Consider the following 54781-nt stretch of genomic DNA (forward strand, 5'->3'; position numbering starts at 1 on the left):
CGAAGAACGCCCACTCCGCATCCGACATCAAACCACGAACCATGGCTGCTCTCCGCAAAGAACAGCCTTGAATCAGCGATCAGCTGATTTGGGAATCCACTTTGTCCACATCACCTAGGTCGGCGACATCGGCCCGCGCATGGCCCGCCCGCCGTCGTGCGACCGTTCCGCCAGCACATAGCCATGCTCGGCCATCATGGCCGGCTGGTCCGCCACCTTCGTCGTCATGAAGGCCATGGCCACATCGTTCAGCCGGGCCAGCGGCGTGTCCCGCTCGACCCGTCCCAGCCAGCCCGCCAGCTTCGGCCAGCGCCCGGCATCGACCTCGAGCCCGACCACCCGCGCGTTCAGGAAGGCCGGCGCCAGGCTGAAGTCCGCCAGTCCGGCCGTCGCGCCGAACAGAAAGCCGGTCCCGGGCGTCACGCTCTCCAGATAATCGAACGTCTCCGGGATCTCGACCGTCTTTGCCTTCTCGACCGCATCCCGATCGATCTCTTCCTTCAGGATGCGCGGCTTGATCGCCAGCTGGAAGAACAGCTTCCAGCCCAGCACGTCGAACAGCCGGGTGTCGGCGTATTCCTCGATCCAGCGCGCCCTCGCCCGGTCCTTCGGATCGGTCGGCAGCACCGACGGCGTGGGCCGGGTGTCCTCGATATACTGGGCGATGATACTGCTGTCGCACAGCGTCAGATCGCCCTCGATCCACACCGGGATGCGCCGCAAGGGGCTGATCTTCGAGAAGCGCTCGTCGCCCCGGAACGGGGTGATCGGATCGATGGCGACCTCGATCCCCTTCACCGCGCAGATCGCCAGGATCTTGCGCACATAGGGCGAGACCGGATTGCCGATCAGGGTGACCGCCGGCTGGCTCACGCCGCCTCTTCCGCCGCCGTATCCCTGGGCATGACCTCCCCGACCGTCGGACAATTCTCGACGCGGGTCAGCTTGATGTCGCGCCGGTTCACCAGCTCGCCGCAGCAGCTGCAGGCCAGGCGAGGCTGCAGGGAGTGGCCACAGGTCGCGTGGATCATGTCGAACCCCGCAGTCTCCTCGCCATAGACATGCTTTGCCCCCCAGCCGTGCAGGGTGACCAGCACGTCGGACAGATCCTTGCCCTTGGCGGTCAGGACGTACTCGTTCCTCGGCGGCCGCTCCGAATACAGCCGCGGCTCGAGCACCCCGTGCTGCACCAGCGTCTTCAGCCGCGCTGCCAGGACGTTGCGGGCCACGCCCAGCCGCTCCTGCCACTGTTCGAACCGTTTCACGCCCTGAAACGCGTCGCGGATGACCAGCAGCGTCCACGGATCGCCGATGACTTCGAGCGTCGCGGCGATCGAGCAGCTCTGGCGAGAATAGTCGGCTGTGCGTCCCATGACACGAAGGTGACGTGGCGTCAGCGGTTTGGCAAGAGGGTTGCCAAAAGGAACGCAGTAAGTCAGTCTTGTTTGGCTACGGACGCGGCGAGCAGGCCTCGCGGCATTCCTGCATTCCTGAACTGTGCGGGCGGCGACCTGTTTGCCGCCCGCCTTCTTTTCACCGTGGACCCCGGCCTTCGCCGGGGTGCACGGAGGGAGATGGAAAGACCGACGATGCCTGAACAGACGATCACGGAAGCCCTGACCCTCGCGCCCGGCGACGACGGCGAGCTCAGCGCCGACCTCCACGGCGACTTTTCCAACGGCCGGCTCAATGCCCCGCCGGAGACCGGCTTCCCGTTCGGCGGCCTGATCGCGGCCTTGTGCGCCTCCGCAATGCAGCAGGGCCTCGGCATCACCGCCCCCCTGCGCAGCCTGTCGGTCCAGTACATGACCCCGGCCCGGTTCGGTCAGCCGATCCACTTCACGCCCCGGCTGCTGCGCGGCGGCCGCAGCGCCGCCTTCGCCCAGGTCGACGTCACCCAGAGGGACAGGGAGGGCCAGGACCGCCTGACCAACCACGCCAGCGCCACCTTCGGCGACGACGTCCCCGGTGCGGCCCTGACACCGCTGGCCGCCCTGCCTCCGCTGGGCGCGCTCCAGACTGGCCGCGACCTCGAAGGCCCGATGGCCCCGCGCTTCTCCCAGCACGTCGACTATCGCTTCGAGACCGGCCCCCACATCCTCCAGCCGGTCCCCGGCCGCCCCGTCATCGAGCGCTGCTGGATGAAGATCCGCGACGGCGGCCCGCTCGACGTCATCGGCCTCTGCTACCTGCTGGACGCGCTGTATCCGCCGGTCTGGACCGCCATCGACAAGCCGCTGGGCATGGCCACGGTCGACCTCCGCTACGATATCCTCACCGACCCGACGCCCGGGCACTGCCCCGACGGCTGGGCCTTCTTCGAGTTCCGCATGCTCGACTTCGGCTCCGGCTGGACCGTCGACGAAGCCACCGTCTGGGCCGCCGACGGCACGCCCCTGGCGCTGGCGCGACAACGCAGGAAGCTGGCGCCGGTCCGGCCTCCACGCCCCTGACCCTCTCCCTCCGGGAGAGGGAGAACACTCATACCCATCAACGGATCCCCGGAATCCGCCCTTCAAATCAAGGCCCGGCTCTGTTTAAAGCGTTTATCGCAGGCGCCCCTCAAAACCGTGCGACACTGTCACCGATCTTTGACATCGCCACTCGCACACCGCCCCCGATGTAGACTCTGTCGACTCTATCGACTCCATTTTTGGAGTCGCACGACCCGACCGCTTCGGACGCTTCGGACGCTTCGGACGCTTCGGACGGTGTTTTGCAGTCCGCCCCGCCGTCTTCCCAAGGCCACGCCCCCGCTCTAAGACGCGCCTCCCCTTACCGAGACCCGCCCTTGCCCTTCCCGTTCGAGATTTCCGCCACCGAAGGCCGCGCCCGCACCGGCGTCCTGAAGACCCCGCGCGGCGACATCCGCACCCCCGCCTTCATGCCGGTCGGCACCGCCGCCACGGTCAAGGCGATGACCGTCGAACAGGTCAAGGCGACCGGCGCCGACATCATCCTGGGCAACACCTACCACCTGATGCTGCGCCCCGGCCCCGAGCGGATGGAGCGGCTCGGGGGCCTCCACAAATTCATGGGCTGGGACAAGCCGATCCTGACCGACTCTGGCGGCTTCCAGGTCATGTCCCTGGCCGGCATCTCGAAGGTCAAGGAAGAGGCCGTCACCTTCGCCAGCCACATCGACGGCTCCAAACACATCCTGTCGCCCGAACGCTCGATCGAGATTCAGGCCGACCGCATCGGCGCCGATATCTCGATGCAGCTCGACCAGTGCGTCGCCTGGCCGGCCGAGAAGCCCGCCGCAAAAGCCGCCATGGAACTCAGCATCCGCTGGGGCGCCCGCTCGAAGGCCGCCTTCGGCACGCGCGAGACCCAGGCCCTGTTCGGCATCCAGCAGGGTTCCACCTTCGAGGACCTGCGCCGCCAGTCGTCGGACCAGCTCCGGGAGATCGGCTTCGACGGCTACGCCATCGGCGGCCTCGCGGTCGGCGAAGGCCACACGGCCATGTGCGAGGTCCTCGACTACGCGCCCGACATGCTGCCCGCCGACCGACCCCGCTATCTGATGGGCGTCGGCAAGCCGATCGACCTGGTCGAGGCTGTGTATCGCGGCGTCGATATGTTCGACTGCGTCCTGCCCACACGCGCCGGCCGCCACGGCCAGGCCTGGACCTGGGACGGCCCCATGAACCTCAAGAACGCCCGCTTCGCCGAGGACCAGGATCCGCTCGACCCGACCATCGACGGCCCGTCCTCGCAGTATTCGAAGGCTTATTTGCACCACCTGATCCGGGCCGACGAAATCCTCGGCAAGATCCTGCTCTCCTGGCACAACATCGCCTTCTTCCAGGCCCTGACCGCCGCCATGCGCGACGCCATCCAGCACGGCCGCTTCGAACAGTTCCGCCGCGACTTCCACACCCGCCACACGTCGAACTGACATGCGGATCGAGAAGTCAGGCTTCCACGCCTACAGCACCTACCTTGAGGAACCGCCCCGCCCGGACGGCAACGAGACCGCGCTGCATCGGCACGTCATCATCATTGGCGGCGACAAATATTCGTTCTTCGCCCACTGGTCCGGCAAGTTCGCTCACAAGGGCGAGCGCATCTCCTTCGGCTGGGACTGGGACCGCACCGGCGAGTTCCGCAACATCGACAAGCCGTCGTTCGAAGCCTTCTCGAAGGATGGCGCGGTCCAGATCAGAGGAGATCGTACCGACAAGCGCCGGCCCGGCCGCTAGCTACCGTTGCGACCGCCCCGTCGGCCGGAACCAGGCGGGCGAAGCCGGCGGCGAACAGTCAGCCCGCATGCCCAGCCCTTTCAGGAAGGCCCGCCTCAGCCGCCCGGCCTCGACCGCGTCCTGAACCATCTTCGACCGCGCCTGGGCCCCCGTCAGCTGCCGCACCCAGCTGCGGTACGGAATGAAGTCCGTCGTCGCGTCCCGGATCGCGTCCAACATTGCCTCGGCGAGCGCGTCCTGGGTCCGTTCATTCAGGGTCGGACTGTCGGGCGCCGCCGGCTCGTCCCGATCGGGGCCCAAAGCCTCGTCCAGCCTCGCCACCTCGGCGCCGATGGTTGTGCACTGGTTCAGATTGCGCCGGTCATACGGATTGGCCTGGGCCTGCAGCAGCACGGTCGGGATCTGGTCCCGACGAACGTTCAGGTCGACCAGCGGCGACGTCACCGCATCGCCGAAACCGGCCCCCACCTGCCGCGCGGTCGAACAGCCGCCCAGCAGGGCCAGAACCGAAATAGAGAGGAGGACGCGACGCAACGGCACCAAAACCTAGCCCGCGTTCAACGGCCGGATCGACTCGGCCGTGAACGGCTGGATCTCGCTGCCGAAATTGACCCACAGTACGGTCGTCGGATCGCCGTCCTCCACATAGAAGACGCGATCGCCCGACATCTGCTCGCCCAGATCCCCGCAGGGCGGATCCATCGGCTCGCTGTTGCCGTCGCCGGAGGAGAAGGCCTCCCACCGGGCCATGATCGGCTCGGGCGAAACGAGGTGGTAGACACCCTCGGCCACGCCGTCATAGGTCGGGCGCGCCAGCACGCACTGGGCCGTGTGCGGCCCCGGCGACTTGGTCCGGATCTCGGCCAGGACGGCGTCGATCGGCGCGTCGGCGGCCTTCTTGAACACGATAATCGTCGGGCTGCGCGCAGTCTGGCCGTCATAGGTCCCCTCCAACGCGAAGCCCGGCAGGCTGGCGTCATGAACCATGTGCGTATTGCCGGCCTGCGGACAGGCATAGCTCCAGACCGACAGCCCGGAGCCCTGGGTCTCGCCCCAGGTGCAGTTGACGAAGGTCTCCTGCATCATCTGACTGGGCTGCGGCGCAGCGGTCTGGGCAGGAGCCCGAACGGCGTCGGCCTTGCCTTCGGTCTGGTTGCAGGCCGTCAGCCCGATAAGCGCGACCGAAGCCGCCATGATCCCGATGTTCCGCATGTCCGTCCTCCCCGAATGGTGCCGCACCATACCGGCGACCCGCACGAAGTCCACGCGGCCGGCCGGTCGATCATGAAAGCAAGGAGAACACTTGTGGCTCAAGCAGCAAGCGACCGCATCGCCAGCGGGAGCCACCAACAAAAGATAAGATGGTACGCCCTCTCGGGCTCGAACCGAGGACCCTCTGATTAAAAGTCAGATGCTCTAACCAACTGAGCTAAGGGCGCGCACCGAAATCCGAAACGGCTTGGTCGTTTCGCGGTTGCGCCTTCTGGTTCATCGAACCCGCCGGGTCAAGGCCTCACCTCGACCAAACTGACGACCGCAGCTAGCAAGGCCTCCATGAAACCTCTTTCCGGCGTACGCATCATCGAGTTCGACGGCTTGGGTCCCGTGACCTTCGCCGGCATGGTCCTGGCCGATATGGGGGCCGATGTGCTGCGCCTCAGCCGCGCTGACGGGGCCGGCGTCTTCGGCGATGTCGGAAACGCCGTCATGCACCGGGCAAGGACCGCCGTGCCCGTCGACCTCAAGTCGCCCACCGACCGCGACCGCGTCCTCGACCTGATCGCGAGCGCCGACGCCGTGATCGAGGGCTTCCGCCCCGGCGTGCTGGAACGACTCGGTCTTGGGCCGGAGGACTGCGCCGCCCGCAATCCAAAGCTCGTCTTCGGCAGGGTCACGGGCTGGGGCCAGACGGGTCCGCTAGCCCAGACCGTCGGCCACGACATCAACTACATCGGTCTGACCGGCGCGCTGCACGCCATGGGCGAGGCGGGTCGCCCGCCCGTCCCGCCGCTGAACCTCGTCGGCGACTACGGCGGCGGCGCCATGCTGCTTGTGACAGGCGTGCTCGCCGCCATCATCGAGGCGCGGACCACCGGCAAGGGCCGCGTCGTCGACGCCGCCATGACCGACGGCACGGCTCTGCTGTCCGCCCTGTTCTTCGCCATGACAGCGAGCGGCCACTGGTCCGGCGAGCGCGGCGCCAATCTGCTGGACGGCGCCGCGCCCTTCTATCGCTGCTACGCCTGCGCCGACGGCAGGTTCGTCGCGGTTGGAGCGCTGGAGCCTCGCTTCTACGCCGCCTTGCTCGCCGGACTGGATCTCGAGGCCGCCGATGCGCCTCAGTTCCCGGTCAGCGGCTGGCCGTCGCTGGAAGCCAGGTTCACGGAACTCTTCGCGGACCGGACCCGCGACGAGTGGGCCGCCCATTTCGAGGGAACCGAAGCCTGCGTCACGCCAGTGCTGACCTTCGCAGAGGCCGCCGACCATCCGCACAATCACGCTCGAGAAACCCTCGCCGGCTCTCCGCTCCAGCCCTCGCCGGCCCCCCGTTTCGATGGCCGGGTGGCGCCGATTGAGCCGTCGGCATCGCTTTCCTTGACTGAAGCCCTCTCTCGCTGGGCCTAGGCGACCTGTGCGTTCGTTTCTTCAACCGACCCGGCGCAGGCCTCCGCCAGGGTCGCGGCCAGCAGTACCGGATCGATCGGCTTGGTCAGGAAGGCATAGACCCCCGTCGCGTCCCAGGCGGTGCGATGATCGTCCATGGCGTTGGCGGTCAGGGCGATCAGCGGCGTGCTGCGGTTCAGGCCCCCGGCCCGAATCTGGGCCGTGGCCTCCAGGCCGTCCATGACCGGCATCTGCATGTCCATCAGGATGGCATCAAACCGCTGGGTCTTCGCGGCCTCCACCGCCTCGGCCCCGTTCTCGACCAGCAGGATGGTGCAACCGTGCGGCTCCAGCAGCAGGGACAGGATACGCCGGTTCACTGCGTGATCGTCGGCGGCAAGGATGACCTTGCCCTGCAACCCCGCCTGTTCGGCCACCCGACGGCGCGCCTCGGTCGCCGGCTTGGCCACAGCCTCCATCGGCAGGCTCAGTACGAAGGTCGAGCCCTCGCCTTCGACGCTCTCGGCGGCAAGGCTCCCGCCCATGATCTCGGCCAGCCGGCGGCTGATCGCCAGTCCGAGGCCGGTGCCGCCGTATTTGCGCGTCGTGCCCGCGTCGACCTGCTCGAAACTATCGAAGATGCGCGCCAGGCGGTCCGCCGGAATACCGACGCCGGTATCGGTCACCGCAATGATCAGATGATTGTCCTTCGCCCGCCAGTCGACCGCGACGGTGATCGCGCCGTCGTCCGTGAACTTCACCGCGTTGGACAGAAGGTTGAACAGCATCTGCTGCAGGCGCAGCGGATCGGTCCGGACACAGTCGGGCACATCAGGCTCGATCTCGATCTTCAGCCGCACTCCGTTGGCCTCGGCCTTGGGGCCCCAGAGCCGGCCCAGCGAGCCCAGCTTCTCGCGCAGGTCCATCACCGAGGATTCGAGCGTCATCTTGCCCGCCTCAATTTTGGACAGGTCGAGCACGTCATTCAACAGGCCGACCAGCACGTCGCCGGCGTCCAGCAGCATCGACACATGCTCACGCTGTTCCCGGTCCAGCCGCGTCCGGCGCAGCAGATTGGCGGCCGAGATGACCGCGTTCATGGGGGTACGAATCTCATGGCTGATGACGGCCAGGAAGTCGGACTTGGCGGCGCTGGCGACCTCGGCCTTCTGGCGTTCCAGCCGCGCCTCCGCGTTCGCGGTCTGCAGGGCCGTCGTGGTCATCGAGCTCTGCCGCACGGCGACAACAAGATGCATCATGTACAGAACGCCGCCCAAGGCGATCAGCATCTCCTGCGGCTTGCCGTCGACGATGGCGCCGACGATGGGCATGCCGAGAAAATAGAGGCTGTGCGGGATGACCGCCGCGAACAGCAGCGGCCGCACGTGATGCATATGCAGGCTGACGTGCAGCAGGCCCCCGGCCACCTGAACAATGGCGAACAGTCGTCCCGCATCGCCGCCAGCAACCCACAGATACGCCGCGATGCCGGAATAGACGATCACATTGACGGAGGCGGTGGCGCAAAGCGCGATCTTGTAACCAGACGAGGGCACGATCTCCGGCCGTTTGCGCAGCGGCCGGAATACGGCCCAGTCGAGCCATTGCGTCGCCACCACCGCCCCGAACCACACGGCCGGCCAGAAGGTATGGGTCATGAACCACGTGGTTACGGCGATGAACGCCGCCAGACCGATCCGCGTCCTCAGTTCGCGGAACCGCACCTGGGCGATCATGGCATAGCCGTTCGCCGTCATTCTTGAACCCTCTCCCGTTCGGTAGAGTGTCGCGGCAATAGAAGAATGATTGGTTGCCAGAACACCGTTGATCCAGCGTGACCGGCAACGTGGGACGAGTTATGGAACAGGGCTGTTCACGGCGCGTTCCGACGCCGCACTCCGGGGGAGATTTGAAATGAAGCGTTTGATGTTGCTCGTGGCTCTCGGGGCCGCCGGTCTGGCCGTCGCTGGCTGCGAAGACCCCGCGTCCCAGCAGGCCGAGACCGCTCCGCCGCCCATTGAAGCGCCCCTCGCGCCGTCGGCGACCGACCAGGGCGTCCCTGCTGCGGACACCACCGCGCCCACAGACGCTCCACCCACAAACTCGACCCTGCCGCCCGAGCAGCGCTCTTCGGAAGAGACGGTTCAGCCCGAGAGCGAAACCCTGTTCTATTGATCGGCCGCAAGGTCATCCCGATTCGCTGATTGAGGGGGGCCTCAGGCGAGCCTGGTCCAGTTCGGACCATGTCGCCGATCAGGGTAGTATATTGACGTCGAGGTCCTCTCCCTTCCGCAGCATCACCTCCGCGTTCCTCGCGGCGGCCTTCGGCTTGGGCGCCATAGGCGTCGCGAATACCGCCTCGGCCGATCCACGCGCCCAGATCCGCGGCGACCTCGACGCCGAGTTGCGCACGGCCATGACCCGCGCGATCGGCGAGGCCGACGGTCCTCCCACCAACGGTTTCGACGCCCGAAGGCGTGCTCGCGCCGCGATGGCCTCAGTTGAGGCTCTGCTGCGATCCGAAGGCTACTACCAGCCCACGCTGGCGGACATCGTCGAGGGAGAGGACAATCCGATCGCGATCGTCGAGATCACGCCGGGCCCGCGTTTCGTCCTCGCCGCCCCGACCATTCAGTGGATCACGCCCGAGCCTGCGCCCGAGGTCATACGCACGGCCCAGGCCGAGATCGCGCTCGAGCCCGGAGATCCGGGTCGCGCTGCTGACATCATCGCCGGCGAAGGCCGGATCATCGCCAGGCTGGCGCGCGAAGGCTATCCCGATGCCGTGACACAACCGCGTCGCGTCGTCGTCGATCACGCCGCCCTCACCGTCGCACCGACCTTCAACATCAACTCCGGCCCCCTGGTTCGCCTCGACGGCGTGCGGGTGGAGACGCGCGGCCCGACAAATCCCGCCTGGGTCATGGGCCTCGCGCCGTGGAACGAGGGTCAGCGTTACGACCCCGAATTGGTGGCGGAACTGGAGCGGCGGCTGCTGGAGACCGGCGTCTACGACGGAGTCGCGGTGGCCCTGACACCGGCAGACCAAACCAACCCGGCGGGCAACCGGCCCATCGTCGTCACACTCACCGACCGGCCGCGCCGCATCCTGGAGGCCGGCGCGACCTTCTCGACCGCCGACGGTTCAGGTGTGAACGGACTCTGGACCTGGTACAATCGCTTCGGCCGCGCCGACACCCTGCGGTTCGAAGCGCGTCTCGCCACGATCGACAGCCGCATCGGCGCCGACCTCAGCCTGCCCCACTGGCGCACGCCGGGCGAAACCCTGGCCCTATCCGCCGCCATAGTGAACGAGGACACCGACGCCTATCGCCGGACCGCCGCCGTCGTGTCCGCCGACCTTCGCCAGCGCATCGGCAAGATCTCGTACTACAGCTACGGCGTCGGTCTGGACGCCGGTCGATACAACGAGAACCGCTTCGATCCGATCACCCGGGCGCCCGTCAGCTTCGACCGTGATCTGGCAATCCTGACCGCCAGGGGCAGCGCCTATATCGATCAATCGAACGACCCGCTGAACCCCACCACCGGCTGGCGCATGACGCTGAATGTCCAGCCGACGGCGGTGGCGGGTGAGGACACCGTCCTGTTCCTGCGCACCGAGGCCCAGACCACCGCCTACATGCCGGTCCAGGACAACGGCCGCACCGTCCTGGCCGGCCGCTTGCGACTGGGTTCGATCCTCGGCGGCGATGAACTCAGCGTCCCGTCGGACCGGCTGTTCTATTCCGGCGGCGGGGGATCGGTGCGCGGCTACGGATACCAGGGCGTCGGACCGCGCCTGCCCGACAACACGCCGCGCGGGGGTCTTTCGCTGTTCGAGGTTTCGGCCGAGGTCCGGCACGACGTGGGCAAGGGTTTCGGCGTCGTCGGCTTCGTGGATGTCGGGGCGATCGGCTTTGCCGAGACGCCAGACTTCTCCGACCTGCGCTACGCCGTGGGCATCGGCGCCCGCTACAACCTGTCCTTCGGCCCGATCCGCGCCGACATCGCCTTCCCGCTCGACAAACGCGAGGGAGACGCAGGCTTCCAGGTCTACGTCAGTATCGGCCAGGCATTTTGACCGAGCTCGTTCCCGACACGCCCGAAGCGCCGGAAACGCCGGCCAAGGCCGAAAAGCGCCGTCGTACCCGGATTCAGGCCATCGCCTTTTTCGGCGGCTTCGCGCTCATGGGCCTGCTGGCCCTGACCCTGATCCTGGCCTTCGGCGGCCGGATGTATCTGGTCTCCGGCCCGGGGCGCGATCTGGTCACCGGCTTCGTCGCCGGCAAGAAGATCAGCCGCTACGGCCGCATCAATGTCGAGGGTCTCCAGGGCGATCTGTTCGACGATTTCACCCTCGCCCGCGTCACCATCACTGATGAAAAGGGCGTCTGGCTGGAGGCGCGCGACGTCCGCGTGGACTGGAGCTATTGGCCCTTGGTCACCCGGCGGTTCCACGCCTCGGACATCACCGCCCGGTCGATCCGTCTGATCCGCCGGCCGGAGCTCGATCCGCCGGACGGCAAGCCGCCCCGGCCCATGCCGATCAGCATCGACATCGACCGGTTCACGGCCGACGTCGAACTCCTTGAAGGCTTCTCCCAGGAGTATGGTCGCTGGCGCCTGACCGGCGACGCCCGCGTCCCGCGCACGGGTGACAAGACGGCGACCGTCAGCGCCTACAGCCTGAACCGGCCGGGCGACTTCCTGCGTGTTGCAGCCACCGTCGGCGCCAGGCCCGAGAATCTGCGCCTGAACCTTCGCGCCAGCGAAGCGCAAGGTGGTCCGCTGGCCGGATCGCTGGGCTATTCGCCCGACCAGCCCTTTTTCGCCTCGGCCCTCGTCAACGGCGACATCGTCAACGCCACGGTACGCACCGGCGACTTCACACCGCTGACCATTCGGGGACGCTATGGCCCCGAGGGCTCGCGCATCTCGGGGTATTTCGATTTCAGCGGGTCCGATCTGCTAGCGCCCTTCGTCGAACGCATCGGTCGCACCGCCCGCTTCGGCTTCGCCGCCATCCCCGACGCGACCCGGGAGAACGTCCAGGGCATGGCCTGGCGCCTGACCTCCGAAAACCTGCAGTCCAGCGCCCAGGGCATGATCCATCTCGACGGCCGCAGCGCGCCGGATGGCGTGGCCCTGACGGTCTCGACCGGGTCGGTCACCCGGCTCGTCGGCACGACCAGCGGCGGGGCGGCGACCTGGTCCGGCGTCTTCACCGGGGACGCCGAGCGCTGGGTGCTGAACGGCGACGTCCGCCTGGCGAATGCCTCTCTGGCCAGCTATGCGGCGCAGGCCATTGCGGGCCCGCTCGACATCTCTGCGGATAACGGCCGCATCGGCCTGACGGGCGATCTCGCCGTGGCCGGGGGACGCAGCGAGGGTATCGTCGGCGCGCTTCTGGGGGCCGCGCCTCGCCTGTCCTTCGAGGCCTCGCGCCTCGCCGACGGGGCCATCCTGCTTCAGAAGGTCGACGTGCGCGGTCAGGCCCTGACCGTGACCGGCTCGGGCGGGCGCGGCCTGACGGGCGGCCTTGGCTTCCAAGGCCGGGCCGATGTCACCGATGTCAGCCGCATCCGAACCGGAGCGCGCGGAACCTTCGGCGGGCCGATCCAGGCAACCTCGGCCCGCAGCGGCGCGCCATGGGTCCTGACCTTTGACGGTCGCGGCGGCCGTCTCGCCACCGGCATGGCCGAATTGGATCGACTGCTCGGCGCGACGCCGCGTCTGCAACTCGCCGGGAGCCTCGACGACGGCCGTATCGCCGTCGAACGGGGCCTCCTGACCGGCGCTGCCGGCACGGCCTCGGCGCGCGGTCTGATCGAGCCCCAGGGCCGTCTGCGTCTGGCCCTGAACTGGAACGCCCGCGGCCCCTTCGGTGTCGGCCCCCTCGCTATCGACGGAGCCATGACCGGCGCCGGCGCCTTGACCGGCACCTTGGCGCAGCCGCGCGTGGACCTGACCGCCGCCTTCGGCAGTATCGCGGCCGGCCCGCTGACCCTGACCCACGCCGACCTGATCCTGAGTTTCCGCAAGGGCGCGGACGCTTCCGACGGCAATATCATCATGACGGCGGGATCGAACTACGGCCCCGCCCGAGCGGCCGGGAACTTCTTCCTCGGCGGAAATCGCATCCGCCTGACCGAGGTCGACCTGAATGCCGGAGGGATAACCGCCCAGGGGTCTGTCGCCCTCGCCAACAATACGCCGTCCAGCGCCGACCTGACTTTTACAGCTCGTCCCGGAGCCTTCCTGGCCTCCGGGAGGGCGGACGGTCGCATCCGTCTGAGCGAAGGCGCAGGCGGGGAAACCGCTATCCTCGACGTCGCCGGCTCCAATGTCCGTCTGGCCGGTTCGACCTATGTCATCCGCACGTTCGAGCTGGACGGCCGCGGCACGCTCGAACGCCTGCCCTTCACCCTGAAGGCCGATGTCGGCGGCGATACGCCCGTCTCCTTTGACGGCACGGGCGTCTATTCGCGGCGGGGCGAGGCCCAGAGCATCACCCTGAGCGGCGGTGGCAAGGTTCGCGAAATCGCCTTCTCCACCCGGAGCCCCGCCGTCATCGCCCTGGCCGGTGACGGTCGTGTCGCCCGTCTCGATCTGTCGGTGGGCGGCGGCGTCCTGATGGGCGAAATCCGCCAGGACTCGGACGCCGTCGTCATCCAGGCGGATCTGACCAGCGTCGAGCTGGGTTCCATCGCGCCCGATCTGCGAGGCCGCGTTACGGGCCGTGTTTCCCTGCGCGGCGCCGGCGACGACCTGTCGGGATCCGCCAACGTCAACCTGGCCCAGCTCCGCAGCGTCGATGCGCCCCGGGGCCTGTCGGTCGACGGCTCGATCAATGCGACCCTGGTCAACGACGCGCTCAGAATCCAGGCCAGTGCAGCCGGGACCGACGCTGTGCGCGCCACCGCAGACATCACCCTGCCGGTCGAGGCGTCGGCCGCGCCGTTGCGCCTGGCCATCGTCCGCACCCGTTCGATGTCGGGCGAGGTCGAGGTCCACGGTCAGATCCAGCCGATCTGGGACGTGTTCTTCGGCGGCGAACGCACCCTGGCCGGTCAGGTCGACGGCAACGCGACCCTGGGCGGCACCCTGGCGGCGCCCCTGATCAACGGGCGGCTGAACCTGCGGGACGGCCGCTTCCGCGACAACGGCGTGGGCCTGACGCTGGACGACGTCACCCTGGCCAGCCGGTTCGACGATGCGACAGCCCTGATCCAGACCTTCACCGCCACCGACGGCTCGGGCGGCACGGTGTCTGGCGGCGGCCGGATCGGTTTGCGCGAGGGTTCGGGTTCGAACTTCAAACTGGCGCTGACCCGTTTCCGCATCATCGACAACGATATCGCCGAGGCCCGCGCCTCGGGTCCTCTGACCGTGGTCCGCGCCGCCGACGGCAACATCCAGCTGGCGGGCGCGATCGGCATCGACGAGGCCCGGATCGAGGCCAATCCGCCGGGCTCCAACGGCATCGTCGGCATGGACGTCGTCGAGATCAACCGCCCCGGCGGCGATCCCGTAGAGACCGACGACGACGGTCCCAGCCGGGGTCCCCAGATCGGCCTCGACATCCGGTTGCGTTCGCGCGGCGACGTCCAGGTCGCGGGCAGGGGGTTGAACGTCCTGCTCAATGTCGACGCCCGTGTACGGGGCACGGTGGCCCAGCCTGTTCTGAGCGGCAACGCCACCATCGTGCGCGGCGACTACGAGTTCGCGGGCAAGCGATTCGTCTTCGACGATCGGGGCTCCATCGCCCTGTCCACCGACCCGGCCCGCATCCGGCTGAACCTGTCGGCGGTGCGTGAGGATCCCGCACTGACCGCGACCATCCGCGTCACCGGGACGGCGGCGCGACCGGAGATCCTGCTGACTTCCACACCGGCTCTGCCCCAGGACGAGATCCTGTCCCAGGTGCTGTTCGGACGTTCGGCGTCGCAGCTGTCGCCGTTCGAGGCGGCCCAGCTGGCGGCGGGGGTGGCCTCGCTGGCAGGTGGCGGCGGCTTCGATGTGATCGGAAACCTGCGCGAACTGGCCGGGCTGGACCGGCTGTCGTTCGGCGGCGAGGCCTCGGCCCTGACCGTCGCGGGCGGCCGCTACATCACCGACAACGTCTATCTGGAAATCATCGGCGGCGGCGAAGGCGGGGCGGCGGTCAATGTCGAATGGCAGGTGCGCAGAAACATCGCCATCAGCTCCCAGTTCGGCGGACAGGGCGACGCGACCCTGTCCATCCGCTGGCGACGCCAGTCCCGCGTCCCCGGAACCGGAGCGCAGGACCGACGGCCCAACAGTTCAGCGGACCCGGATTAGCGCGACTGCTCCATCTGGATCCGGTCCAGCTGCTTGATGCCCTTCAGGCCCGTGACGTGCAGGATGAACTGGACGACCATGACGACGACCGACAAGGCGATCTGCCACATCGGGGTAGCGGGCACGTTCGGCATGGAGGCGGACAACAGGGGCGCCGCGAGGCTCATGGCGATGCCCAGGGCGATCAGGACCATGAACAGGACGGCGATGAATTTGCCCGGATTGCGCCACTGAACGACGCCGAGGATCAGCTGGATCACAATCATTCCGCCAGCCATCCAGAGCCCGGCCTGAAGCGACGCATCGGCCATCGCCGCAGCAGCGGGATCGCCCTGTGACGCGGTCGCGAGCGCATCGCTCATCGCCGCCGGATTGGCCAGCGTCCAGGCCAGGCTGATCACGCCGACCACGACGCCGATGAAGATCGAGATCGCACTGGCCTTGGCCCCGCGTTCGGCATCGGCCTCGGTCGTCATCGGGCTCGAGGGATTCATCGCCTTTAGCCAGTTGCTCATGTGTCTTTCCTCCAAAATGACAAGCACGTTTTACATGATGGCCGCAGAGGGCGCAATATTGTTCGGCCTTCTCCCTCCCCCTCGGGGGAGGGAGAAGGCTGGACGTGAGTCATCGTTCTTCCGCTTTGAACGGGCGGGGAAGTCGACGGAGCCCGGGCGGTCGCCCGGAACCGATATGGCCCCCTGCTTTCGCGTTACGGGGACCGGATGAGAATTTTCCGCTCGCGCCGGGGCTCCGTCGCGACCGGTTCACGCGAGCGGCCGGTGACGGGCTTCGTGCAGCCTGCCGGGGTAGTGTCTGTTCGACCCCCGGACCTTTGCGCCGCTTAAACCCAGTCCGACCTAAGCCCACGACGGGCGGAGGGTGTCAGGTCCCTCCGGGCTCCACGGTTTGTCACCCCGCAGACAGTCCTGCATCCGCGCCGGTTCGTGCCTCCACGGATCCAGGTCGTCGCCGGATCAGGGTCCTCGGCCGCGCGCAGCGATGCAGTTTCCCGCTCGATCGCGCCCCCTCGCACGTCCGGCTCCTGGGCCCAGGACGCCTTCCCCTCGCGACGGGACGGGAGAAGTGTACGCCCGGTTCGGAGGGCGCCTGCGATAAAGGCTCTAAAAAGTTCCGGCCATTGAAATCGTTGGGCGATTCCGGGCGTCCGTTGATGGGTATGGGGCCCTTCCGCCGGAGAGAGGGAAGTGAGCGCCTTCACCTTTCTGTCCGCCCCGTCTAAAGACCCACCATGCGGATTCTCCCACAGGATCAGGCCGCCCTCGACCTGGTCGGGCGGGGCGAGGCCGATCTGATCGATCGCGCGGTTCGATGGGCGAACGTCAACTCCGGCAGCGATCACGCCGAGGGGCTGAACGTCACCCTGGCCCTGCTGGAAACCGAGACGGCCCGCCTGCCCGCCGAAATCGCGCGCATCGCGACCCAGGGCTTCTCCACCATCGGCGACGACGGGTCCGTGCGGCCTCAGTCCCGTGCCGATGCGTTGAAACTCACCGCGCGGCCCGAGGCGCCGATCCAGGTCGTCCTGACCGGCCACTACGACACCGTCTATCCGGCCGACAGCGCCTTCCAGAGCGTCATCACACGTCCTGACGGCGCCCTGAACGGTCCCGGGATCGCCGACATGAAGGGTGGCATCTCCGTCATGCTGGGCGCGCTGGCGGCGTTCGAGACCCATCCGGAGCGGGATCGCGTCGGCTGGACCGTCCTGCTGTCCCCCGACGAGGAGATCGGCTCCCCCGCATCGGCGCCGCTGCTGGCCGAGCTCGGCGCGCGCGGGCACGTCGGCATGACCTATGAGCCGGCGCTGGCCGACGGGACCCTGGCGGGGGCGCGCAAGGGCAGCGGCAACTTCCACCTGATCATCACCGGCAAGGCGGCCCATGCCGGACGCGCCTTCCATGAGGGCGCCAATGCGGTGGCCGGCGCCGCGGTGATCGCTGCGGCCCTGCATGGGCTGAACGGACGACGTGAAGGGGTGACGGTCAATGTGGCGCGCATCTCCGGCGGCGGGGCGCTGAACGTCGTGGCCGACAACGCCGTGGTGCGGTTCAACGTCCGGGTTCCTGATGCGCAGGCCGCCGCCTGGGTCACGGATGCGATCGGGGAGATCGTTGAGACGCCGCCGTTCGAGGGGCTGATGCTGGATCTGCACGGCGGGATGACGCGGGCGCCCAAGCCGATGGATACAGCCCAGACCGCCCTGTTCGAGGCGGTGCGCGAGACTGGCGCCCTGCTGGGTCAGGCCATCGCCTGGTCGCCGTCGGGCGGGGTATGCGAGGGCAACAACCTGCATGCGGCCGGCCTGCCCAATATCGACACGCTCGGGGTGCGCGGCGGGCTGATCCATTCGTCCGAAGAGTTCGCCTGGCCCGATAGTTTCGTCGAGCGGGCCCGGCTGTCGACCCTGATGCTGTGCAAGATCGCCTCGGGCGAGATCGACGCGGTGAAGCTCAAGGCGCTGCGTCTGGAGACGATGTGATGAGGCCATTCGCACTCAATCCTCCCCCGTCGGGGGAGGGGAACCGCGTCTTCGCGGTGGAGGGGGCAAACCCCGGACACCGAGCTCGCTGTGAGCCCCCTCCCCCCCAGCGCAAGCGCGCTGCGGTCCCCCTCCCCCTTCGTGGGAGGATTTAAGATGCTCGTTGTCCGCCCCGCCGGTCCCGGCGACCTTGATCATCTGCTGGAGCTCGCCATCCTGTCCGGGCCCGGCTTCACCAGCCTGCCCGAGGACCCGGACCAGTTGTCGGACCGGCTGGACGTCAGCCGCGACAGTTTCACCGGCGCCATTCCCGTGCCGGACCGCTGGTTCACCCTGATGATGGAGGAGACCGACACCGGCGACGTCGACGGCATCGCCAGCGTCAAGGCGACCGTGGGCATGAAGCGGCCCTTCTTCTCGTTCCGCATCGCCAACAACCCGGTCCAGTCGCCGTCGCTGGGCATCCGGATGGATCACCAGACCCTGACCCTGGTCAACGAGTGCTCGGGCTGGACCGAGGTCGGGTCGCTGTTCCTGAAGGCGGATCGGCGCAAGGGCGGCGCGGGGCGATTGCTGAGCCAGTCGCGCTACATGCTGATCGGGGCGCAGCCGGAGCTGTTCGCCGAGACGGTGCTGGCCGAACTGCGCGGGGTGTTCACGCCGGACGGCGCCTGTCCGTTCTGGGACCATGTGGCGCACAAATTCTTCCCCATGCCGTTCGACCAGGCAGACATGATGACCGGGTCAACGGACAAACAGTTCATCCTCGACCTCGCGCCGCGCCATCCGATCTATATCGACCTGCTGCCCGAGCCGGCGCGGGCCGTCATCGGCAAGGTGCATCCGCAAGGGGTGGCGGCCATGGCCCTGCTGGAGAGCGAAGGGTTCCGGCCGAACGGGCTGGTGGACATCTTCGACGCCGGGCCGACGGTGACCTGTCCGCGCGACCATATTCGAACAGTGAGGGATGCGCGGCGGCTGTCGGTCGTGGTGTCGGAGGAGTTCGACGCCGAGCTGCCGGCCCTGGTCTCGACGGACAGCGTGGAGGCCTTCCGGGCCGTGCGGGCCCGCGCGGCGATCGAGGGCGAGACGGTACGGGTGACGGCCGAGACCGCAGGCGCGCTGAGGGTGCGGGCGGGTGACATCGTGCGAGTGAAATCATGACCCCTCTCCTCCCGTGCATCCCCGCGAAGGCGGGGACCCAGGAATTTGGGCGCTCTGACCTCGCCGGGACCCGCGGACCGAAATCCGAGGCGCCGTGCCTCACAAAAGAACTGGGTCCCCGCCTTCGCGGGGATGATCGGATTTAAAAGATGAGCGACGGCAAACTCTATCTGAACGGCGCCTGGACCGAGGGCGCGGGCGACGGCTTCGCCTCCTTCGATCCGGCGAAGGAGGCGCGGGTCTGGCGCGGGAACGAGGCATCGGGGGCGCAGGTCGGGGCCGCCGTCGAGGCGGCGCGCGCGGCCTTCCCGGACTGGGCCGATCGGCCGCGCGACGAGCGGATCGCCGCGATGAAACGCTATCAGGCGGCGTTAAAGGCGCGGGCGCCGGGCTTAGCCGAGGCCATCAGCCGCGAGACGGGCAAGGCGCTGTGGGAGACGACGGCCGAGCTGGGGTCGATGGCGGGCAAGGTGGATCTCTCGATCCGCGCCTATGACGAGCGGACCGGCGAGCGGACATCCGAGACGGCGTTCGGGGCGGCGACGCTGAGGCATCGGCCACACGGGGTGGCGGCGGTTTTAGGGCCGTTCAACTTCCCCGGCCACCTGCCGAACGGCCATATCGTGCCGGCGCTGCTGGCCGGCGACACAGTGGTGTTCAAGCCGTCGGAGGAGACGCCGCACACGGGCCAGCTGATGGCCGAATGCCTGGAAGAGGCAGACCTGCCGAAGGGGGTGTTCAACCTGGTGCAGGGCGGGCGCGAGGTCGGGTCGGCCTTGCTGGACCAGCCGATCGACGCGCTGATGTTCACCGGCTCGGGCGCGGCGGGCGCGCATTTCCGGCGCAAGTTCGCCGACGATCCGCATGTGATCCTGGCGCTGGAACTGGGCGGCAACAACCCGCTGGTGGTCTGGGATGCGGCGGACGCGGAGGCCGTGGCCGGCGTCGTGGTGCAGTCGGCCTTCGTGACGACGGGACAGCGGTGTTCCTGCGCGCGGCGGCTGATCGTGCCGGAGGGGCCGGCAGGAGACGCCATCATCGAGGCGGTAAACGCCCTGGTCGAACGGCTGATCTTCGCGCCATGGGACTCGACGCCGGAACCCTATGCCGGACCGCTGATCTCGCAGCGCGCGGCCGAACAGGCCCTGGCGGCGCTGCAGCAACGCATCGACTCCGGCGCCCGCGTGATCCGCGCGTCCGGCCCGGTCGACAACCTGCCCGACGCCTTCGTCCGGCCCGCGATCATCGATGTCACCGGCGTCGACGTCCCGGACGAGGAGATGTTCGCCCCCTTCTTGTCCATCACCCGCGTGGCCTCGTTCGAGGACGCCATCGCCGCCGCCAATGCGACCCGTTACGGACTGTCGGCGGGTCTGGTGTCGGACGATCCGGCCCACTGGGACCGGTTCATCCGGCGCATCCGGGCGGGGGTCGTCAACTTCAACCGGCCAACGACGGGCGCGGCGGGCGACATGCCCTTCGGTGGTCTGGGCGCGAGCGGCAACCACCGGCCGAGTGCGTATTATGCGGCCGACTACTGCGCCTATCCGGTCGCCAGCTTCGAGGCCGGAGCGGTGAAGAACATCGAGGGCGAGATCCGGGGACTGCGATGACCACCGCCGTCGAAGCCAATGCCGACGGTCTGATCGGGCCGACACACTCCTATGCCGGTCTCAGCCCCGGCAACCTCGCTTCGAGTCTGAACGGGGGCCAGGGGTCGAACCCGCGCGCCGCCGTCCTGCAGGGGCTTGAGAAGATGAAACGGCTCGCCGACCTCGGCCTGCCGCAGTTCGTGCTGCCGCCGCATGAGCGGCCGGACATTCCGTTCCTGCGGTCTCTCGGTTTCAGCGGGTCGGACGCGAGGGTGCTGGAGCAGGCCTGGAAGGAGGCGCCGACGTTCGCCGCCGCCGCCTGTTCGGCCTCGCCGATGTGGGCCGCCAACGCCGCGACGGTGACGCCCAGCGCGGACTCTGCCGACGGGCGGGTGCATTTCACGCCGGCCAATCTGCACACCAACCTGCACCGCTCGCTGGAGCATGCCCAGACGAAACGGGCGCTGGAGGCCCTGTTCCCCGACCCTGCCCGTTTCGCCGTCCACGACGCCCTGCACCCCGTCGCCCATCTCGCGGACGAGGGCGCGGCCAACCATGTCCGCCTGTGCGCCGGGCACGGGGAGCCGGGGGTCAACCTGCTGGTCTGGGGGCGGGACGCCTTCGCGCACTGGGACGGGCCCTGGCCTGCTCGCCAGACGCGGCAGGCGTCCGAAGCCATCACCCGTCGGCATGGCGCGCACGGCGTGGTCCTGGCCCAGCAGTCGCGGGCGGCCATCGCGGGCGGGACCTTCCACAATGACGTCGTCTGCGTCGGGGCGCTGGAGACGCTGTTCCATCACGAGCTGGCGTTCGAGGACACGGCAGGAACCCACGCCGCCGTCCGCGCGGCGGCGACCGGGTTCGATCCGATCTTCGTGGAGGTATCCTCGGCCGACCTGCCGCTGGCTGACGCTATCTCGAGCTATCTGTTCAACTCGATGCTGGTCTCGCTGCCGGGCGAGAGCCGGCTGACGCTGATCTGTCCGACGGAGACGCGGGACAACCCGCGCGCCCATGCGGTGGCGCAGGGGCTGGTGGCGTCGAACGGTCCGATCGGGCGGGTCGAGTATGTCGATGTGCGCCAATCGATGCGGAACGGCGGCGGCCCCGCGTGCCTGCGCCTCCGCGTCGTGTTGACCGAGGCCGAGATTGACGCCGTCCATGGTCCGATGCGGATGAACGACGACCTGTTCGGCGTTCTGACAGGCTGGGCGACGCGTCACTATCGCGACCGGCTGGCGCCCGCCGATCTGGCCGATCCGGCGCTGCTCACCGAGACGCGTGAAGCGCTCGACAGTCTAACGGCGATCCTCGACCTTGGAGACGCCTTCTACGCGTTCCAGCGGACCTGACCGATGTCGGAGTCGAGCCACCGGATCGCCACCGAGGCCGATATCCCGGCCCTGGTCGGCCTGATGGACCTCGCCATCTCGGGACCGCTGGCCGCCTTCCTGACGGCCGATCAGATCGCGGCCAGCCGGGTGCTGATGGGGCTGGACAGCCAGATCATCGCGGACCGGACCTATTTCATCGTCGAGGTCGACGGCGTGCCGGCCGGCTGCGGCGGCTGGAGCCGAAGGATCACCACCTATGGCGGAGACCATACGCCGGGGCGGGTTCCCGCGCCGCTGACGACCGGCGTCGACGCGGCCCGGGTCCGGGCCATGTACACCCACCCCGACTTCCTGCGCCGGGGCATCGGACGGATGATCCTGGACCTGTGCGAGGCGGCGGCGCGGGCCGAGGGCTACGACCGGGTCGAGCTGGTGGCGACGATGGGCGGGGAGCCGCTGTATCTGTCCGCAGGCTATCGCGAGATCGAGCGGTTCGAGGATGATCGCGGCGGGGCGCCCGTGCCGCTGGTCAGGATGGGCAAATCCCTGAAGGATGGCGCCGCCGACTTCGAGGGAAAATGATCTTGCGCCAATTCGCCTTCGCCTGCGCAATCCTGAGCCTGGTCATCCTCGCGGTGGCCGCGATCTCGGCCGGGTTCGCCTATCCGGGCTACGACCATCTGCGCCAGTACATCAGCGAACTGGGCGCGACCGGCGCGAGTACGGGGCCAGGCGTCAGCTATGCCTTCATCGCCTCAGGCGCCCTTCTGGCCGCCTTCTGGCTGATGTGCATTCCGCTTTTTCCACGTAGCCCGCTGGCTATGATCGGCTTCGGCCTGAGCGCGCTGAACGGTCTCGGCCTGATGTTCGGCGGAGTTTTTCCCTGCGATTTCCAATGCTCGCTGGCGAGCCCGAGCCCGGCCGCCGTCCTGCATGAGGTGCTGGGAGGCATCGGCTATCTGTGCGGTCTGGCTGGACTGGGCCTGGTCGGGCTGGCGGCGAAGTCCTGGCCCCGAGGGCGCGACCTGTTCCATCTCGCCATCGTCTGCGGGGCGCCCGCCGCCGGCGCCATCTGGCTGATCCACCCCGGATTCGAATTCTTCGGCGGAGCCCAGCGGGTTCTCGAGATCGCGCTTGCCGCCTGGACGGTCGGCGTCGCCCTGGCCGTCCGTCGGCCCATGGAAACAGTCGCATGATGCAGGTTCATATGACGTCCGCCCGCCGCCTGAGAAACATCGTGGGCGGCTCGGCCGGCAATCTGGTCGAATGGTTCGACTGGTTCGCCTACGCGGCCTTCACCGTCTATTTCGCCCCGGTCTTCTTCCCGAAGGGCGAGCCGACCGCCCAGTTGCTAAGCACCGCCGCCATCTTCGCCGTCGGCTTCCTGATGCGCCCCGTGGGGGCCTGGGTCATGGGCGTCTATGCCGATCGCAAGGGACGCAAGGCCGGCCTGACCCTGTCGGTCAGCCTGATGTGCGCGGGCTCGCTGCTGATCGCCTGCACCCCCGGCTATGCCACCATCGGTCTGGCCGCCCCTGCCCTGCTGCTGTTCGCCCGCATGATGCAGGGCCTCAGCGTCGGCGGCGAATACGGCTCCAGCGCCACCTATCTGTCCGAGATGGCCACGGCGAAGCATCGCGGCTTCTGGTCCAGCTTCCAGTATGTGACCCTGATCTCCGGCCAGCTGCTGGCCCTGATGCTGCTGATCCTGCTGCAGCGGACCCTGGGCGAAGCGGCCCTGTCGGACTGGGCCTGGCGCATCCCCTTCTTCGTCGGGGCGGGGCTGGCGGTCGTGGTCTTCTGGCTGCGTCGGGGCCTGGACGAGACCCGCGCCTTCGAGGATCCGGTGACCCGCGCCGCGCCCAAATCCAGCGCGCTGGAGCTGGTGCTGCGCCATCCGAAGGAGGCGCTGATCGTCATCGGCCTGACCGCCGGGGGGACCCTCGCCTTCTATACCTACACCACCTATCTGCAGAAATTCCTGACCAACACCTCAGGCTTCTCCAAGGCCCAGGCGACCGAGATCAGCGCTGCGGCACTGTTCCTGTTCATGCTGCTGCAGCCCGCCGTCGGGGCCCTGTCAGACCGGATTGGCAGGAAGCCCGTCATGATCACCTTCGGCATACTGGGGGTGTTCTGCACCGTGCCGATCATGAGCGCCCTGGCGGTCACGACCAACGCCCTCACCGCCTTCGCCCTGTCCCTGTCGGCGCTAGTGATCGTGTCTGGCTATACCGCCATCAATGCCGTGGTGAAGGCCGAGCTGTTCCCCGCCCACATCCGCGCGCTGGGCGTCGCCCTGCCCTACGCCCTCGCCAATACCGTGTTCGGCGGCACGGCCGAGTACGTCGCCCTGTGGTTCAAGCTGGACGGCCGCGAGAGCCTGTATTTCTGGTACGTCACCGGGATGATCGGCGTGTCTCTGATCACCTATGTCCTGATGCGCGACACGAAGGCGAAGAGTTTGATCGTGGAGGTCTGAGCCCTCCCCGCTGGGGCCACGGGCGACGGAGCGCGGGCCTCCAGGTCCGCTCTTTGCCGGCGTTGAAGAGCGGACCTGGAGGCCCGCGCACCAAGACGGCGTGTCAGGCGGCTGGAGGCGCCACGACAGCGGACGCAGCAGCGGCAGGCGGAGGGGTCGCCTCCTCGCCCTCGGCCAGATAGACCACGCGGCACTCGCCATCGATGGTGGTGTAGCGCCCGTTGGCGGCGTCGACGAAGGCGATGCGGCCGCCGTCGTTATACTCGACCTTGCCGGTCGATCGGCCGGAGAGGGTCTCTGTCCCATAGGTCCAGCAGGTGATGTCGGCGGCCTGGTCGCTCCAGGTCGCGGCGTTGCGGGCGCGTCTGGATTCGGTGCAGGCAGTGGCCGCGACGGCGAGACCGGCGATGAGAAGGATGGTCGTCGTGCGCATCATGCCGCGAATCTCCCGCCCTTGTGGGCATAGGCTTGGGTGCCACGGGTGATCACCCGATCATAGGGCTGGATCGCCTCGATGCCGATCTCGGACGCGCCCTTCAGACGATCATAGATGGGGCCGAAATCCTCCAGCGTCGCGTCGTTCAGGGCCTCGATCGAGGGGATGACGAAATAGACCTGCTGGAAATCGTCGATGCGGTAGTCGGTCCGCATAATCCGCTCCAGATCGAAGGCGATGCGGTTCGGCGACGGATCCTCGAGCGCGAAGACGCTTTCGGAGGCCGACGAGACGATGCCGGCGCCGTAGATGCGCAGGCCCTGCCCCTCGTCCATCAGGCCGAACTCGACCGTGTACCAGTAGAGGCGGGCGAAGTTCTTGAGCATACCCAGCGACTGGGCCCGCTGGCCGCCCTTGCCGTAGGCCTGCATGTAGTCGGCGAAATCCGGGTCGGTCAGCATCGGGACGTGGCCAAATACGTCGTGGAAGATGTCCGGCTCCTGGAGATAGTCCAACTGGTCGGGTTTGCGGATGAACTGGCCCGACGGGAAGCGGCGGTTGGCCAGGTGGTCGAAGAAGACCTCGTCGGGCACCAGGCCGGGCACGCAGACGACCGTCCAGCCGGTCAGAGCCTTCAACTTTGGATTCATGAGGGCGAAGTCGGGAATGCCGCCGGTGTTCAGGTCCAGCGCTGTCAGCCCCTTCAGGAAGACCTCCGAGGCGCGGCCCGGCAGGATCTTCATCTGGCGGGCATACAGGGTGTCCCAGGTGTCATGCTCGACCTGGGTATAGGCGCGCCAGTTCTGGGAGATCGTCCAGTCCGCCGCCGCGCCTTCGGGCGGAGTTTGAAAGACATGTTCGAAATCAGCCATCACGCGCTCCTTGAACCGGCAGTCTAGAACTCCGGCGACCAAGAGCCAACGGCCGGATCCGCCCGATCAATGAATCGGCTGAGCCCGCGGGGCGATGCGACCGCTGTCGTCCATCGTGAACCAGTGGGCCTGATCCGCGGCAGACAGGGGCGTCACGTCGGGATCATGCTCAAGCACGTTCTCGGCGGCATAGACCAGGAAGCCGGAATCCATACCCATGGCCAGAATGCGATAGAAGGGCTGATCGCGCTGGTCCGGGCCGGGTTCGCCGGCCGGTCCCGCATAGACAGCGTCAACGTCGACGACCACGCCGCGAAACGATTCCTCGCGGTGACGCACGATCTGGCCGAGGCCGAATTTGGCGGTGAGGGACTGGGTCATCCTGCACGGATACGACCCCGAGCCTGAGCGGGATGCCGGTCGTCCTGTTCATCTTGCTGTCAGATAGGCTTGGCGCGGACCGTTCGGCGCGGCTAGGTTCACCGGGACGGGCGCCCGGTTCGGCTGCGCCTACATGAAAGTTCGGCCCATGCCGGAACCCAACGGCGCGCCGCGAAGGCGCGACGAGCGGTCCCGGGTCCAAGGGGCGTCCATGCGAGATTCGTCGGGTCGCGACGGTCCCGTGTTCGGCGCCCTCGATCTGGGGACCAACAATTGTCGCCTGCTGATCGCGCGTCCGGCGCGGGCGGGCTTCCGCGTGGTCGACAGTTTCAGCCGTATCGTGAGGCTGGGCGAAGGTCTGTCGCGCACCGGCCGGCTCGACGAGGCGGCGATGGACCGTGCCTATGACGCCCTGGCCCTGTGCGCCGAGCGGGTTGTTCGACGCGGCGTGGACTCCGCCCGGCTCAACGCTGTCGCCACCCAGGCCTGTCGGCAGGCCGAGAACGGCCAGGAGTTCATTGATCGCGTCCGTCGCGGCACCGGGCTGAAACTCCGCATCATCGATCCCGTCGAAGAGGCCCGCCTGTCGGTCGAGGGGTGCATCAATCTGTTCGATCCCAAGGCCGAGGCGGTGCTGGTGATCGATGTCGGCGGGGGCTCGACGGAACTCTCCTGGCTGAGGAAGTCAGGCGCGGAGATGAAGACCGTGGCCTGGATGTCGGCGCCGCTGGGGGTCGTGACCCTCGCCGAGCGGCACCCGGAACCGGCCGGAGCGGGTGCGGCCTGGTACGAGGCCATGGTCGGAGACATGAGCGCGGCGCTGTCCGCCGGATCGTTCGACGACGCCGAGTTCCGCAGGCTGTTCGCCACCGGTCAGGGGCATTTGGTCGGGACATCGGGGGCGATCACCAGCCTGGCGGGGGTTCATCTGAACCTGCGGCGTTATCAGCGGGACCGGGTCGACGGGCTGTGGATGACGCGGGCCGAGTGCGATGCCGCGGCAGAGAAACTGAAGGCCCTGGGGCCGAAGGGTCGGGCGGCCGAGGCCTGCATCGGGCCGGACCGCGCCGATCTGGTGCTGGCAGGGGCCGCGATCCTGGATGCGGTGCAGCGCGCCTGGCCCAGCGAGCGGGTCAGGGTCGCGGACCGGGGGCTGCGCGAGGGCATGCTGCTGCAGCAGATGCGCGAGGCCCGCAAACCCCAGCGCCGACGTCGCGGCCGGGGGCGAGGCGGTCAGACCGCTGGAGCGGCCGCGCCCGAGACCTGAACCGGCAGGACAATGTCGCAGATCGAGAAGTCCGCGCCTCGCGCCGTCCGCACCCCGTCGGCCAAAGTCCGGAAGGCGGCCGAGGCCGTGTCCAGCACCTGAACCACCGGCCGGTCCGCCTCGGGCAGGTCCGAGGCGATGCGCACGCGGATCATCCGGTCGGGATCGGCGGTGACCGCGCCGTTGTCGCCGTCGCCGACCTTGATGGCCCGAACCACGTCGAGGCCCGACACCACCGTCCCCCAGACCGTGTAACGCTTGTCCAGCGCCGGATAGGGCTGGCGCATCAGGAAGAACTGGCTGTTGGCGCTGTCGATGGCATCATCGCGCGCCATGCCCGCGACACCCGGGCAATAGGCGCCCCAGGCATGGACCTTGCCGTCGGCGGTCGTGGCCATCAGGGAGGTCGGCTGTGTCTGGATCGGCAGGCTGTGCAGGAAGCCCAGCATGGCGCCGGCCGGTGAGGCGACCGGGGTGAACGGCGCCTCCGGACCCCGGCGGAAGGTGAACTCGGCCTTGATGTCCGGGTAGGGACTCTGGCCCTCGCCATTGCCCAGCGGGTCGCCCGTCTGGGCCATGAAGCCGTCGATGACGCGATGGAAGGTGATGCCATCGAAGAAGGCGCGGCGGGTCAGGAGCCGCATCCGCTCGACATGCAGGGGCGCGGCCTCAGGCGCGAGTTCGACCAGGATCCGGCCCCGGTTGGTGTCGATGATCATCAGGTTGTCGGCCGGGACGGTGCGCCAGTCGGCGGCCCCGGGGGCGGCCGGAGCCGGAGGCGGGGGCGTCACAGCCTCCTGCGCCCGGGCGACGGGCGCGCCCGCCAGAACAAGACCGATCGCCAGAGCCGCCAACCGCATCGTCATTCCCCTGAAACCTCCGCCACAGGCTGCACGTCGCAGACCGTGAACTGTGAACCACGCGCGGCGCGAACCTCGGCCACATGCGCCTGGAAGGCCGCCGACCGGGCGTCGAGCACGCGCACGACCGGACGCTCGCCTTCGGGCAGGGCGGCGGCGGTCCGCACATGGGTCATCGTGTCCGGATTGTCGGTCACGGCGCCGTCGGCGCTCTCCGGACCGGCCTTCAGAGCGCTGACGACCTCAAGCCCCGACACGATGCGCCCGAATGCGGTGTAGTTTCCGTTCAGGACCGGGTTGGTCGCCATCATCAGATAGAACTGGCTGTTGGCGCTGTCGGGCGCGCCGGAGCGGGCCATGCCGGCGGCGCCGGTGCAGAACAGGCCGCCCGCGTCGACCTTGAAGTCCGCCGTCACCATCATCTGGGCGTCAGGCTGGGTCACCACCGGCAAGGAGCCGACCAGGCCGACGATGCCGGTCGGAGCGCCGCCCTCGATCGGGGCGAACCGGGCGTCGCGGCCACGGCGGAAGGTGAACTCTGCGGCGATGTCGGGCAATTCCGAGCCGCCGGCTCCGGTTCCCAGCGGGTCACCCGTCTGGGCCATGAAACCGGTGATGACGCGGTGGAACTTCAGGCCGTCGTAGAAGCCCTGGTCCGCCAGGGTGCGCATGCGCTCGGCGTGCCGCGGCGTGGCGCGCGGCTCCAGCTCGACCAGGATTCGACCCTTCGAGGTATCGATGACGAGCAGATTCTCAGGCGCGATGGTGCGCCAGTCGCTTGCCGCAGGGACCGGGGCGGCAGTCGCGGGTGCGGTCTGAGACGTGGCTGCGGCGGGTGCGAGGACCGACAGGGCGGCGGCGAGGACGAAAGGCGTGATCTTCAAGGCGTTATCCTGAGCGATTCTAGCGTTTGACGCGGTCGCGCACGGCGGCGGCGACGGCGGGGCTGACGAAGCTGTCGATGTTTCCGTCCAGCCGGGCGATTTCCTTAACCAGTCGGGAGGCGATGGCTTGGTGGCGAGGATCGGCCATCAGGAACACGGTCTCGATGTCGTCATTGAGGCGCTGATTCATGGCCGTCATCTGGAACTCGTACTCGAAGTCGGCGACGGCGCGCAGGCCGCGCACGATGACGTTGGCGTCCAGCTTCTCGGCGAAATGCATCAGCAGGGTCGAGAACGGCAGGACTTCGATCTCGGCCCCGAGGCGGGCGATCTCGGCGCGGACCATCTCGACGCGTTCGGCGGTCGTGAACAACGGCCCCTTGTCGTCGTTCTCGGCGACGCCGATGACCAGTTTGTCGACCAGCTTCACAGCCCGGCCGATGATGTCCATGTGGCCGTTGGTGACGGGGTCGAAGGTCCCCGGGTAAAGCCCGATCCGCATGCTGTTTTCTCCCCGCCGGCTGGTGTGATTAGCAGGCGGAGCGGGCCCGGCCTAGATCGGCTGAGGCGTGTTCGACGACCAGGCGCGTGCGAGCCTGTCGATCCGCTCCGGCGCGGCGCCGAAGACATGGTCGCCGATGGCCGTGATCGGACAGGCGGGGGTGGCGCTGTTGCACAGGAAGGCGGCGTCGAAGGCGGCGAGGTCGATGAGGTGGACGGGCGCGTGTCGCTCGGTCAGGCCGACAGCGGCGAGGCCGCGGGAAATCAGGGCCTGGGCGATGCCTTCGAGCATGGGCGCCTGGGGCCAGACCACCGTGTCGCCGGTCAGGAAGCCGATGTTCCACAGACTGCCTTCGGAGATCAGGCCGTCTGCGTCGGTGAACAGGGCGTCGTCGAAGCCCGCCTCGCGCGCCACCCGCCGGGCATGGATCAGGGGGAAGGTCGCCGTGTGCTTCAGATGGGCCGTGTCGCGGACATAGGTTTGGGGCTGGACGAGGACGCTATCGGCCAGCGGTGGCGGGGGCGGTGCGATGACGGTCATCACCTTGGGCAGGACCCGGTCGGACGGCAGGCGGGCCCGGATGTAAGGCGAGAACAGGCTGACCCGCAGCCAGGCGTCGCGGCGATCGCCAAGGGCCAGACCCATGAGGTCGCGGAGGCGGTCCTCGCCGACCGGTTCACCGAAGAGTTCGATCGCGGAGGCGTCGAGGCGGGCGAGGTGCAGCTCAAGGCCGCGCACGCCGGCGTCCTCGATGCGGAAGGATGTGTAGGCGCCGTAGTTCACGATGGCGAGGTAGCGGAGGTCGGCCTCGGTCGGGGGAAGGCCGTCGATGAGGAAGTCGGTCATCGAACCCTCTCCCGGTGGGAGAGGGCTTGAGGCTCGCAGAGCGGAGCGATGCGTAAGCCGCAAGGGTGAGGGTCGGGTTCGTACCAGGGAGGCGCGGCCCTCACCCTTTCGCGCAAGGACGACGGCTTCGCCGCCGTGCGCTCAAGCCCTCTCCCAACGGGAGAGGGATCAACCTTCGCCGCCCTCATCGGTGTCGACCTCGGGTTCGTCGCCGCCGCTGTCGGCCAGACGTTCGACGGACACGACCTTCTCGCCTTCCGCCGTGCGGAAGATGGTCACGCCCTGGCTGGAGCGGCCGACGATGCGGACCTGACCCACGCGGGTGCGGATCATCTGGCCGTTGGAGGTGACCAGCAGCAGGTCGTCGGTGTCCTCGACCGGGAAGGCGGCGGCGAGTCGGGCGCCGGCGCGACCGCCCAGACCGTGGGCCGTCAGACCCCGCCCGCCCCGACCGGTGCGGCGGTACTCATAGGCCGAGGAGCGCTTGCCGAAGCCCGTCTCGGTGACCGTGAGGATGAATTGTTCGGCCGCGCCCAGTTCGGCGATGCGTTCGACCGACAGGGCCGCGTCTCCCGAGCCCTCGGCCTCGTCATCCGCCTCGACCACGGCGGTGTCGTCCTCGCCGTCGGTAGCGCGACGCATGGCGTTGGCGTGCTTCACGTAGGCCGTCCGCTCGTCCGGCGTCGCATCGACACGCCCGAGGACGGCCATGGAGATGACGGCGTCGTCGCCCTGGAGGCGGACCCCGCGCACGCCGGTCGAATCGCGGCCCTTGAAGACACGAACGTCGTCGGCCTTGAAGCGGATGGCGCGGCCCAGTGCGGTGGTCAGCAGCACGTCGTCCTCGGCAGTACAGAGGGCAACGCCGACCATGTGGTCGCCGTCTTCCAGCTTCATCGCGATCTTGCCGGCGCGGTTGACCGTGGCGAAGTCCGACAGCTTGTTGCGGCGCACGTCGCCCGAGCGGGTGGCGAACATCATGTCGTAGTCGCCCCAGGTCGTCTCGTCCTCGGGCAACGGCAGGACGTTCATGATCGAATCGCCCGGCTCGATCGGCAGCAGGTTGACGAAGGCCTTGCCGCGCGAGGTCGGGGCGCCCAGCGGCAGGCGCCAGACCTTCAGCTTGTAGGCCTTGCCGTTGGTGGCGAAGAACAGGACCGGTGTGTGGGTGGAGGCCGAGAAGACGCCGGTGATGGCGTCCTCGTCCTTCATCGTCATGCCGGACTTGCCCTTGCCGCCGCGATGCTGGGTCCGATAGGCGTTCAGGGCGACGCGCTTGACGTAGCCGCCGTGGGTGACGGTGACGACCATGTCCTCGCGCGGGATCAGGTCCTCGTCTTCCAGTTCGAAGTCGCCTTCGCCGATGGTTGTGCGACGGGGCACGGCGAACTCATCGCGCACTTTCAGAAGATCCTCGCGGATGATGGCGATGATGTTCTTGCGGTCAGACAGGATCGTCAGGTGGCCCTGGATGGTGTCGGCCAGGCCGCGCGCCTCGGCGAAGATGTCGTCGCGGCCGAGGCCGGTCAGGCGGCTGAGCGTCAGGCCCAGGATGGCGCGGGCCTGTTCGTCAGTCAGCTTCAGGCTGCCGCCGTCGATCAGGACGGAGCGTGGATCGGCGATCAGCTCGACGAGGGCGATCATGTCACCGACAGGCCAGGCCTTGGCCTGCAGCCGCTCACGCGCTTCGGCGGGATCGGCCGAGGAACGGATGATGTGGATGACCTCGTCGATGTTGGCGACGGCGACGGCCAGACCGACCAGGACGTGGCCCCGGTCCCGGGCCTTGGCCAGCTCGAACTTGACGCGGCGGACCACGACCTCTTCGCGGAAGTCGAGGAAGACCTCGAGCATCTTGCGCAGGCCCATCTGCTCCGGGCGGCCGTGGTTCAGGGCCAGCATATTGACGCCGAACGACGACTGCATGGCCGTATAGCGCCACAGTTGGTTCAGGATCACGTCGCCCGAAGCGTCGCGCTTCAGCTCAATGACAATCCGCATGCCCTGGCGGTCCGATTCGTCGCGGACGTCGGAGATGCCTTCGAGGCGCTTCTCGCGGACCATTTCGGCGATGCGTTCGATCAGGGTCTGTTTGTTGACCTGGAACGGGAGTTCGGTGACCACGATGGCCTCGCGGTCCTTGCGGATGGTCTCCACCGAGGCGACGCCGCGCACGATGACCGAGCCGCGACCTTCACGCAGGGCGTTGCGGGGCGCGGTCCGGCCAAGGATCTCGCCACCGGTGGGGAAGTCGGGGCCCGGCACGATGGCCAGCAGGGCGTCGTCGGAGATGTCGGGGTCGTCCAGCAGGGCCACGGCCGCATCGACGATCTCGCCCAGATTATGCGGCGGGATGTTGGTCGCCATGCCGACGGCGATGCCGCCCGCACCGTTGACCAGCAGGTTCGGGATCCGCGCAGGCAGGACGACGGGCTCCAGCTCCTTCTCGTCGTAGTTCGGCTGGAAATCGACGGTGTCCTTGTCGATGTCGGCCAGAAGCGCACTGGCGGCCGGGGCCATACGGGCCTCGGTGTATCGCATCGATGCGGGCATATCGCCGTCGACCGAACCGAAATTGCCCTGGCCGTCGATCAGCATCAGCCCCATCGAGAAAGGCTGGGCCATGCGCACCAGGGCCATATAGACCGAGGCGTCGCCGTGCGGGTGGAACCGGCCGAGCACGTCGCCGACGACGCGGGCGCATTTCGAATAGCTGCGCTCGGGCGTCATGTTCAGGTCATGCATCGAGTAGAGGATACGACGGTGAACCGGCTTCAGGCCGTCACGGGCGTCCGGCAGCGCGCGGCTGACGATCACGCTCATGGCGTAGTCGAGGTAGGAGCGTTTCAGCTCGTCCTCGATCGAGATGATGGAAATGTCCGAGCCGCCCGAACCGGCTGGCGGTGCGGCGTTTTCGTAGCTGTCGTCGGTCAAGGATTTTAGGCTTTAGATGGCCGGAATCGGAACGTGATCCGCTATGATGATTTCTAGCACCCGTGGGCCCGCGAGGCAAAATTTCGCAGGCTTTTTCACAGGCGCCCTGCCTATCCGTGAAAGGACCAAATCCATGCGCTCCGCAGCCCTCGCCCTCGCCCTCCTCGCCGCCCCGCTGGGAGCCTGCGTCAGCGTCACCGCCAACGACTACGGCGATCACACGATGATGCGGGCGACGCCGGGCGACTTCGGCGAGGCGACCCTCGTCAACGCCTCCGGCGCGCGAATCGGCCGGGCCGTGCTGACCCAGGGCGCGACGGGCCTGCTGATCCGGATCGAGGCGACCGGCCTGACGCCGGGCTGGCACGGGGTGCATATCCATGCCGTCGGCGAATGCGCCGCGCCCTTCACCTCGGCCGGAGCCCATGTGAACCACGACGAGCCCAAGGCGCCGCACGGCCTGTTGAACGCAGAAGGACCCGATGACGGGGATCTGCCCAACATCTTCGCCGCACCCGATGGCTCGGTCTCGGCGGAGCTGTTCACCAGTCGCGCCCGGATCGCCGATGAAGGCCCGGGTCAGTGGCTGTGGGACGCGGACGGTTCGGCCATCATCATCCACGCCAATGTCGATGACCACGTCAGCCAGCCGATCGGCGGAGCCGGCGACCGAGTGGCCTGTGGCGTGATGGCGGCGGGCTAGAGCCTGATCGTTTGAGACGGAAGCGCTTCTTGCTTCTGTCGAAGCTTGAACCAAGCTCTCGCTTACATCTGGAGCAGGATTCACGGCATCAGCGGAATCGCGAAGCGATTCCTCCTGAGCCGATCCTGCTCTAGGCCTTCGCCGCGCCTGCTCGCAGGCCCCGCTCCGCGAGGGCGACGACAGCCACGCCGGCCATGGTCAGGGCGGCGCCGGTGAGAATCTGCGGCGTCAGCACATCGCCCAGCAGGCCCCAGCCGATGGCGATCGAGACCACGGGGGTGGCGAGGAAATAGGGCGTCACCCGTCCGGCTTCGCGTTTCTGAACCAGCCAGAACACCATACTGGTGGCAAAGACCGACGAGATGACCCCGGCCCACAGCATGCAGACCCAGATCAGCGGGGTCGCGGCCCGGACAGCCTCGACCTGACCGGTCTCGAACATGGCTGAGCCGAACGCGAGGGTCGGCAGGGCGACCAAGGCGAGCAGCCCCTGCATCTTCAGCGGCGGGATCGAGGTGGTCCGGCGCGCGATCACGGTCGTAATCCCCCAGAAGGCCGCTGCAGCGATGATCACCAGGATGGCAGGCCAGTCATGCAGGGCATGGGGATCGGCCGACATCCAGGCGACGCCGATGAGCGATACGACCATGCCGATCAGAGCGGCGATCGACAGCCGCTCGCCCAGCAGCAGGAAGGCGAACAGGGCCGTGAAGGGGATCCAGAGCTGGGACGCGACCGCGACGGGGCTGACGTCTTCGGCCAGGGAGAAGCCCAGATAGAGCAGCCCATAGTGCAGGGGTCCGCCGAGGATGACGATCAGGACCAGGCTCTTCCAGTTGGGAAAGGGCGGACGCACGAAGGGGATCAGACACAGGGCGGCGATGGAGAAGCGAATGGCTCCGGTCAGCAGCGGTGGCAGCACCTCGGTCGCCACCTTGGCGGCGGCATTGTTGGCCCCCCAGATCACCACGATGGCAGCGATTGCGCCGATCTCCATCAGGGACAGCGGACTGTGGGGCTTGTCGGGAGTTACGGGCACGGACGGCCTATCGCATGCCCGAACAAAAACGTCGGCTCACAATGCATGAGCCGACGTTTCGATTGCGATGGACCGGTCTGTTTAGAACGGGATGTCGTCGTTGAGGTCGTAGCTTTCCTTCGGGCCGGAGGGCTTGTTGGCGCCGCCGGTGGAGAAGCCCGAGGAATAGTCGTCATCGTTCGAGCGACCGCCCGAACCCTGACCGCCGCCTTGCGAAGCCCCGCCGCCGTCACGGCCGCCCAGCATGGTCAGCTGGCCGTTGAAGCGGCCGATGATGATTTCGGTGGTGTATTTCTCGACGCCGTCCTTGTCGGTCCACTTGCGCGTTTGGAGCGAGCCTTCGACATAGACGGTCGAGCCCTTTTTCACATAGTTTTCAACGACCTTGACGATGTTGTCGTTGAAGACCGAAACACGGTGCCATTCGGTCTTTTCCTTGCGCTCGCCCGATGACTTGTCACGCCAGGTCTCGGAGGTGGCCAGGGAGAAGTTGGCGATGCGGTCGCCGTTAGGCATGGAGCGGATTTCCGGATCGCGACCCAGATTGCCGATGAGGATGACCTTGTTGACGCTTCCCGCCATGATGAAATTCTTTCTCTGATCGCTCCGGCGCGACTGTGCGACCGGGCTGAAAATCCTGGTCCCGCGAGGCGCGCCCGCGAAACCGTTAACACGTGTTCCGAGTTTGTTCTACTGTCCCGGGAACGAGGGCGGTGCGCGTTCCTCGACCACGACGCCCAGTTCGGTGACGCCCCGCTCGATGGCGCCCGGCACCGCCAGGCGGCCGTCGCCGGTCCGCGCCAGGGCGAAGAACCGCGCCCCCTCCAGCGTCCGCGCGAACGAGACCCCCCGACGGTCGACGAAGATGAACTGGCCCTGATAGGCGCCGGTGACCTCCTCGCGCGTGCTGCCCAGGCCGCGGAAACGCAGACGCATTTCCTCCAGCCGGGCGGCGCACATCTCGATCTGGACCTGGTCACGCGCGACGACGTTGAAGACCGGCTCGCCCTCAGACTGCTCGACCGCATAGCAGACGCCGGTATCGGTCGGGGCCTTCACCGCCTGGGCGCAGCCCGCAAGGACCGGGATCGCCAGGAGCGATGCGATCAGGGTGGGGCGGATCATCAGTTCAGGCTCGGGAACTGGCAGCTGCGATCCTGGTCGGCCAGGATGCGGAAGCGCGTGTTGTCATTGGACTGCTCGACGCGCCGGGGCACCAGACGCAGGGTCAGATTGCCGTGGCGGCCGTACTGGGCGTCGCCAGGGCGGACGCAGGTTCCTGCGTACAGGGCCTGGACGCACTGGTTCAGGCTCATCTGGCCCAGCTCACGCCAGTCCGAGCCGGTGAAGCGCAGGCAGGGTGCTCCGGACGCGCGCTCCACGCGCGGCTGGGGCTGCAGCTGGGGCTGCGGCTTTTCGGGAAGGGTCGTGTCGTAGGGATCGACGACGCCGCTGCCGGCTGTCGCCGTCGCGTTGGGCAGGGCTGGCGGCGGGGCGAAGGACGCCGTCGGGGCGGCGGCGAGGGCGCCCGTCTCGTCGAGACCCACATCCAGGGCGTCCGTGGCCAAGCCGTTGCGTCGGGCGCAGTCGGAAAGGGTCGCCATTCCGATGAACTGGCCATCGACGAAGCAGCGCAACGCTCGTGTCGGCTCCAGGGAAGGCGCATCGCCGACATTGACCGTCAGCCCGCCGGGGCCTTCGGTTTCCGGCGCTTTCGGCGCGGCCGGTTCACGGCTTCCGCCGAACACCAGGGCCAGCACCACGGCCGCCAGGACGGCGAGGCCCACACCGATGGCGATGATGACGCGATTGTCGTTGGGCAGTTGCATGAAGCGGAGCTCGCTGGGCGTCGGGCCTTGAAGGCCTCAATAACCCCGCCCCGCCCCGGGGCGTCAACTGCGAAGCGAAAACGGCGCCCGCTTATCCGGTCAGCCGGGCGAGCGCAGCCCGATAGTTGGCGAGCTGATTGGTCAGATAGGCCGGGACGGGGCCGGACGCCGAAGCGGTCGCGTCCTGGGGCGCCAGTCCGCGATAGGCGTCGCGGATGACCTTGAGCGCGCCCTGAAGCTTTTCGCCGGCCGCAGTGATCGCAGCCGCGTTGTTCAGGGTCAGGTTGCCGGGCAGGTCCAGGCCGAACGTCTTCACACTGGTGTCGGCCGCGGCCAGCCCGACATAGCCCGCCGACAGGCCGAGCCCCATCAGGGCGTCCCTGCCCGTCTCGCCTGCGGTCAGGATCGCGCCGGTCTTGCCGTCCTTGGCCATGATTGACAGGCGCTGGACGCCGCCGGTGGTGGTCGTGGTCTCGCCGTCCTTGCCGGTGACCGCGCCGCCTTCGGAGGCGACAGTGACCTTCAGCTTGCCGCCGGACGCCACGCTGATCTTGCGGGCCAGAGTCGCCAGGGTATCCTTGGCGTCGATGGTCACAGCCTGGGCCCGGCCGCCGTTGGCGGGCGTGATATAGAAGCGGTCGCCGACCCGCAGGGAGGTGGCGTCGGTCAGTTTTTTGGAATCGCTCTGGTCGATCTCGCCCTGCGGCAGGCCCAGACGGTCCAGTACGCTGGCCCCGCCGGACGCGACAGCGAGGGTCATCGGCTTGGCCTGGTCGCCGTCTCCGGACCAGGTGCGGGTGTATTCGACCGCGCCGGTCAAGGGGTCGAGCCGGGTCAGATAGGCCTTGGTCGGGTCCGTGTCCTTTGCGGCGGGATCGCGGTCGGCGATGCCCGTGATCCAGACCTTCCCGTCATGGACCTTCACGTCGGCGGCCGTGTCGTCGCCCGCGTCGCCGTACCAGCTTAGCCGATCGGTCCCTGCGGCCGTCAGGTCGGTCGAGATGGCGGCGACGAAGACGTCCTTGCCGCCCGAATGGGCCGTGGTCGTGGTCCCGGCAGCGAGACCGCTGTCGCGGCTGGTCCCGGTCAGGATGACCTTCCCGTTGGCGACGGCGATGCCGGCGATCTCGCCCGAAATGGCGCCGAGGTCGCGCGTCGAGGCCAGGGTCGGCACGCCCGCAGCGTCCAGGGTGAAGCGGCGCACGACCGCGTGGCCGTCCTCGACGCCAGCGGTGTAGAGGTTGGAGCCGTCGATGGTCATCGCATCGACGCTGTCGTCGCCGCCGGTGCCGAACTGGCTCTGGCCGATCGCCTTGGAGACGATGCCCGCTGTCGGATAGGGCTCGCCCGCCTTGAAGGCCTGGACATAGCCATCCCAGCCGCCAACCGAGACGGATCCGGGAATGGCCGATTTCGACCGCCCGCCGATATAGACCAGGCCGTCGCCGCCGAAAGAGACGCTGGTCGCCTCATCGGCCGCGCGGGCGCCGCGACGCTGGGTCCACTGCTCCTCGCCGTCCTTGTTGAACACGGTGACGAAGCTGTCGGCGACGTCGGCGACATCTCCGGTCTTGCCCGCGTCCGTGCTGGAAGTGTTCAGCGAGCCCGTGACGGAGCCCGCGACAGCGACATCGCCGTTGTCGTCGATGGCGATGGCATAGCCGCTGGCGGTCGAGGCGGCCCCCAGGGTGCGGGTCGCGACCAGCCGTCCAGCCGAATCGTACTTCATCAGGGCGACGTCCTGAACGCCCTTGATCGGCTGGCTCGTCCCGCCGGAGGTGACGTCGCCGACGATCCAAAGCGAGCCGTCCGGCCCGACCGCGCTGGCGCGGACGGCGGTGACGCCCTCGGGCATCTTCTCCTGGGATATGCGGCCATCGACCCATTGGGTCTCGCCGACGTTGCCGCCGGCGGGCTGGGCCGCCGTGCCGCCGTCGCTCTGGAACTTCAGGATCTGGTTGATGGTGGTGGCTGGGACGGTCGTCTTGGTGGTAGTTACGCCGTTGACCGTTGTGGTCACGGTCGTGGCCGGGGCGCCGGCGGACTGGACGACATAGACGGCGTCCGATGTCTCGGAGGCGGTGAAGCCGACGGTCTCGGTCGAGGTCCCGCGGATCGCGAGCGCCCACCTGTCGGGGCCCGCCGGCAGGGTCACGGGCTTTCCGGCGACCTGGATGACCTTGGGCTCCGCCTTGATCTGGTCGCGGCCGATGCGGGTCTGGAAGCCGGCGGCCTCCAGCTTGCCATTGATGAAGCTCGTGACAGAGTCCATCGTCCGGGGCGTCGAACCCATATCGGACAGATCGATCGGCACGGCCGTGGTCTGGGTCGAAAGCCCGACCGGCACCTTGATGGTGATGTTGAACCTGGTGTCGCCCTCGAAAGCCTTCACCGGCGTGTCCAGCGCGCCTTCGTGGATCGGGCCGGTGATCGAGTTGGAGCTGTCACGAGGGACGCCGGCGGTCGTCTTGGAGGTCGAGGACGACGTACCCTGCACCATGCGGAGCGCGTCGAATTCGGCCTTGCCGAGGTAGGAGCCGATTTCGGCGAGGCCCGAGGCGAATCGTTTCTGGGTCAGGGCCAGGTCGGTGGTGCTCAGGCCCTTGACCGAGGCGCGATTGGCCAGGGCGTTGAGCGACTCCAGCCCCTGATAGAGGGCGAACAGCTTCCTGTAGTCGGCCGAGGCGCCCTTCACGTCGAGCTGGGCGGCGTCCTCGTTGACGAAGGCGCGGCCGCCGAGCGCGGCGCGAACCAGGGCGTCCGGCTTGGGCGCGGTCGCCTGGGCCGAGGTGCTCCACGGCGCGGTCGGCTGGGCTTTCTTCGTGACAAGATTGGTCAGCGCAGCCGAGGACGCGGGGTCATACGAACCGCCGAACAGAACCATCAGATAGCTGTTGTTGATCGCCACTCGATCCTCCGCGGAGGACAGTACGCGAGCGGGCTCAATGCGAGATTAACGTCCGACCAGGGAACGATGGAATGCGAATCGTGTTCTGATCTCGTCGGACAGGAGTGAGATCATGATCTTCCCGAAGTCGCTAATCCAGAATCTGCTGGCCCTGTACGGGTTCGGAGACCGCTCGCATCCGCCGCGCCGCCGCCCTGGTCCTGTGGTGATCGGGCACACCCCGGGCCCTGGCCGATTCTGATCCTTACTGGAACAGGGACAGAATGATCTGCGGCGCCTGGTTGGCGATCGACAGGGCCTGAGCTCCGAGTTGCTGCTGCACCTGCAACGCCTGCAAGCGCGCGCTTTCCTTGGCTAGGTCTGCGTCCACAAGATTACCGATGCCCGATTCGATCGTGTCGGCGAGCTTCGAGACGAAGGTGTTGTGCGCCGAGATCTGTTTGGCCTGGGCTCCCAGGTCGCCAAGCGCAGAGTTCAGCTTGCTTATCGAAGTGTCCAGCTTGCTGAGAGCCGTGGTCGCGCCGGTGATTGTCAACAGGCTGTCAGCCAGACCAAGCGTCAGAATGGATCCGCTGAGGGTCAGGTTCTTGCCCGACAGGGTCACGAACGAGGACGCGTCGGCGTTGGCGAGGAACTTCAGTCCGTTGGTCAGGGAGCCGTTCAGGACGTTGCCACCGTCGAACTCAGCGTTCTCCACGGCCGACTTGATGGCGCGGAGCAAAGCCTGGAAGTCGGCGTTCAGCAGTTCGCGGGACTGGGTCTTGAGCGAGGCGTCCTTGGCCGCGACGACCTTCTCTTTCAGCTGGTTCAGCAGGTCGGAGATCGATTCGCCCGCCGACATGGCGACGTCGGCGATGGAGGTGGCGCGGTCCAGGCTCTGCTTCACGGCGGACAGGGCGCCGAGGTCGGCGCGCTGGCCCTGGGCGATGGCCCAGATTGCAGCGTTGTCCTTGGCTCCCTGGATTTTCAGCCCGGTGGAGACGCGATTCTGGACCCCGGTCAGGTTGTCGTTGGTGCGGGACAGGTTCTGCAGCGCGACGGCGGCGGCGGCATTGGTGTGAACGCTGTTCGTCATAGGTCTTCTAGCCCCGGGTTGTTCGCCGGGAGGCTAGGTCAGTAACAGTCACCGTATGGTTAACGCCTGTAAACCACCACGATTAACCGCGGCGGGCGATCCCGCGCGGTCTGGAGGGTTGGGCCGGCGTCTGAAAAATCAGGCGCTGGTGTCGATCAGGCCCCCGGCGGTGTAGCCTCCGCTTTCGGCCATTCGCAAAACCTGCTCTCGCGGGAACTGGCGGATGACCTCACCGGTGGTGCTGTCCAGGGTCTTGTAGATGAAGGTTCCGTGGGTGGGCCCTTCCTCGATGATCAGACGATACCGGGCGGCCTCTTCGGCCTTCTGTTCGGCGCGGTCCTGGTCGAAGTCGTTGCTCGTGGTCGCGGCCCCGGTGGCTGCGATGACGGGCAAAGCGGCGGCGCCTATCCTCTTTGCATTGGTGTCCATGGCTCCTCACGCCGGGTCTTCCGGCGTCCCTTGGGGAACGGTCGGGCGGGACCGAAGTCCCGCCCTTCCATTGGCTTATCGGAACAGGCCGAGCAGGATCGAGGTCGAGGAGTTGGCGATCGACAGAGCCTGCACACCCAGCTGTTGCTTGGTTTGCAGCGACTGCAGTCGCGCGCTTTCCTTGGCCAGATCCGCATCGACCAGATTGCCAACCCCGGATTCCAGAGCGTCGGAGAGCTTGGCAACGAACGTGTTGTGCGTATCGAGCGCCTTAGCGCCGGTGCCCAGGCGAGCCAGGGAGGCCGACACGTTGTCGATCGAAGCGTTGACGGCCGTCAGAGCGGTGGTCGCCAGGGTGGAGGTGCCGATGGTCGTCGTAGCCGCGACGGTCACGTTGGCGCCGCCCAGCGACAGGTTTTCACCCGCCACCTTGATGGTGGAGCCGGCCGTGTTCGAGAGGGCCTTGAAGCCATTGGTGCCGGTCGAGTTGTCCAGCAGGTTCACGCCGTTGAACTTGGCGTTCGAGACCACCGTGGTGATCTGGTCGCGGATGGACTTGAAGTCTTCGTTCAAGGCCTTGCGCGAGGCCGTGGACAGCGACTTGTCAGTCGCGGACAGGGCCTTTTCTTTCAACTGGATCAGCAGGTCGGAAACCGATTCGCCAGCCGCCACAGCGACATCCACGGCGGATGAGCCGCGATCCAAGCTGGTCTTGACGGCGGTGAGGGCGTTGATTTCCGAGCGCTGGCCCTGGGCGATGGCCCAGACGGCGCCGTTGTCCTTGGCCGAGTTGACCTTCTTGCCGGTGTTGATCCGGCTCTGGACGGTATCCAGCTCCCTGTTCGTAGATTGCAGGTTCTGAAGGGCGGTGAGGGCGCCCGAGTTCGTGTTCACGCTGTTCAGCGCCATGACGAAAGTCCTTGTTTCAAGGTGTTCGACCGTCATTTTGACCGTCGAGAGCATTTTGCTCAGCAGTCCCAGAAGCAATCGGCGCGCCAACCGTCGCAATTTCGACAAACCGCCAGCGCGTTGAAATAACTACGGTACTTTGCCTTAACCACGCTTCTCGCCCGGCAGGTTTTGCCGGTTTGCCGGCCGGACGGCAGGAAATGCCGGGCGCCCGGCAGGTTTTGCCGGGCGTTTCGTCCGGACGACGCGAAAACACCCTGACGAAACGGACGAAACGGACGACGTCAGGGCTCCTTCGCCGCCTGTCCCGCCCGTCGCTCGGCCAGCAAGGTATCGACCGCGATTCGCCGCGCGGCGTCGCAGTCCGCGATCTGGCGGCCCCGGGTCATATAGCCTGCCTCCAGGTCACCCAGGGTCGGGGCGGCGGGAAGACGATGCAACGCGCAGGGCCGGCTCGCCATCGCCGGCAGGGAGAGGCGCGGCGGGGCAACCGACGAGGTCGGGCGCGATCCGGCACAGCTCGCGGTCATGGTGGCGCAGGCGATCAGCGCGATCGGCAGGCAACGGAAGAAAAGAGTCATCGGCGGTTCTCGCGGTCTGGATGGATCGGGCGGTGGCGCGTTCCAGCGTCACGGCGGACTGGACGGCGGCGTCGAGCCGGGCGACCTGACCGGCCTGGCCCTCGGCCTCGGCGGTTCGGGCGGCAGCCTGCTGCGTGGCGGCGGTGAGCGAGGCCTCGGCGCGGCTGAGCCGTCGTCGGTCGAGGTCGAACGGATCCCAGCGGAAGCCGAGGCCGCCGAAGACGACGGCAGCGACGGCGAGGACGAAGACGCCGAGGGCCAGCCAGCTTATCGGCGCCAGGCTCCGCAGGACCGGCGACAGGCCGATCATTGGAACACCCGCCGGTCGAGCTCGAAATGCGGGCCGTCGCGCAGGCGCGGCCAGTCGCCGCCCCAGACCAGGACCACACCCTTGATCTTCGCCGCCGTCTTGATGGCCTCGGCGATGCGCGGATAGAGGGGCCAGTCCCAGCGGATCGCACCCTCGACCATGGCGGCGACATCGACCGCGTGGCCGGTGATGTGCCGCGAATTCAGGGTGCGGCTGGCTCCGGCGCGGACCAGACACGCCTGCAGGGCCGGTGTCCTCAGACCTTCGGTGACCATAAAGTCGACCGGCGTGATCAGGATCGCCGCCTCGATGACGCCGACGAGGGCGGGATGGACGCCCCTCATCCGCGTGCGCGAGCGTTCAGACAGACGGAAGCTCATTTCGGGGCTCCGAGACGCAGGCGCAGGCGCAGATTGACCAGCAGGGCGACCAGTTGCTGGGCCGTCGGCGCGACCAGATAGAGGATCAGGGTCAGGGCCAGCAGCGACATGAGGCCCGAGGCCACCGCCGGGAGGGCGTGGGGTTCGGTCCGGTCGATGACGGCGGACAGCGACCGCCACAGGGCTAAGCTGGCCGCGAAGACATAGAGCCGGCGCCACAGCCATCTGGCCTCGGCCAGAGGCGGGGATGGAGGCCCGGATGGGGGCTGGGGTCGTGATCAATCATTGTCGGGCCCCTCATCGGAGGTAGGATGGATCCTGGACCAGTCAGGTCCACAGACGGCGCGGCTCTCGTCGCGGGACAGGCGGCGGGGCGCCTCCAGCGCATCAAAATCCAGCAGAGGGTCGATACCGTCGAAGAAGGGATCGGCGTCGGGAGGCGGCATCGGCCTCATCCCTGAATCAGGATCACGACGACACCGCCCGAACCGGCGCCGCCAGCACCACCGGAGCTGACGCCCGCGCCGCCGCCGCCGCCGCCGGCCACCGCGATGCTCGAGGCCGGCGCCGATCCGCTCGAACCGGCCGTCGAAACGCCGCCCGCGCCCCCGGAGGCGGGACAGGCGAGAACATCACCCGCGCCGCCAGGACCACCGGCTCGCGCCACGCCGCCCGCATCGAGTCCGCCGCCGCCTCCGCCGCCGCCTGGAGACCCCGGACTCTCGAGACTGCGACCCGTCTCGGCCGTGGCGATGGCCGAGGCCGCGCCGCCGGGGTTGCCGCCGTGGATGCCGGAGCCGGCCGCGCCCGCGGCGCCGCCCGCCGCGCCGCTCGCGCCGGGCTGGCCGCCGCGCGCGGTCAGGAGGGTGACGCCCGAGGCGGTGATGAGGGTGTCGCCGCCGGTTGCGCCGGACGCGCCGCCCGCGCCGAGGGTCACGGTCAGGTGGCCGGGCAGGTCCTCGACGCGCCAGACCGCCCGGGACAGGCCGCCCCCGCCGCCCCCTCCCCCGCCCTGACGCACGCCGCTCGCGCCCGAGGCTCCCGCACCGCCTCCGCCCCCGCCTCCGAGCGCGGTGACGATCAGCAGCCGGGCCCAGTCGGGCGCGACGAAGTCGCCGCCGGCTGTGAGGCGCACCGTCTCGGCCCGCGTGGCGCCGTAGGAGAACCAGACGCGGGCGTCGTCCTTGTCGATGCGCAGGGCCTTGCGCCAGGTCCCGCCGTCAGGGCTGACCTTCAGGCGCAGGTCGTCGTCGCCGATCAGGCCGAGTTCGGCGCGTCCGCCGTAGCCGCTCTGGAACAGCAGCGAGAGAACGTCGGCAGCGCCCGCCTTGTTCAAGGTGAAACGCAGGTCGCCGTCGCCACCGTCACCTGTCGACAGGGCCGTCCAAAGCGCCTTGTTCAGCCGGCCGCGAAGGGATTTTCGGCGTCGGCCGTGGCGTTGAGGCCGAACCGGGTCAGGCCCTGCAGACGGACCGGAAACGGGGTCCAGCCGTCGTCGCCGCGCACGACGAGGGCGCCCTCGTCCAGCACGACGGCCAGCGTCCCGACCGGCGCGGGCACTCGGGTCCAGCCGCCCAGTTCGGCGCGGGCGAGATCGCCTTCCGACCACCCCGACCAGACGGCGCCGGTCGGGGTCGCGGGCAGGATGTAGAGGGCGCCGTCGTCCGGGTCGGGGGGCTGGGCCACGACGGTGCGGCTGACCACAGCCGTCTGGGCCAGAACGTCCAGTCGGGTCAGGGCCTCGTTGAGCGTGACATGTTTCTGCAGCTGACCGGCCGCCAGATAGGGCAGGTCCAGTCGCGCGCTGTGGTTCGAAGCCATTTCGATCTCCGTTGGAATGCGGAGATCAGTGTGCGGGCGCCCCGGAGGCCCGCGCGTTGAAAGGCTCTAAAAATAGCCGGCCGTTGAATTTATTGGGGTCCTGGGTCGATCCGTTGATGGGTATCGCCGGAAAGCGGATTGCGGGGAGACCATGGAAGGGCTGGGAGGCCTCCCCGCTGACCGGATCGCGGCTGTCAGGACCCACGACGCCGCACGAGGCGGCGGCGCAACGGCCCGGTCCCGAACAACTACGGACGGCTCGCCGAGCCGGATGCGGTCTAAAGGGACTGAAGCTCACCGGTGGCGACCACCGGGCCATCCGGCTTGTCGGCGGCGGGGGTGTGACCCGGCGCCTCCATCGAGATGGCGACGGCGACCGCCTGACCCGCAGTGGAGGCCAGGACGTCGGTCAGATGGTGATGCGAGGCGGCCGAGCCGTCGATAGCGCCGATCAGCTGGACCCCGGCCTCGCCCGGCCTGACCAGCCAAAGGTGCGGCACGGCGCTGGCTCCAGCCATCGCGTCCGTGGGAGCGATGAACAGATTTCCAGTCGCGCTATCGTAGGCCAGGGCCACGACAGGAGTCCCGCCATCGGTCATGGCGATGGTGGCGACGCGGGTCACGCCGCCGGTCGGCACCGTGTGCACGATGGGCGCGGGGGTCGGACGCGTAGCCAGCAGGGCGACAGCGACGAGGCTGGCGGCCAGCAGGCCGGTCGAGCCCACGGCCCATGTCCTCCAGAAGCCGGCGCGGTTGTCGTTCGCAGCGACCGGGGCGATGCCCGCCTCGACGCGGGGCCAGACTCGGGCTGATGGCTGGACGGGTGGAATCTCGGCGATAAACCCGGCCAGATGCTCGTTCCAGACCTCGACCTCGGCAGCGAAGGCGGGATCGGAGGCCTCGCGGGCACGGGCGGCGCGCTCTTCGTCGGGCGACAAAACGCGCAGGGCCAGCTCACCGGCCAGGGCGTCGACGGCGCCGGGCTCGTCAGAAGGGAGGTCGGTCATGATTCGAGGCAGCTCCTCAGCCTGAACAGTCCCCGCCGGATCCAGCTCTTCATCGTACCCAGCGGCACGTTCTCGCGGATCGCCAGGGCGTCATAGGTAACCCCCTCCATGAAGGCAGTGCGGATGACGCCGCGAACCCTGTCCTCCAGAGTGTTGAGACAGACGTTCAGCCGGTTCACCTCATCCGTCGTCTCGATCACGTCCGAGGCCAGAGGGGCGGCGTCGGCCAGGTCGTGGGCGTCCTCGACCGGGGCGGTGCGGCGCATCGGCGCGGCCGACCTCAGACGGTCGATCGACCGGTTGCGCGCGATGGTCACCAGCCAGGTGATCGGGCTCGCGCGCGCGGGGTCGAAGGTCGAGGCCTTCCTCCAGACGGTGAGATAGGTGTCTTGCAAAACGTCCTCGGCCAATTGGCGGTCACCCAAGATACGCAGGCACACGCCCAATAGCTTCGCGGAGGTCGCTTCATAGACGATCCTGAAGGCGGCCCGGTCGCCGTGGCCCGCGTTGCCGAGGGCCACGGCCAGTTCGTCTCGCGTCAACATGGGGGTCATTCAGCGGGTCCGGCCAGTCTCGATGGCCGGAATAGGGATGGCCCCGATCGATCCGTCAAGCGAAACAGCCGCTTCAGTCGTGCAGATAGACGACACGCCGTTTTTTCGGATCGGCCTTCATCGTGGCGACGTGCCGATCGTGCTCGCCGGATGCCCGCGCGTCGCGCTCATTCGCCTCGACCCAGTGGGTGCTCTCGATGTCCTTCTGCAGCGCCTTGGCCGCCATCAGGTGGCCGGGGAAGAAGAAGTCGACCACATTGCCGGCCACCGGCACAGCCCCGGTGCCGACGTCGAGACCCAGGTAACCCGCCATCCGGGCGATGGTGTAAGGCGTGGCCCTGGCGCGCACGGCCTGGGTGAACAACCAGCCGGCGGCCCCGACGCTGTAGAGCGTGCCGACGACCGGGATCCAGGTCAGCAGACCGTCCATGCCGATGCCGAAGGGGCCGAAGCCGACGGCCCGGTCGGAGAGCTTCTTGACGCCCTCGACATTGGACCAGATCTTCTCGATATCCCCGATCGACCGCTTCGCCATGTTCGCCCTCCCAAGCGACTGGTCAACGCACCACATCGACCCGCGTTCACCAAGGATAGCAAGTCTTAGTGACTGACAGAGCCTCGCATGCGCGATTGTTCGCGGCCGGTGTCGTGGGGCTGGCGCTTCTGGCTCCGCTGGGGATCGCGCTGGCGGGCCTGAGCGGGATCGGTCACCGGTGGGTCGACATTCTCGCGCAGTTCACCGGGCCGGCGCTCGTCGCGGCGGCGGCGGGGCTGGTCGCAGCGGCGCTTTTGCGATCGTGGACCCTGGTCGCGGCGGCGGTGGTCGTCTGCGCCGTCGTGCTGGCGGCCGGGTCGAGCCAATGGGCGCCGCCGCGCGGAGACCCCGAGGCGGGCTCGCCGGACTTTACCCTCTACTCCGCCAATCTCCAGGCCCGGAATACGGATGTGGACGCGATAGCGACCTCAATCGCCGCGGCCGATGCGGACGTCGTCGTCCTCGTCGAGTTCGGGGATGCGCCGGCAGCGGAGATCGACAGGGTGCTGGCGCGATACCCCTATCGGGCCGTCAACGGCCGCATCGACCGGCCAGGCGGCGCCGCCCGGTCGGTGATCGCTTCGCGGCGGCCGTTGCACGACATCCGGCTTCGCATTCCAGCCCTGTTCGTTGTGGGGGCACGGGTGGAGACCGATCTGGGCCCGGTCACGGTCGCGGGCGTGCACATGACGCGGCCATGGCCCTATCAGATCCAGTGGGAGCAGATTCGCCAGGCCGAGGGACTGTCGGACTGGGCGAGGTCGGTCGACGGCCCGGTGATCGCGGCCGGGGATTTCAACAGCGTCTCCAGCGCCCGGATCGGCCGGATCATCAAGGGCAACGGCGCGTTGATCCCCGCGCCGGGTTGGCCGGGGACCTGGCCGACGAAGCTGCCAGACGCCGCCGGCATGACAATCGACCAGGTCTATCGCTCGCCCGATCTGGCCCTGGTGGAGCGGCGGCTGGGCCTGCCCACGGGATCGGACCACCGACCGGTCATAACCCGCTTCAAAAGGGCCGCTTCGCCAGCCGAGTGAGCCGCGCCTGATGGCCGTCGGCGGGGAAGTCGTCGGCGATCCATTCGGCCTCGAAGGCCTTCAGGATGAGGCCATGCCCGGGGCCGGGCTCAAAGCCCATTTTCGCTAGGTCGCGGCCGCCGACCGGCAGGCGGGGGACAGGCCAGCGTTCGATAAGCGCCAACGCCGGGGCGGTATCGGCCTGCGGCTGAAGCCCGCCGCCGCGCCGGATTCGGTCGCTGACGGCCTCCTTGCCGAGGCGATAGATCAGCGCCCGCAGCTCACGCTCTCCGGTCGTCGGATCGAGCGGTCCCCCGGCTGCGGCCGCAAGGCGCCTCTCGATCGCCCTGGGCAGACGCAGGCCGCGCGCGATGTCCGCCGCAGCGGCCGGGTCATCCGGCAGCAGGGCCGACAGCCGCAGGACCGGATCGTCGCTGGCGGCGCTCAACGCATCGAAGGCCCCGAGCCCGGACACCGCAGGAAACAGCCGCTCCAGCACCCCGGCGTCGCGCATCGCATGGATGGCCGCGCGCGGATCGGGCGCGGCCAGCAGCTTCATCAGTTCCTTCGACACCCGCTCGGCGGACAGCCGCGTCAGCCCTGAGGCGTGGGCGGCGCAGGCGGCGAGGCCCTCGGCGTCAGCATCCGAACCACCATACCAGGCGAAGAGGCGGAAGAAGCGCAGGATGCGGAGATAGTCCTCCTCGATCCGCGTGTTCGGGTCGCCGACGAAGACGACGCGTCCGGCGAGCGCATCCTCCACCCCCTGCCCTGTCGGGTCGAAGATGGCGCCGGTGCGATCGGCATAGAGGGCGTTCAGGCGGAAGTCGCGGCGCGCTGCGTCCTCGGCCCAATCATCGGTGAAGGCCACAACGGCGCGGCGACCGTCGGTCTTGACGTCGCACCGCAGGCTGGTGATTTCGTAGGGCTTCCTCTCCGAGACGGCGGTGATCGTGCCGTGGGCGATGCCTGTGGGAACGACCTTGATCCCGGCTGCCTTCAGCGCCGCCATCGACTCCTCGGGCTTCAGCCGGGTGGCGACATCGAAGTCGTCCACGGGCCGTCCGACGAGGGCGTTCCGAACCGAACCGCCGACGAAACGGGCGCTGTCGGGGCCGCCCGCTGCCTCCAGCGCGTCGAAGACGGCGGTGGTCGCGGAACTCGTCAGCCAGTCCTGGCCCTCCAGCCGGGTCACGCGGCGTCCTCGGCGGCTGATTCGGGGAGGTTTACCTCGTCGCCATAGAGGCGCGCGCGCAGGCCGCGGATAATGCCGGCGGTCGCGCCCCAGATGTACTGCTCGTTCCAGGTCATCGCCCAGAACCACCGTTTGACGCCCTCGGGCGCCTCAAAATGGTCGCGGCTGTGGTTGGCCGGGTCCATGAGGAAGTCCCAGGGGGTCTGGAAGATTTTCGCCACCTCGTCAGGCGAAGCCTTCAAGGGCGGCAGGTGCGCGACCCAGCCGACGACGGGCGTGACCAGATAGCCGGTGCCGGTCTCGTAAGGGTCGGACAGACCCAGCACGGTGACAGCGGCAGGGTCGAGATCGACCTCCTCCCGCGCCTCGCGCAGGGCGGCGTCGACCGCCGTCTCTCCGGGGTCGAGCCGACCGCCGGGAAAGGCGACCTGGCCGGTGTGTCTGGCCAGGCTGTCGGCACGACGGGTCAGCAGAACGCGCGCGCCCGCGGGATCGGCGACGATCGGGATCAGGACGGCGGCGGGCTTCAGCGGACCGGGCGTCCAGCGCGGCGCGCCAGGGTTCAGGTCGAAGTCCGAGCGGATGGCGCGCGTCTCCGCCCGCCAGTCGCCGACCGGCACCAGCCGCTCGACCAACCGATCCTTCAGGGTCCGATGGCTCATTCCACGCCCGCTCCCGGCGGACCGAGCGGGAACCAGACTCCGCCGGACGGGACGGCGAGGCGGCCATCCCTGACCTCGGCCATCTCGACCAGATCGTAGAAGACGGTGCGTGCGATGCGGGCCTCAAGGTCGGCGCGGACATGGACGCGGGGCGCGGGTTCTCCGGTCACGGGATCGGTCTCGACGGTGATCGGGTGGTCGGGCCCGGCGCGCGTCTCGTCGCCGACATCGGTGGTGAAGACCAGGTCGTCGCCGTCGCGGGTCATGGTCACCGCGCGGAACGGCAGGTCCTCGACCTCGATCCGCATCTTCTCGACCGGGGTGACGAGGTGATAGCCGTCGGAGTCGCGCCTCAGCACCGTCGAGAACAGCCGCACCAGTTCGGCGCGGCCGATCGGCGAACCCTCATGCATCCAGACGCCGTCTGCGCGGATGACGATGTCGAAGTCGCCGCAATGGGCCGGATGCCAAAGATGCACCGGCGGCAGGCCACGACCCGGCGCCTGTCTGGCGGCGGCCGTTATTCCGGCGAGACCCTGGGATGGTTCGGAAGCGCTCATTCATTTCACCGTGCACCCCGGCGAAGGCCGGGGTCCAGATGGAAAACTCCTGCGGGGCCGATGCGGTTCGACCATAGCTCCACCTGCCTTTCGTCATCCTCCGGCGCAGCGAAGCGGAGACCGGGGGACCCAGCGGCGCGCGAGAGCGCGAACCTGCCACGCACAGGCATGTTTCCGACTCCGCGCCTGAACAGATCGCCTTCGGCGCCGCTAGGTCCCCCGGTCTGCGGCGCGAAGGCGCGCCTTGCCGGAGAATGACGAAAGCAGAAAGTCAGGCCGCAAGCGCCAACCCGGAAGGCGCGGCGCTGGTAATCGGCAACCACATCACACGCTGTGGATCGGCGGGCCCGGGCAGGCGCACGTCCGGCGCGGGCTGGAAGCCGAAGCGCGAGAAATAGGGCGGGTCGCCGACCAGCAGCACGCCGGCCACGCCCCGGGCCTGCGCCTCGCCGAGGCAGGCGCCGACCAGATCCGCGCCTATCCCCCCGCGCCGCGTATCCTGAGCCACCGCGATCGGCCCGAGGAAGAGGGCGTCCAGCCCATCCACCGTGATCGACCACAGTCGCACCGAGCCGATCATCCGGCCATTCTCGCGCGCCACGAAGGCGGCCGCGATACTGGCGGATTCACGAATGCGCTCCGCCGTCTTGGCGAAACGGCCGGGGCCGAAGGCGACCAGCACCAGCGCCTCCGCCTCTTCGCGATCGGCGGGCGTCTCGGAGGCGATCCGGAAACTGTTCGAGAGGACGGGCGCGGCGCTCATGGCGCGGGCGCTTAGGGGCAATGGGGGGCGGGATCAAGGCACCCCGTTCTTTCGTCATCCTCCGGCGAAGCGAAGCGGAGCCCGGGGGACCCAGCGGCGCGCGGGAGCGCGAAACTGCCGCGCGCATCGCTGCTTCCGACATCCTGCCTGAACAGATCGCCTTCGGCGCCGCTGGGTCCCCCGGTCAGCGCCGCAAGAGCGGCTTGCCGGAGGATGACGAAGGGATGGGAAGCGGGATTGCCTACGAAAACACCGGCGCCCGCTTCTGGGTGAAGGCCATGAAGGCCTCCATGGCCTCAGGGCTGGACATCTGGGAGCCGAAGGCCTCGCCCTCGCGCTGCATCAGGGTCCAAAGGGCCTCGGCGTCGCGCATGAGGCGTTTGGTCTTGCGAAGCGAATTGGGCGCGCGGGCGACGAGTTTGGCGGCCAGGCCGTCGGCGACGGCGTCGACCTCGGACGCGGGGACGGCGCGGCTGGCAAGGCCCCAGGCCAGCGCCGTCCGCCCGTCGATCGGCTCGCCCAGGGCGAAAATCTCGAACGCGCGTTGATGGCCGATGGCCAGCGGCAGGAGCAGGGACGACCCCGCCTCGGGCGCCAGGGCCAGGTTGATGAAGGGCGCGGACAGAAGCGCGTCCTCGGCCACGACGACCATGTCGCAATGGAGCAGAAGGGTCAGGCCGATACCCACTGCGCGACCGCGCACCGCCGCGACCACTGGCTTGTCCATCTCGGCCAGGGCCTTGAGAAACTGGAAGACGGGCGCATCGACGACCTGCCCGCCGCCGCCCTGGGCCCCGATGGCGATGAAGTCGGCGATGTCGTTGCCGGCGGAGAAACTGTCGCCCTCGGCCTTGAACAGCAGGACGCGGACGGCGTCGTCGGTGCGGGCGCGGTTCGTCGCTTCGGCCAGCAGGGCGTACATCGCCTGGGTGATGGCGTTCTTCTTCTCCGCGCGGGCGAAGGTGACGGTCAGGACGCCGTTCGACAGGTCAACGCTGACGGGGGGGCGGATGGGGTCGCTCATGCGGCGGTCTCCGTTTCGGTGAGGCTCCACCAGTCCACGCCGTCGGCGTCGCGTTCGCGGCGCACGCGGCCCTGACCGGCCAGATAGTTGAGGTGGGCGATGGCCTCGCCCGTGGCCATGCCCAGAATGCCGTCGCCGACCGGGCGGGCGAACAGGGAGGCGAAGACATCGACGGCCCGCTTCGGCTCGCGCAGCGTCCGCTCCAGCCGTTTCAACGCTACGGCGTGACCCCGCTTCAAGGCCTCGATGCGCGGCAGCACGCCCGTGAAGGGCTCGCCGTGGCCAGGCAGGACGAGCAGATCAGCCGGCAGGAGATCGCCGAGCCGGTCCAGCGAGGTCATCCAGTCATCCAACGGATCGGCCAGGGGCTCGGTCGGCCAGACGGAGATGTTCGACGAGATTCGCGGCAGGATCTGGTCACCCGAGATGAAGACGTCATCCGACTTGCGCCACAGACAGGCGTGCTCGGGGCTGTGACCGTTGCCGATCACGATGGTCCAGTCCTCGCCGCCGATCGACAGGACCTCGCCCTCCCGGATCCGCTGATAGCCGGCCGGCATGGCCGTCATGCCCTTGGCGAACATGCCGTAGGACTGGCGGTAGCGCTCGATCTGCGGCTCGTTCCAGCCGCCGGCGCGCCAGAAGATCGCGCCCGCCTCTGGCGCCGTACCGGTGTCGGCGAACAGCATCCGGCCGGTGACATATTCCAGCTGGGTCATCAGCAGGGGCGCGTCGAACCGCTCGCACAGCCAGCCGGCCAGGCCGATATGGTCCGGGTGCATATGGGTGCAGATGACCCGGGTGATCGGCTTGCCCGCCAGCGGCCCGGTCAGCGCCGCCTCCCAGCCCGCGATGGAGTCCGGTGTTCCGATGCCGGCGTCGACGACGGCCCAGCCCTCGCCGTCCTCGATCGCATAGACGTTGATGTGATTGAGCTGCATCGGCAGCGGCAGGCGCAGCCACAGCACGCCGGGCGCCGCCTGAATCGCCTCGCCGGGCGCCGGAGGGGCGCCGAGCGGATAGGTCAGGCCGCGCAAGCCATCGCCGCCGGTCTCGGCCTGGCCTTCGCTCGTGATCACGCCGTCCGCCAAGTCAGTCTCCAATCGCAACGGGCCGACCATAGGCCGGGGAGGATACGCGCGTCCAGCGCCCGGTCTTGACCTCATCACGACGGCTCGCCAAGGCTTCAGAACAAGTTTCAAGGAGAGTATCCGTGTTCATGAAAACCCTGGCGGCCATCAGCGGCGCCGCGATGATGGCGATGGCGCTCGTTTCGCCTGCCTCGGCCCAGGAGCCGAACAATACGGGCTCGGGCTACGGAGCGGCCAACTCCGATACGACGCCAACAGCTCCGGCGGCCCGTGTGACTCCGACCCGGACGCCGCGCCAGGAACGCCAGCGGGCCCCGGCCCCGCCGACACCGGAAGAAAATATCGCGGCCGCCCAGGCGATCGCCACATCGGCGTCGGTCGCCTGCCAGGTCAGCCAGGCCAATTTCCTCGGTCTCGCCCCGGACGGCGCCAAATCCTACGAGGCCGTCTGCGCCACCGGCCCCGGCTATATTCTGATGGCCTCTGCCCCGCCCCTGGCCGTCGACTGCGTCCTGCTGGCCGGCCAGGCCCAGATCGACCGCGCCCGTGACCCGCTCGCCGATGTGGGCACCCAGTGCGCCATCCCCCAGAACCTCGACGTCCTCCGCGTCATCTCGGCCTATGCGAGCGAGGCCGGCATCGCCTGTGCCGTCGACCAGGCCGCCTCTATCGGCAAGTCGAGTGAAGGCAATCTGATCTATGAGGTCGGCTGCAACGGCGTCGACGGCTACTGGCTGGAAAAGGTCGGCACGGACTGGAAGGCCTCGGAATGCGCGATCGTCACCACCCAGAACGCGGTCTGCCGCTACTCCACCGCTGCGGAACTGGTCGCGACGTTCAAGACGCGTCTGGCCCGCAGTGAGGCCGCGTCCTGCGACCCGACCGAGGGCCGCTACATGGGCGCGAACGCCAACGGCGCCTTCTGGGAAGCCAAATGCGGCGCCGGCAACGGTGTGATCGTGCGTTTCGACCCGCAGTACGCCGTTCAGCAGGTCTACCCCTGCGAGACCGCCCAGCGGATCGGCGGCGGCTGCCGTCTGACCGTCGTGCCCGAAGCTCCGGCCGCTCCCCCGGCGACCCAGCCCTAGGCTCAGGACCCATTAAAGGGATTCACGGGGCGGCTTCGATCTGATTCACTGGTGGCAGGAGGAGCCTGTCATGAGTGATCTGTTCTGGCTGACGGACAAGCAGATGCGGCGGAT

The 54781-nt window shown here is 68.2% G+C and carries 54 protein-coding genes and 1 tRNA gene; 18 read left to right on the plus strand and 37 right to left on the minus strand.

From position 1 onward, the window contains the following. Positions 1-114 precede the first annotated feature (114 nt). Both ACP7AU_RS12895 and ACP7AU_RS12900 read right to left on the minus strand, forming a co-directional pair. Positions 115-873, minus strand: a complete 759-nt coding sequence (locus tag ACP7AU_RS12895) for a glutathione S-transferase family protein (RefSeq protein WP_426039081.1) — start codon at positions 871-873, stop codon at positions 115-117. Beyond that, complete coding sequence (locus ACP7AU_RS12900; RefSeq protein ID WP_426039080.1) at positions 870-1373, minus strand: winged helix-turn-helix transcriptional regulator; 504 nt, start codon at positions 1371-1373, stop codon at positions 870-872. The genes ACP7AU_RS12895 and ACP7AU_RS12900 overlap by 4 nt, the downstream gene beginning before the upstream one ends. A 216-nt stretch (positions 1374-1589) precedes the next feature. On the opposite strand from ACP7AU_RS12900, the gene ACP7AU_RS12905 reads away from it, so the two are divergent. The 3 genes from ACP7AU_RS12905 (at position 1590) to ACP7AU_RS12915 (ending at position 4205) form a co-directional block, all read left to right on the plus strand. Continuing rightward, positions 1590-2453: an acyl-CoA thioesterase gene (locus ACP7AU_RS12905; RefSeq protein ID WP_426051651.1), complete on the plus strand. Its 864-nt coding sequence runs from the start codon at positions 1590-1592 to the stop codon at positions 2451-2453. Positions 2454-2791: 338 nt separating this feature from the next. Continuing rightward, positions 2792-3901, plus strand: a complete 1110-nt coding sequence (gene tgt / locus ACP7AU_RS12910; protein WP_426051652.1) for a tRNA guanosine(34) transglycosylase Tgt — start codon at positions 2792-2794, stop codon at positions 3899-3901. Position 3902: 1 nt separating this feature from the next. After that, positions 3903-4205: a hypothetical protein gene (locus ACP7AU_RS12915; protein WP_426051653.1), complete on the plus strand. Its 303-nt coding sequence runs from the start codon at positions 3903-3905 to the stop codon at positions 4203-4205. On the opposite strand, the gene ACP7AU_RS12920 is transcribed toward ACP7AU_RS12915, so the two are convergent. The 3 genes from ACP7AU_RS12920 to ACP7AU_RS12930 form a co-directional block, all read right to left on the minus strand. After that, positions 4206-4739 (minus strand): hypothetical protein, encoded by a 534-nt coding sequence (locus ACP7AU_RS12920; RefSeq protein WP_426051654.1) that lies wholly within the window; start codon positions 4737-4739, stop codon positions 4206-4208. It abuts the gene before it with no gap. A 12-nt stretch (positions 4740-4751) separates the two neighbouring features. Beyond that, entirely contained in the window at positions 4752-5417 is a 666-nt protein-coding gene (locus ACP7AU_RS12925) for a hypothetical protein (RefSeq protein ID WP_426051655.1), read from the minus strand. Positions 5418-5567: 150 nt separating this feature from the next. Beyond that, a tRNA-Lys gene (locus tag ACP7AU_RS12930) sits at positions 5568-5644 on the minus strand. Between the two features lie 115 nt (positions 5645-5759). Between ACP7AU_RS12930 and ACP7AU_RS12935 the strand changes: the two genes are divergently transcribed. Next, the gene (locus tag ACP7AU_RS12935; RefSeq protein ID WP_426039074.1) at positions 5760-6830 is read left to right on the plus strand and encodes a CaiB/BaiF CoA transferase family protein; all 1071 of its coding nucleotides are present in this window, start codon (positions 5760-5762) and stop codon (positions 6828-6830) included. Here ACP7AU_RS12935 and ACP7AU_RS12940 read toward each other — a convergent pair. Further along, positions 6827-8566, minus strand: coding sequence for an ATP-binding protein (locus tag ACP7AU_RS12940; protein ID WP_426039073.1), 1740 nt, complete (start codon positions 8564-8566; stop codon positions 6827-6829). The two genes, ACP7AU_RS12935 and ACP7AU_RS12940, sit on opposite strands and share 4 nt — an antisense overlap. A 157-nt stretch (positions 8567-8723) precedes the next feature. Between ACP7AU_RS12940 and ACP7AU_RS12945 the strand changes: the two genes are divergently transcribed. The 3 genes from ACP7AU_RS12945 to ACP7AU_RS12955 all read left to right on the plus strand — a co-directional run bounded on the left by ACP7AU_RS12945 (position 8724) and on the right by ACP7AU_RS12955 (position 15134). Beyond that, positions 8724-8984, plus strand: coding sequence for a hypothetical protein (locus tag ACP7AU_RS12945; protein WP_426039072.1), 261 nt, complete (start codon positions 8724-8726; stop codon positions 8982-8984). A 121-nt stretch (positions 8985-9105) separates the two neighbouring features. Beyond that, positions 9106-10893, plus strand: a complete 1788-nt coding sequence (locus ACP7AU_RS12950; protein ID WP_426051685.1) for an autotransporter assembly complex protein TamA — start codon at positions 9106-9108, stop codon at positions 10891-10893. Continuing rightward, positions 10890-15134: a translocation/assembly module TamB domain-containing protein gene (locus ACP7AU_RS12955; RefSeq protein WP_426051656.1), complete on the plus strand. Its 4245-nt coding sequence runs from the start codon at positions 10890-10892 to the stop codon at positions 15132-15134. The genes ACP7AU_RS12950 and ACP7AU_RS12955 overlap by 4 nt, the downstream gene beginning before the upstream one ends. Here the strand turns inward: ACP7AU_RS12955 and ACP7AU_RS12960 are convergent. Beyond that, positions 15131-15649 carry a hypothetical protein gene (locus tag ACP7AU_RS12960; protein WP_426039069.1) on the minus strand — a complete coding sequence of 173 codons (519 nt, stop codon included), beginning with the start codon at positions 15647-15649 and terminating at the stop codon, positions 15131-15133. The two genes, ACP7AU_RS12955 and ACP7AU_RS12960, sit on opposite strands and share 4 nt — an antisense overlap. A gap of 734 nt (positions 15650-16383) precedes the next feature. On the opposite strand from ACP7AU_RS12960, the gene ACP7AU_RS12965 reads away from it, so the two are divergent. The 7 genes from ACP7AU_RS12965 to ACP7AU_RS12995 all read left to right on the plus strand — a co-directional run bounded on the left by ACP7AU_RS12965 (position 16384) and on the right by ACP7AU_RS12995 (position 24206). Next, complete coding sequence (locus ACP7AU_RS12965) at positions 16384-17634, plus strand: hydrolase (RefSeq protein ID WP_426051657.1); 1251 nt, start codon at positions 16384-16386, stop codon at positions 17632-17634. A 156-nt stretch (positions 17635-17790) separates the two neighbouring features. Continuing rightward, on the plus strand, positions 17791-18798 hold the full coding sequence (locus ACP7AU_RS12970) for an arginine N-succinyltransferase (protein ID WP_426039067.1): 1008 nt from the start codon (positions 17791-17793) through the stop codon (positions 18796-18798). Positions 18799-18947: 149 nt separating this feature from the next. Then, positions 18948-20411 carry a succinylglutamate-semialdehyde dehydrogenase gene (astD, locus tag ACP7AU_RS12975; protein WP_426051658.1) on the plus strand — a complete coding sequence of 488 codons (1464 nt, stop codon included), beginning with the start codon at positions 18948-18950 and terminating at the stop codon, positions 20409-20411. Further along, positions 20408-21742: an N-succinylarginine dihydrolase gene (astB, locus tag ACP7AU_RS12980; protein ID WP_426051659.1), complete on the plus strand. Its 1335-nt coding sequence runs from the start codon at positions 20408-20410 to the stop codon at positions 21740-21742. The genes astD and astB overlap by 4 nt, the downstream gene beginning before the upstream one ends. 3 nt (positions 21743-21745) lie before the next feature. Further along, positions 21746-22306 carry a GNAT family N-acetyltransferase gene (locus tag ACP7AU_RS12985; protein WP_426039064.1) on the plus strand — a complete coding sequence of 187 codons (561 nt, stop codon included), beginning with the start codon at positions 21746-21748 and terminating at the stop codon, positions 22304-22306. A 2-nt stretch (positions 22307-22308) separates the two neighbouring features. Then, positions 22309-22920: a DUF998 domain-containing protein gene (locus ACP7AU_RS12990; RefSeq protein ID WP_426051660.1), complete on the plus strand. Its 612-nt coding sequence runs from the start codon at positions 22309-22311 to the stop codon at positions 22918-22920. Then, positions 22917-24206, plus strand: coding sequence for an MFS transporter (locus tag ACP7AU_RS12995; protein ID WP_426051661.1), 1290 nt, complete (start codon positions 22917-22919; stop codon positions 24204-24206). Before ACP7AU_RS12990 ends, ACP7AU_RS12995 begins: the two co-directional genes overlap by 4 nt. Positions 24207-24309: 103 nt before the next feature. Here the strand turns inward: ACP7AU_RS12995 and ACP7AU_RS13000 are convergent, their stop codons facing one another. The 3 genes from ACP7AU_RS13000 to hspQ form a co-directional block, all read right to left on the minus strand. Further along, a complete protein-coding gene (locus ACP7AU_RS13000) occupies positions 24310-24642 on the minus strand; it encodes a hypothetical protein (protein WP_426051662.1) in 333 nt (110 codons plus the stop codon). Beyond that, positions 24639-25514 carry a phenylalanine 4-monooxygenase gene (gene phhA / locus ACP7AU_RS13005; protein ID WP_426051663.1) on the minus strand — a complete coding sequence of 292 codons (876 nt, stop codon included), beginning with the start codon at positions 25512-25514 and terminating at the stop codon, positions 24639-24641. Before phhA ends, ACP7AU_RS13000 begins: the two co-directional genes overlap by 4 nt. A gap of 66 nt (positions 25515-25580) precedes the next feature. Beyond that, on the minus strand, positions 25581-25895 hold the full coding sequence (gene hspQ, locus ACP7AU_RS13010; protein WP_426039059.1) for a heat shock protein HspQ: 315 nt from the start codon (positions 25893-25895) through the stop codon (positions 25581-25583). A gap of 148 nt (positions 25896-26043) precedes the next feature. Between hspQ and ACP7AU_RS13015 the strand changes: the two genes are divergently transcribed. Further along, positions 26044-27162: a Ppx/GppA phosphatase family protein gene (locus ACP7AU_RS13015; protein WP_426051664.1), complete on the plus strand. Its 1119-nt coding sequence runs from the start codon at positions 26044-26046 to the stop codon at positions 27160-27162. Here ACP7AU_RS13015 and ACP7AU_RS13020 read toward each other — a convergent pair. The 5 genes from ACP7AU_RS13020 to gyrA all read right to left on the minus strand — a co-directional run bounded on the left by ACP7AU_RS13020 (position 27129) and on the right by gyrA (position 33188). Beyond that, entirely contained in the window at positions 27129-28028 is a 900-nt protein-coding gene (locus ACP7AU_RS13020) for a peptidylprolyl isomerase (protein ID WP_426039057.1), read from the minus strand. The two genes, ACP7AU_RS13015 and ACP7AU_RS13020, sit on opposite strands and share 34 nt — an antisense overlap. Continuing rightward, positions 28025-28906, minus strand: coding sequence for a peptidylprolyl isomerase (locus tag ACP7AU_RS13025; RefSeq protein WP_426051665.1), 882 nt, complete (start codon positions 28904-28906; stop codon positions 28025-28027). The genes ACP7AU_RS13020 and ACP7AU_RS13025 overlap by 4 nt, the downstream gene beginning before the upstream one ends. 19 nt (positions 28907-28925) lie before the next feature. Next, entirely contained in the window at positions 28926-29408 is a 483-nt protein-coding gene (coaD, locus tag ACP7AU_RS13030) for a pantetheine-phosphate adenylyltransferase (RefSeq protein ID WP_426051666.1), read from the minus strand. Between the two features lie 51 nt (positions 29409-29459). Continuing rightward, positions 29460-30254, minus strand: coding sequence for an aminotransferase class IV (locus tag ACP7AU_RS13035; RefSeq protein ID WP_426051667.1), 795 nt, complete (start codon positions 30252-30254; stop codon positions 29460-29462). 168 nt (positions 30255-30422) lie between these two features. Beyond that, on the minus strand, positions 30423-33188 hold the full coding sequence (gyrA, locus tag ACP7AU_RS13040) for a DNA gyrase subunit A (protein ID WP_426051668.1): 2766 nt from the start codon (positions 33186-33188) through the stop codon (positions 30423-30425). Between the two features lie 133 nt (positions 33189-33321). On the opposite strand from gyrA, the gene ACP7AU_RS13045 reads away from it, so the two are divergent. After that, positions 33322-33891 (plus strand): superoxide dismutase family protein, encoded by a 570-nt coding sequence (locus tag ACP7AU_RS13045; protein ID WP_426051669.1) that lies wholly within the window; start codon positions 33322-33324, stop codon positions 33889-33891. A gap of 130 nt (positions 33892-34021) precedes the next feature. Here the strand turns inward: ACP7AU_RS13045 and ACP7AU_RS13050 are convergent, their stop codons facing one another. The 16 genes from ACP7AU_RS13050 to ACP7AU_RS13125 form a co-directional block, all read right to left on the minus strand. Continuing rightward, positions 34022-34930, minus strand: a complete 909-nt coding sequence (locus ACP7AU_RS13050) for a DMT family transporter (protein WP_426051670.1) — start codon at positions 34928-34930, stop codon at positions 34022-34024. An 81-nt stretch (positions 34931-35011) separates the two neighbouring features. Beyond that, positions 35012-35512, minus strand: coding sequence for a single-stranded DNA-binding protein (gene ssb, locus ACP7AU_RS13055; protein ID WP_303697072.1), 501 nt, complete (start codon positions 35510-35512; stop codon positions 35012-35014). Between the two features lie 108 nt (positions 35513-35620). Further along, complete coding sequence (locus ACP7AU_RS13060) at positions 35621-36055, minus strand: hypothetical protein (protein WP_426039049.1); 435 nt, start codon at positions 36053-36055, stop codon at positions 35621-35623. After that, the gene (locus ACP7AU_RS13065) at positions 36055-36759 is read right to left on the minus strand and encodes a hypothetical protein (RefSeq protein WP_426051671.1); all 705 of its coding nucleotides are present in this window, start codon (positions 36757-36759) and stop codon (positions 36055-36057) included. The genes ACP7AU_RS13060 and ACP7AU_RS13065 overlap by 1 nt, the downstream gene beginning before the upstream one ends. 91 nt (positions 36760-36850) lie before the next feature. Beyond that, positions 36851-39667 carry a transcriptional regulator gene (locus ACP7AU_RS13070; protein WP_426051672.1) on the minus strand — a complete coding sequence of 939 codons (2817 nt, stop codon included), beginning with the start codon at positions 39665-39667 and terminating at the stop codon, positions 36851-36853. A 244-nt stretch (positions 39668-39911) separates the two neighbouring features. Continuing rightward, positions 39912-40742, minus strand: a complete 831-nt coding sequence (locus tag ACP7AU_RS13075; protein ID WP_426039046.1) for a flagellin — start codon at positions 40740-40742, stop codon at positions 39912-39914. Between the two features lie 138 nt (positions 40743-40880). Further along, positions 40881-41171 (minus strand): flagellar protein FlaG, encoded by a 291-nt coding sequence (locus ACP7AU_RS13080; RefSeq protein ID WP_426039045.1) that lies wholly within the window; start codon positions 41169-41171, stop codon positions 40881-40883. Positions 41172-41246: 75 nt separating this feature from the next. Beyond that, positions 41247-42080, minus strand: a complete 834-nt coding sequence (locus ACP7AU_RS13085; RefSeq protein ID WP_426039044.1) for a flagellin — start codon at positions 42078-42080, stop codon at positions 41247-41249. Positions 42081-42485: 405 nt separating this feature from the next. Beyond that, positions 42486-42971, minus strand: coding sequence for a hypothetical protein (locus ACP7AU_RS13090; RefSeq protein ID WP_426051673.1), 486 nt, complete (start codon positions 42969-42971; stop codon positions 42486-42488). Continuing rightward, on the minus strand, positions 42968-43351 hold the full coding sequence (locus ACP7AU_RS13095) for a M15 family metallopeptidase (protein WP_426051674.1): 384 nt from the start codon (positions 43349-43351) through the stop codon (positions 42968-42970). Before ACP7AU_RS13095 ends, ACP7AU_RS13090 begins: the two co-directional genes overlap by 4 nt. A 278-nt stretch (positions 43352-43629) precedes the next feature. Next, entirely contained in the window at positions 43630-43797 is a 168-nt protein-coding gene (locus ACP7AU_RS13100) for a hypothetical protein (RefSeq protein ID WP_426051675.1), read from the minus strand. Between the two features lie 5 nt (positions 43798-43802). Further along, a complete protein-coding gene (locus tag ACP7AU_RS13105) occupies positions 43803-44687 on the minus strand; it encodes a hypothetical protein (protein WP_426051676.1) in 885 nt (294 codons plus the stop codon). A gap of 62 nt (positions 44688-44749) precedes the next feature. After that, entirely contained in the window at positions 44750-45172 is a 423-nt protein-coding gene (locus tag ACP7AU_RS13110; RefSeq protein ID WP_426051677.1) for a DUF2793 domain-containing protein, read from the minus strand. A 278-nt stretch (positions 45173-45450) separates the two neighbouring features. Further along, positions 45451-46179, minus strand: coding sequence for an anti-sigma factor (locus tag ACP7AU_RS13115; protein ID WP_426051678.1), 729 nt, complete (start codon positions 46177-46179; stop codon positions 45451-45453). After that, complete coding sequence (locus tag ACP7AU_RS13120; protein ID WP_426039037.1) at positions 46176-46733, minus strand: sigma-70 family RNA polymerase sigma factor; 558 nt, start codon at positions 46731-46733, stop codon at positions 46176-46178. Before ACP7AU_RS13120 ends, ACP7AU_RS13115 begins: the two co-directional genes overlap by 4 nt. Positions 46734-46806: 73 nt before the next feature. Then, positions 46807-47268, minus strand: a complete 462-nt coding sequence (locus ACP7AU_RS13125; protein ID WP_426039036.1) for a DUF4112 domain-containing protein — start codon at positions 47266-47268, stop codon at positions 46807-46809. Between the two features lie 68 nt (positions 47269-47336). On the opposite strand from ACP7AU_RS13125, the gene ACP7AU_RS13130 reads away from it, so the two are divergent. Next, complete coding sequence (locus ACP7AU_RS13130; RefSeq protein ID WP_426051679.1) at positions 47337-48305, plus strand: endonuclease/exonuclease/phosphatase family protein; 969 nt, start codon at positions 47337-47339, stop codon at positions 48303-48305. Here ACP7AU_RS13130 and ACP7AU_RS13135 read toward each other — a convergent pair. The 6 genes from ACP7AU_RS13135 to ACP7AU_RS13160 all read right to left on the minus strand — a co-directional run bounded on the left by ACP7AU_RS13135 (position 48277) and on the right by ACP7AU_RS13160 (position 53579). After that, on the minus strand, positions 48277-49479 hold the full coding sequence (locus tag ACP7AU_RS13135; protein ID WP_426051680.1) for a CCA tRNA nucleotidyltransferase: 1203 nt from the start codon (positions 49477-49479) through the stop codon (positions 48277-48279). The genes ACP7AU_RS13130 and ACP7AU_RS13135 overlap by 29 nt on opposite strands. Then, positions 49476-50141 carry a CoA pyrophosphatase gene (locus tag ACP7AU_RS13140; protein WP_426051681.1) on the minus strand — a complete coding sequence of 222 codons (666 nt, stop codon included), beginning with the start codon at positions 50139-50141 and terminating at the stop codon, positions 49476-49478. Before ACP7AU_RS13140 ends, ACP7AU_RS13135 begins: the two co-directional genes overlap by 4 nt. Next, positions 50138-50701 (minus strand): DUF1285 domain-containing protein, encoded by a 564-nt coding sequence (locus ACP7AU_RS13145; protein WP_426051682.1) that lies wholly within the window; start codon positions 50699-50701, stop codon positions 50138-50140. The genes ACP7AU_RS13140 and ACP7AU_RS13145 overlap by 4 nt, the downstream gene beginning before the upstream one ends. A 271-nt stretch (positions 50702-50972) precedes the next feature. Then, the gene (locus ACP7AU_RS13150) at positions 50973-51464 is read right to left on the minus strand and encodes a GNAT family N-acetyltransferase (protein WP_426051683.1); all 492 of its coding nucleotides are present in this window, start codon (positions 51462-51464) and stop codon (positions 50973-50975) included. Positions 51465-51705: 241 nt separating this feature from the next. Continuing rightward, a complete protein-coding gene (locus ACP7AU_RS13155; protein ID WP_426039030.1) occupies positions 51706-52488 on the minus strand; it encodes an enoyl-CoA hydratase in 783 nt (260 codons plus the stop codon). Continuing rightward, positions 52485-53579, minus strand: a complete 1095-nt coding sequence (locus tag ACP7AU_RS13160) for an MBL fold metallo-hydrolase (RefSeq protein WP_426051684.1) — start codon at positions 53577-53579, stop codon at positions 52485-52487. Before ACP7AU_RS13160 ends, ACP7AU_RS13155 begins: the two co-directional genes overlap by 4 nt. Before the next feature lie 128 nt (positions 53580-53707). Between ACP7AU_RS13160 and ACP7AU_RS13165 the strand changes: the two genes are divergently transcribed. Beyond that, positions 53708-54667, plus strand: coding sequence for a hypothetical protein (locus tag ACP7AU_RS13165; RefSeq protein WP_426051686.1), 960 nt, complete (start codon positions 53708-53710; stop codon positions 54665-54667). Positions 54668-54781 lie beyond the last annotated feature (114 nt).

This window comes from Brevundimonas sp. SL161 (assembly GCF_049896985.1).
In the GTDB taxonomy this organism is placed as follows: domain Bacteria; phylum Pseudomonadota; class Alphaproteobacteria; order Caulobacterales; family Caulobacteraceae; genus Brevundimonas.

What these genes read in the sequence shown, in the direction of transcription:
- ACP7AU_RS12900 (WP_426039080.1), bottom strand. Translation starts at nt 1,373, where the DNA reads ATGGGACGCACAGCCGACTATTCTCGCCAGAGCTGCTCGATCGCCGCG.
- ACP7AU_RS12905 (WP_426051651.1), top strand. Translation starts at nt 1,590, where the DNA reads ATGCCTGAACAGACGATCACGGAAGCCCTGACCCTCGCGCCCGGCGAC.
- ACP7AU_RS12915 (WP_426051653.1), top strand. Translation starts at nt 3,903, where the DNA reads ATGCGGATCGAGAAGTCAGGCTTCCACGCCTACAGCACCTACCTTGAG.
- ACP7AU_RS12925 (WP_426051655.1), bottom strand. Translation starts at nt 5,417, where the DNA reads ATGCGGAACATCGGGATCATGGCGGCTTCGGTCGCGCTTATCGGGCTG.
- ACP7AU_RS12935 (WP_426039074.1), top strand. Translation starts at nt 5,760, where the DNA reads ATGAAACCTCTTTCCGGCGTACGCATCATCGAGTTCGACGGCTTGGGT.
- ACP7AU_RS12940 (WP_426039073.1), bottom strand. Translation starts at nt 8,566, where the DNA reads ATGACGGCGAACGGCTATGCCATGATCGCCCAGGTGCGGTTCCGCGAA.
- ACP7AU_RS12945 (WP_426039072.1), top strand. Translation starts at nt 8,724, where the DNA reads ATGAAGCGTTTGATGTTGCTCGTGGCTCTCGGGGCCGCCGGTCTGGCC.
- ACP7AU_RS12960 (WP_426039069.1), bottom strand. Translation starts at nt 15,649, where the DNA reads ATGAGCAACTGGCTAAAGGCGATGAATCCCTCGAGCCCGATGACGACC.
- ACP7AU_RS12965 (WP_426051657.1), top strand. Translation starts at nt 16,384, where the DNA reads ATGCGGATTCTCCCACAGGATCAGGCCGCCCTCGACCTGGTCGGGCGG.
- ACP7AU_RS12970 (WP_426039067.1), top strand. Translation starts at nt 17,791, where the DNA reads ATGCTCGTTGTCCGCCCCGCCGGTCCCGGCGACCTTGATCATCTGCTG.
- astD (WP_426051658.1), top strand. Translation starts at nt 18,948, where the DNA reads ATGAGCGACGGCAAACTCTATCTGAACGGCGCCTGGACCGAGGGCGCG.
- astB (WP_426051659.1), top strand. Translation starts at nt 20,408, where the DNA reads ATGACCACCGCCGTCGAAGCCAATGCCGACGGTCTGATCGGGCCGACA.
- ACP7AU_RS12985 (WP_426039064.1), top strand. Translation starts at nt 21,746, where the DNA reads ATGTCGGAGTCGAGCCACCGGATCGCCACCGAGGCCGATATCCCGGCC.
- ACP7AU_RS12995 (WP_426051661.1), top strand. Translation starts at nt 22,917, where the DNA reads ATGATGCAGGTTCATATGACGTCCGCCCGCCGCCTGAGAAACATCGTG.
- ACP7AU_RS13000 (WP_426051662.1), bottom strand. Translation starts at nt 24,642, where the DNA reads ATGATGCGCACGACGACCATCCTTCTCATCGCCGGTCTCGCCGTCGCG.
- phhA (WP_426051663.1), bottom strand. Translation starts at nt 25,514, where the DNA reads ATGGCTGATTTCGAACATGTCTTTCAAACTCCGCCCGAAGGCGCGGCG.
- hspQ (WP_426039059.1), bottom strand. Translation starts at nt 25,895, where the DNA reads ATGACCCAGTCCCTCACCGCCAAATTCGGCCTCGGCCAGATCGTGCGT.
- ACP7AU_RS13015 (WP_426051664.1), top strand. Translation starts at nt 26,044, where the DNA reads ATGCCGGAACCCAACGGCGCGCCGCGAAGGCGCGACGAGCGGTCCCGG.
- ACP7AU_RS13020 (WP_426039057.1), bottom strand. Translation starts at nt 28,028, where the DNA reads ATGACGATGCGGTTGGCGGCTCTGGCGATCGGTCTTGTTCTGGCGGGC.
- coaD (WP_426051666.1), bottom strand. Translation starts at nt 29,408, where the DNA reads ATGCGGATCGGGCTTTACCCGGGGACCTTCGACCCCGTCACCAACGGC.
- ACP7AU_RS13035 (WP_426051667.1), bottom strand. Translation starts at nt 30,254, where the DNA reads ATGACCGACTTCCTCATCGACGGCCTTCCCCCGACCGAGGCCGACCTC.
- ACP7AU_RS13045 (WP_426051669.1), top strand. Translation starts at nt 33,322, where the DNA reads ATGCGCTCCGCAGCCCTCGCCCTCGCCCTCCTCGCCGCCCCGCTGGGA.
- ssb (WP_303697072.1), bottom strand. Translation starts at nt 35,512, where the DNA reads ATGGCGGGAAGCGTCAACAAGGTCATCCTCATCGGCAATCTGGGTCGC.
- ACP7AU_RS13060 (WP_426039049.1), bottom strand. Translation starts at nt 36,055, where the DNA reads ATGATCCGCCCCACCCTGATCGCATCGCTCCTGGCGATCCCGGTCCTT.
- ACP7AU_RS13065 (WP_426051671.1), bottom strand. Translation starts at nt 36,759, where the DNA reads ATGCAACTGCCCAACGACAATCGCGTCATCATCGCCATCGGTGTGGGC.
- ACP7AU_RS13075 (WP_426039046.1), bottom strand. Translation starts at nt 40,742, where the DNA reads ATGACGAACAGCGTTCACACCAATGCCGCCGCCGCCGTCGCGCTGCAG.
- ACP7AU_RS13080 (WP_426039045.1), bottom strand. Translation starts at nt 41,171, where the DNA reads ATGGACACCAATGCAAAGAGGATAGGCGCCGCCGCTTTGCCCGTCATC.
- ACP7AU_RS13085 (WP_426039044.1), bottom strand. Translation starts at nt 42,080, where the DNA reads ATGGCGCTGAACAGCGTGAACACGAACTCGGGCGCCCTCACCGCCCTT.
- ACP7AU_RS13090 (WP_426051673.1), bottom strand. Translation starts at nt 42,971, where the DNA reads ATGATCGGCCTGTCGCCGGTCCTGCGGAGCCTGGCGCCGATAAGCTGG.
- ACP7AU_RS13095 (WP_426051674.1), bottom strand. Translation starts at nt 43,351, where the DNA reads ATGAGCTTCCGTCTGTCTGAACGCTCGCGCACGCGGATGAGGGGCGTC.
- ACP7AU_RS13100 (WP_426051675.1), bottom strand. Translation starts at nt 43,797, where the DNA reads ATGCCGCCTCCCGACGCCGATCCCTTCTTCGACGGTATCGACCCTCTG.
- ACP7AU_RS13110 (WP_426051677.1), bottom strand. Translation starts at nt 45,172, where the DNA reads ATGGCTTCGAACCACAGCGCGCGACTGGACCTGCCCTATCTGGCGGCC.
- ACP7AU_RS13115 (WP_426051678.1), bottom strand. Translation starts at nt 46,179, where the DNA reads ATGACCGACCTCCCTTCTGACGAGCCCGGCGCCGTCGACGCCCTGGCC.
- ACP7AU_RS13120 (WP_426039037.1), bottom strand. Translation starts at nt 46,733, where the DNA reads ATGACCCCCATGTTGACGCGAGACGAACTGGCCGTGGCCCTCGGCAAC.
- ACP7AU_RS13125 (WP_426039036.1), bottom strand. Translation starts at nt 47,268, where the DNA reads ATGGCGAAGCGGTCGATCGGGGATATCGAGAAGATCTGGTCCAATGTC.
- ACP7AU_RS13140 (WP_426051681.1), bottom strand. Translation starts at nt 50,141, where the DNA reads ATGAGCCATCGGACCCTGAAGGATCGGTTGGTCGAGCGGCTGGTGCCG.
- ACP7AU_RS13145 (WP_426051682.1), bottom strand. Translation starts at nt 50,701, where the DNA reads ATGAGCGCTTCCGAACCATCCCAGGGTCTCGCCGGAATAACGGCCGCC.
- ACP7AU_RS13150 (WP_426051683.1), bottom strand. Translation starts at nt 51,464, where the DNA reads ATGAGCGCCGCGCCCGTCCTCTCGAACAGTTTCCGGATCGCCTCCGAG.
- ACP7AU_RS13155 (WP_426039030.1), bottom strand. Translation starts at nt 52,488, where the DNA reads ATGAGCGACCCCATCCGCCCCCCCGTCAGCGTTGACCTGTCGAACGGC.
- ACP7AU_RS13165 (WP_426051686.1), top strand. Translation starts at nt 53,708, where the DNA reads ATGAAAACCCTGGCGGCCATCAGCGGCGCCGCGATGATGGCGATGGCG.